This is a genomic window from Methylobacterium sp. 17Sr1-1, assembly GCF_003173775.1.
In the GTDB taxonomy this organism is placed as follows: Bacteria; Pseudomonadota; Alphaproteobacteria; order Rhizobiales; family Beijerinckiaceae; genus Methylobacterium.
Genome location: NZ_CP029552.1, coordinates 3,150,142 through 3,202,500, shown reverse-complemented (window position 1 = coordinate 3,202,500; position 52,359 = coordinate 3,150,142). Strand labels below are relative to the sequence as shown.

At 71.7% G+C, this 52,359-nt stretch carries 35 protein-coding genes and 14 pseudogenes (2 of these 49 cut by a window edge); 24 read left to right on the top strand and 25 right to left on the bottom strand.

Going from position 1 to position 52,359, the window contains the following annotated elements:
* From DK412_RS14395 to DK412_RS30215, 7 genes are all read left to right on the top strand, one after another.
* Nucleotides 1-537: the 3' portion of an ABC transporter substrate-binding protein gene (locus DK412_RS14395; protein ID WP_109972495.1), read on the top strand. The gene continues 456 nt to the left of window position 1, outside the view; 537 of the gene's 993 nt are visible here — the last part of the coding sequence; its start codon lies beyond the left edge, outside the window; it ends in the stop codon at nucleotides 535-537.
* A gap of 9 nt (nucleotides 538-546) precedes the next feature.
* Nucleotides 547-1,359, top strand: coding sequence for an ABC transporter permease (locus tag DK412_RS14390; protein ID WP_109972494.1), 813 nt, complete (start codon nucleotides 547-549; stop codon nucleotides 1,357-1,359).
* Between the two features lie 4 nt (nucleotides 1,360-1,363).
* Nucleotides 1,364-2,206, top strand: coding sequence for an ABC transporter ATP-binding protein (locus DK412_RS14385; RefSeq protein WP_109972493.1), 843 nt, complete (start codon nucleotides 1,364-1,366; stop codon nucleotides 2,204-2,206).
* Between the two features lie 160 nt (nucleotides 2,207-2,366).
* Nucleotides 2,367-3,476 carry a Ppx/GppA phosphatase family protein gene (locus DK412_RS14380; protein ID WP_109972492.1) on the top strand — a complete coding sequence of 370 codons (1,110 nt, stop codon included), beginning with the start codon at nucleotides 2,367-2,369 and terminating at the stop codon, nucleotides 3,474-3,476.
* 90 nt (nucleotides 3,477-3,566) lie between these two features.
* Entirely contained in the window at nucleotides 3,567-4,337 is a 771-nt protein-coding gene (locus tag DK412_RS14375) for an RlmE family RNA methyltransferase (RefSeq protein ID WP_093567456.1), read from the top strand.
* Complete coding sequence (locus DK412_RS14370; protein WP_245447671.1) at nucleotides 4,334-4,609, top strand: hypothetical protein; 276 nt, start codon at nucleotides 4,334-4,336, stop codon at nucleotides 4,607-4,609. Before DK412_RS14375 ends, DK412_RS14370 begins: the two co-directional genes overlap by 4 nt.
* A gap of 758 nt (nucleotides 4,610-5,367) precedes the next feature.
* Complete coding sequence (locus tag DK412_RS30215; RefSeq protein WP_204165567.1) at nucleotides 5,368-5,562, top strand: hypothetical protein; 195 nt, start codon at nucleotides 5,368-5,370, stop codon at nucleotides 5,560-5,562.
* 769 nt (nucleotides 5,563-6,331) lie between these two features.
* On the opposite strand, the pseudogene recQ reads toward DK412_RS30215, so the two are convergent.
* The 4 genes and pseudogenes from recQ to DK412_RS14350 all read right to left on the bottom strand — a co-directional run bounded on the left by recQ (nucleotide 6,332) and on the right by DK412_RS14350 (nucleotide 11,002).
* Nucleotides 6,332-8,177: pseudogene (gene recQ, locus DK412_RS14365) on the bottom strand (DNA helicase RecQ).
* A gap of 260 nt (nucleotides 8,178-8,437) precedes the next feature.
* Nucleotides 8,438-8,764, bottom strand: a complete 327-nt coding sequence (locus DK412_RS14360; RefSeq protein ID WP_109972490.1) for a hypothetical protein — start codon at nucleotides 8,762-8,764, stop codon at nucleotides 8,438-8,440.
* Between the two features lie 1,207 nt (nucleotides 8,765-9,971).
* On the bottom strand, nucleotides 9,972-10,211 hold the full coding sequence (locus tag DK412_RS14355; protein WP_109972489.1) for a hypothetical protein: 240 nt from the start codon (nucleotides 10,209-10,211) through the stop codon (nucleotides 9,972-9,974).
* 83 nt (nucleotides 10,212-10,294) lie between these two features.
* Complete coding sequence (locus DK412_RS14350; RefSeq protein WP_109972488.1) at nucleotides 10,295-11,002, bottom strand: caspase family protein; 708 nt, start codon at nucleotides 11,000-11,002, stop codon at nucleotides 10,295-10,297.
* A gap of 118 nt (nucleotides 11,003-11,120) precedes the next feature.
* On the opposite strand from DK412_RS14350, the pseudogene DK412_RS14345 reads away from it, so the two are divergent.
* Nucleotides 11,121-12,360 (top strand): annotated as a pseudogene (locus DK412_RS14345) (nucleoside transporter C-terminal domain-containing protein).
* 202 nt (nucleotides 12,361-12,562) lie between these two features.
* On the opposite strand, the gene DK412_RS31005 reads toward DK412_RS14345, so the two are convergent.
* From DK412_RS31005 to DK412_RS14325, 6 genes and pseudogenes are all read right to left on the bottom strand, one after another.
* On the bottom strand, nucleotides 12,563-12,829 hold the full coding sequence (locus DK412_RS31005; protein ID WP_245447669.1) for a serine hydrolase: 267 nt from the start codon (nucleotides 12,827-12,829) through the stop codon (nucleotides 12,563-12,565).
* 19 nt (nucleotides 12,830-12,848) lie between these two features.
* A pseudogene (locus tag DK412_RS31415) lies at nucleotides 12,849-13,261 on the bottom strand (serine hydrolase domain-containing protein).
* 97 nt (nucleotides 13,262-13,358) lie between these two features.
* Nucleotides 13,359-13,649, bottom strand: a pseudogene (locus tag DK412_RS31410) (serine hydrolase); the annotation flags it as partial.
* Between the two features lie 747 nt (nucleotides 13,650-14,396).
* Entirely contained in the window at nucleotides 14,397-14,750 is a 354-nt protein-coding gene (locus DK412_RS14335; protein WP_245447664.1) for an SgcJ/EcaC family oxidoreductase, read from the bottom strand.
* 596 nt (nucleotides 14,751-15,346) lie between these two features.
* Nucleotides 15,347-17,163: pseudogene (locus tag DK412_RS14330) on the bottom strand (aminopeptidase P family protein).
* A 316-nt stretch (nucleotides 17,164-17,479) separates the two neighbouring features.
* A pseudogene (locus DK412_RS14325) lies at nucleotides 17,480-18,557 on the bottom strand (DUF2125 domain-containing protein).
* Between the two features lie 251 nt (nucleotides 18,558-18,808).
* Here DK412_RS14325 and DK412_RS14320 point away from each other — a divergent pair.
* From DK412_RS14320 to DK412_RS14305, 4 genes and pseudogenes are all read left to right on the top strand, one after another.
* Nucleotides 18,809-19,348 carry a gamma-glutamylcyclotransferase gene (locus tag DK412_RS14320; protein WP_109972487.1) on the top strand — a complete coding sequence of 180 codons (540 nt, stop codon included), beginning with the start codon at nucleotides 18,809-18,811 and terminating at the stop codon, nucleotides 19,346-19,348.
* A 165-nt stretch (nucleotides 19,349-19,513) separates the two neighbouring features.
* Nucleotides 19,514-20,671 (top strand): annotated as a pseudogene (locus DK412_RS14315) (MFS transporter); the annotation flags it as partial.
* 311 nt (nucleotides 20,672-20,982) lie between these two features.
* Nucleotides 20,983-21,823: pseudogene (locus DK412_RS31560) on the top strand (universal stress protein).
* Between the two features lie 64 nt (nucleotides 21,824-21,887).
* Nucleotides 21,888-22,306: pseudogene (locus DK412_RS14305) on the top strand (HIT family protein).
* A gap of 36 nt (nucleotides 22,307-22,342) precedes the next feature.
* On the opposite strand, the gene DK412_RS30990 reads toward DK412_RS14305, so the two are convergent.
* Nucleotides 22,343-22,522 (bottom strand): hypothetical protein, encoded by a 180-nt coding sequence (locus DK412_RS30990; protein WP_109972486.1) that lies wholly within the window; start codon nucleotides 22,520-22,522, stop codon nucleotides 22,343-22,345.
* Nucleotides 22,523-23,321: 799 nt separating this feature from the next.
* Here DK412_RS30990 and nudC point away from each other — a divergent pair.
* The 5 genes and pseudogenes from nudC (at nucleotide 23,322) to DK412_RS31555 (ending at nucleotide 27,579) form a co-directional block, all read left to right on the top strand.
* Nucleotides 23,322-24,262: pseudogene (nudC, locus tag DK412_RS14295) on the top strand (NAD(+) diphosphatase).
* A 2-nt stretch (nucleotides 24,263-24,264) separates the two neighbouring features.
* Nucleotides 24,265-25,120, top strand: a pseudogene (locus DK412_RS30205) (dihydrodipicolinate synthase family protein); the annotation flags it as partial.
* Nucleotides 25,121-25,286: 166 nt separating this feature from the next.
* Nucleotides 25,287-25,655: an inositol monophosphatase family protein gene (locus DK412_RS30985; RefSeq protein WP_245572004.1), complete on the top strand. Its 369-nt coding sequence runs from the start codon at nucleotides 25,287-25,289 to the stop codon at nucleotides 25,653-25,655.
* Nucleotides 25,656-25,940: 285 nt separating this feature from the next.
* Nucleotides 25,941-26,087, top strand: coding sequence for a hypothetical protein (locus DK412_RS30980; protein WP_245572003.1), 147 nt, complete (start codon nucleotides 25,941-25,943; stop codon nucleotides 26,085-26,087).
* A 1,177-nt stretch (nucleotides 26,088-27,264) separates the two neighbouring features.
* Nucleotides 27,265-27,579: a hypothetical protein gene (locus DK412_RS31555; protein WP_245447657.1), complete on the top strand. Its 315-nt coding sequence runs from the start codon at nucleotides 27,265-27,267 to the stop codon at nucleotides 27,577-27,579.
* An 82-nt stretch (nucleotides 27,580-27,661) separates the two neighbouring features.
* Here DK412_RS31555 and DK412_RS31550 read toward each other — a convergent pair whose 3' ends face one another.
* The 7 genes and pseudogenes from DK412_RS31550 to DK412_RS14245 all read right to left on the bottom strand — a co-directional run bounded on the left by DK412_RS31550 (nucleotide 27,662) and on the right by DK412_RS14245 (nucleotide 34,342).
* On the bottom strand, nucleotides 27,662-27,976 hold the full coding sequence (locus DK412_RS31550) for a PepSY-associated TM helix domain-containing protein (protein ID WP_348629401.1): 315 nt from the start codon (nucleotides 27,974-27,976) through the stop codon (nucleotides 27,662-27,664).
* Entirely contained in the window at nucleotides 27,885-28,262 is a 378-nt protein-coding gene (locus tag DK412_RS31545; protein ID WP_348629393.1) for a PepSY-associated TM helix domain-containing protein, read from the bottom strand. Before DK412_RS31545 ends, DK412_RS31550 begins: the two co-directional genes overlap by 92 nt.
* Nucleotides 28,259-28,546: an iron transporter gene (locus DK412_RS14265; protein WP_109972484.1), complete on the bottom strand. Its 288-nt coding sequence runs from the start codon at nucleotides 28,544-28,546 to the stop codon at nucleotides 28,259-28,261. Before DK412_RS14265 ends, DK412_RS31545 begins: the two co-directional genes overlap by 4 nt.
* Before the next feature lie 4 nt (nucleotides 28,547-28,550).
* Nucleotides 28,551-30,732, bottom strand: a pseudogene (locus DK412_RS14260) (TonB-dependent siderophore receptor).
* Between the two features lie 714 nt (nucleotides 30,733-31,446).
* Nucleotides 31,447-33,180, bottom strand: a complete 1,734-nt coding sequence (gene poxB / locus DK412_RS14255; protein WP_109972483.1) for a ubiquinone-dependent pyruvate dehydrogenase — start codon at nucleotides 33,178-33,180, stop codon at nucleotides 31,447-31,449.
* Nucleotides 33,181-33,606: 426 nt separating this feature from the next.
* Nucleotides 33,607-33,882, bottom strand: a complete 276-nt coding sequence (locus tag DK412_RS14250) for an adenylosuccinate synthase (RefSeq protein ID WP_109972482.1) — start codon at nucleotides 33,880-33,882, stop codon at nucleotides 33,607-33,609.
* 206 nt (nucleotides 33,883-34,088) lie between these two features.
* Nucleotides 34,089-34,342 (bottom strand): annotated as a pseudogene (locus DK412_RS14245) (hypothetical protein).
* 483 nt (nucleotides 34,343-34,825) lie between these two features.
* Between DK412_RS14245 and DK412_RS14240 the strand changes: the two are divergent.
* From DK412_RS14240 to DK412_RS14210, 7 genes are all read left to right on the top strand, one after another.
* Complete coding sequence (locus DK412_RS14240; protein ID WP_162596202.1) at nucleotides 34,826-36,442, top strand: hypothetical protein; 1,617 nt, start codon at nucleotides 34,826-34,828, stop codon at nucleotides 36,440-36,442.
* A 31-nt stretch (nucleotides 36,443-36,473) separates the two neighbouring features.
* Nucleotides 36,474-39,788 (top strand): hypothetical protein, encoded by a 3,315-nt coding sequence (locus tag DK412_RS14235; RefSeq protein WP_109972480.1) that lies wholly within the window; start codon nucleotides 36,474-36,476, stop codon nucleotides 39,786-39,788.
* Nucleotides 39,789-39,805: 17 nt separating this feature from the next.
* Nucleotides 39,806-40,873, top strand: a complete 1,068-nt coding sequence (locus tag DK412_RS14230; RefSeq protein WP_109972479.1) for a YadA-like family protein — start codon at nucleotides 39,806-39,808, stop codon at nucleotides 40,871-40,873.
* A gap of 11 nt (nucleotides 40,874-40,884) precedes the next feature.
* The gene (locus DK412_RS14225; protein ID WP_109972478.1) at nucleotides 40,885-41,139 is read left to right on the top strand and encodes a hypothetical protein; all 255 of its coding nucleotides are present in this window, start codon (nucleotides 40,885-40,887) and stop codon (nucleotides 41,137-41,139) included.
* Nucleotides 41,136-41,543, top strand: coding sequence for an invasion associated locus B family protein (locus DK412_RS14220; protein WP_162596201.1), 408 nt, complete (start codon nucleotides 41,136-41,138; stop codon nucleotides 41,541-41,543). The genes DK412_RS14225 and DK412_RS14220 overlap by 4 nt, the downstream gene beginning before the upstream one ends.
* A gap of 121 nt (nucleotides 41,544-41,664) precedes the next feature.
* Nucleotides 41,665-42,594, top strand: a complete 930-nt coding sequence (locus DK412_RS14215) for an AEC family transporter (RefSeq protein ID WP_109972476.1) — start codon at nucleotides 41,665-41,667, stop codon at nucleotides 42,592-42,594.
* Nucleotides 42,595-43,011: 417 nt separating this feature from the next.
* The gene (locus DK412_RS14210; RefSeq protein ID WP_109972475.1) at nucleotides 43,012-44,400 is read left to right on the top strand and encodes a GGDEF domain-containing protein; all 1,389 of its coding nucleotides are present in this window, start codon (nucleotides 43,012-43,014) and stop codon (nucleotides 44,398-44,400) included.
* Nucleotides 44,401-44,652: 252 nt separating this feature from the next.
* Here DK412_RS14210 and DK412_RS14205 read toward each other — a convergent pair whose 3' ends face one another.
* The 7 genes and pseudogenes from DK412_RS14205 to DK412_RS14175 all read right to left on the bottom strand — a co-directional run.
* Nucleotides 44,653-45,231, bottom strand: coding sequence for an amino acid synthesis family protein (locus DK412_RS14205; protein WP_109972474.1), 579 nt, complete (start codon nucleotides 45,229-45,231; stop codon nucleotides 44,653-44,655).
* Entirely contained in the window at nucleotides 45,228-46,118 is an 891-nt protein-coding gene (locus tag DK412_RS14200; protein WP_109972473.1) for a UPF0280 family protein, read from the bottom strand. The genes DK412_RS14205 and DK412_RS14200 overlap by 4 nt, the downstream gene beginning before the upstream one ends.
* Nucleotides 46,119-46,123: 5 nt before the next feature.
* Nucleotides 46,124-46,591 carry a MarR family transcriptional regulator gene (locus DK412_RS14195; protein ID WP_109972472.1) on the bottom strand — a complete coding sequence of 156 codons (468 nt, stop codon included), beginning with the start codon at nucleotides 46,589-46,591 and terminating at the stop codon, nucleotides 46,124-46,126.
* Nucleotides 46,588-48,102, bottom strand: coding sequence for a 6-hydroxynicotinate reductase (locus DK412_RS14190; protein ID WP_109972471.1), 1,515 nt, complete (start codon nucleotides 48,100-48,102; stop codon nucleotides 46,588-46,590). The genes DK412_RS14195 and DK412_RS14190 overlap by 4 nt, the downstream gene beginning before the upstream one ends.
* Nucleotides 48,099-49,790, bottom strand: a complete 1,692-nt coding sequence (locus tag DK412_RS14185; protein WP_109972470.1) for a hydantoinase B/oxoprolinase family protein — start codon at nucleotides 49,788-49,790, stop codon at nucleotides 48,099-48,101. Before DK412_RS14185 ends, DK412_RS14190 begins: the two co-directional genes overlap by 4 nt.
* Nucleotides 49,787-51,823 carry a hydantoinase/oxoprolinase family protein gene (locus DK412_RS14180; protein ID WP_109972469.1) on the bottom strand — a complete coding sequence of 679 codons (2,037 nt, stop codon included), beginning with the start codon at nucleotides 51,821-51,823 and terminating at the stop codon, nucleotides 49,787-49,789. Before DK412_RS14180 ends, DK412_RS14185 begins: the two co-directional genes overlap by 4 nt.
* Nucleotides 51,824-52,086: 263 nt before the next feature.
* Nucleotides 52,087-52,359, bottom strand: a pseudogene (locus tag DK412_RS14175) (ABC transporter ATP-binding protein); it runs 437 nt beyond the window's last position.

Sequence of the window (52,359 nt, the reverse complement as noted above, 5' to 3'; positions counted from 1 at the left end):
AAGGACGTACAGCTCGTCTACTTCAACAACTACGCCGACCTGAATCAGGCGCTCGCCCAGAAATACGTCGACGTGATCTGCCAGAGCGAGCCGCAATCGACGCAGGCCATCTCGAACGGCTGGGGCTACGAGATCGTCAAGCCCTACGACACCCCGGTCGGCGTGCCCTACCGCCCGCTGGTCATGACCGAGAAGATGTACACCGAGAAGCCGGAAGTCGCCGCCCGGGTGCTCAAGCTGTTCGTCGAGGCGACCAAGACCTTCATCGAGAAGCCGGACCTCGCGGAAAAGTACGTCCGCGAGCAGGTCTTCAAGGGCCAGCTCAGCAGCAAGGATTTTCGCGATTCGATGGAGAACGCGGATTACACCTACGACATGCCGGCCGGTCACATGCAGATCACCGCGGACCTGATGCACAAATACGGCCTCGGCAAGATGGTCAATCCGCCGAAGGGCGACGCCGAATGGGTCAAGCTCGACCTGCTCGAGAAGGCGAAGGCCGAGCTCGGCGCCAAATCGACCACGAAGACGAACTGAGTTCCCGTCGTGACCCGCCTTTCCGCCTTCCGCGGCGCGCTGCTGCCGGTCGGGCTCCTGATTCTGTGGGAGCTCGCAAGCCGGGCCGGCCTGTTCTCCGCCGTGGTGCTGCCGCCGCCGAGCGCCGTGGCCTCGCGCTGGTTCGCCAGCCTGATCCCGGCCCTGCCCTACGATCCGGCGAGCCAGAGCTACGCCGCCTGGCTGGTCTCGGGCGAGCTGCCGCACGACGCGGTGGCGAGCCTCGGCCGGGTGATCGCCGGCTTCGCCATCGGCGTCGGCTTGGCGCTCCCGGTCGGCCTGCTGATGGGTACGAGCGATCGGCTCTACGGCCTCGTCAATCCGCTGCTGCAGATCCTGCGGCCGATCCCGCCGATCGCCTACATCCCGCTCGCCATCGTGTGGTTCGGGCTCGGCAACCCGCCGGCCCTGTTCCTGATCGCGCTCGGCACCTTCTTCCCGGTCCTCGTCAACACGGTGGCGGGGGTGCGGCAGGTCGATTCGATCTATATCCGCGCCGCACGCAACTTAGGTGCGAATTCCTGGACCATGTTCCGGCGGGTGATCCTGCCGGCGGCGAGCCCGTTCGTGCTCGCCGGCATGCGCATCGGCATCGGCACCGCCTTCATCGTGGTGATCGTCGCCGAGATGATCGCGGTGTCGGACGGGCTCGGCTACCGGATCCTCGAGGCGCGCGAGTACATGTGGTCGGACAAGATCATCGGCGGCATGCTGACGATCGGCATCCTCGGCCTCGTCATCGACGGCGCGATGTCGCGCCTCAACGACCACCTGCTGCGCTGGCACCGCGGCCTGGAGCGCTGACCTCATGACCGCGACCGCACCGCTCCGCCGCTCCGAGCCGGCCGCCGCGCCGGGCGCCGCCGAGATCTCGATCGACCACGCCTCGAAGGTGTTCGGCACCGGCGCGGGCGCCGTGGTGGCGCTCGAGGACGTCACCGCCGCGATCCCGAGCGGGCAGTTCGTCTGCCTGCTCGGGCCGTCGGGCTGCGGCAAGTCCACCCTGCTCAATGCCATCGCGGGATTCTCGCCCCTCACGACGGGCGAGATCCGGATGGCGGGTCGTCCGGTCGTCGATCCGGGGCCCGACCGGGGCATGGTCTTCCAGGAATACGCCCTGTTTCCCTGGATGACGGTGGAGCAGAACATCCGCTTCGGCCTCGACATCAAGGGCGTGGCCCGCGCGGAGGCCGACGCGATCGTCGCCCGCATCGCCGAAAAGCTCGGCCTGTCGGACTTCCTCGGCCGCTTCCCCAAGGACTTGTCCGGCGGCATGCGCCAGCGCGTCGCCATCGCCCGCATCCTGGCCCTCGACCCGCCGGTGATGCTGATGGACGAGCCGTTCGGCGCCCTCGACGCGCTGACCCGCCGCACGCTCCAGGACGAGTTGCTGCGGATCTGGGCCGAGTACCGCAAGACGATCGTGTTCGTGACTCACTCGATCGAGGAGGCGATCTACCTCGCCGACCGCATCGTCGTGCTCACCTACCGTCCGGGCCGGATGAAGCGCGACCTGATCGTGCCGCTCGCCCGCCCCCGCGACACGGCCTCGGCCGAGTTCAACGCGCTGAAGCGCGAGCTCGCCGGGCTGGTCATGGAGGAGCAGCAGCGCTTCACCCAGGCCGAGCTGCATGGATCGGCGGTCGATTGATCGCAATTCGTTCGCGGGCCTCGGGATTGCCCCGGTGACGGGGCGGCGGCCGCGGCACGATCGCGGCTTTGCGTTCCGCCCGGAGCCACGTAAGCTCCCCATCATGTGATGGACTTTTCGCCCCGCGAGGGTGCGGATGTGAGGGATATCGGCACAGCCGATGAGGGATGAGACGGTCGTCTCCGTGCCGGCGCGCGCCGCGGAGTACGCCGAGACAGCGCGCGCGACCGCGCCCCCGCCGCATCCGGCGGGGGATGATCCTCCACGTCGCCCGGACCGGCGCGCCTACGCGGCGCTCGATCTCGGCACCAACAACTGCCGGCTCCTGATCGCCGAGCCGGCGCCCTACGGGTTCCGGGTGATCGACGCCTTCTCGCGCATCGTGCGCCTCGGCGAGGGCTTGGGCAGCACCGACCGCCTGAGCGACGACGCGATCGAGCGCACCGTCGACGCCCTGGCGGTGTGCTTGGGCAAGATGCGCTCCCGCGGGGTGGTGCGGGCGAAGTCGATCGCCACCGCGGCCTGCCGGCTCGCGGTGAACGGCCCGGCCTTCGTCGACCGGGTGCACCGCGAGGTCGGGCTCGACCTCGAAGTGGTGGACCGGCGCACCGAGGCCTATCTCGCGGTCACCGGCTGCGCGGCGCTCGCCGACCGGCACGCCGAATCGGTGGTGATCTTCGACATCGGCGGCGGCTCGACCGAGATCGTCTGGCTCGACGGCTCGGCCGCCCTCGCCCGCAGCGCCGATCCGACCTTGCGCATCCGCGCCTGGGATTCGCTTCCCGTCGGGGTCGTCACCCTGGCCGAGCGCTACGGCGGGGCCGACGTGACCCGTCCGGTCTTCGAGGGCATGGTCGAGGAGGTCGCCGACCGCCTGACCAAGTTCGCGCTGATCGCCGGCGCGGCGGCGCATGCGCCGAACTTCCACCTCCTCGGCACCTCCGGGACGGTGACGACGCTCGCCGCCACCCATCTGCGCCTGCCGCGCTACGACCGGCGCCGGATCGACGGGCTGTGGATGCGCGACCGCGAGGTCACGGACGCCATCGACGGGCTGCTGGCGACGCGGCTGTCCGACCGGGCGCAGAATCCCTGCATCGGCCGCGACCGGGCCGACCTGGTGCTCGCCGGCTGCGCCATCCTGGAGGCGATCCGCCGCGCCTTCCCGTCCGAGCGCCTGCGCATCGCCGATCGCGGCCTGCGCGAGGGGTTGCTCATGAACATGATGCGCGAGGACGGGGTCTGGCGCCGGGGCGTGCGCCCTGGCTGATATGAGGCTGCCGGACTTGCGGACTTGCGCCCGCGGGTCCGGGGCGTCATCTGCCTTGAACGGTTTTTCGATCATCGAAGGTCAAGGCATATGAGCGATCGTCGCGGCGGCGGCGTCCGGGGCGACCTGAAGCAGCGGGTGAAGACCGCGCGCGGGCGCACGGTCTCCTCCAAGATCTGGCTGGAGCGCCAGCTCAACGACCCCTACGTGGCCCGCGCCAAGCGCGAGGGCTACCGCTCGCGGGCCGCCTTCAAGCTCATGGAGATCGACGACCGCTTCCGGCTGCTCAAGCCCGGCCAGCGGGTGGTCGATCTCGGCGCGGCGCCCGGCGGCTGGTCGCAGGTGGCGGCAGCCAAGGTCGGCAGCCATCCGGGTGCGCCGACCCCGCGCGGCCGGGTGGTCGGCATCGACCTTCTCGAGATCGAGCCGATGCCGGGCGTCGACTTCGTCACGCTCGACTTCCTCGATCCGACCGCGCCCGGGCTGCTGACCGAGATGCTGGGCGGGCCGGCGGACGTCGTGATGTCGGACATGGCCGCCAACGCCACCGGCCACAAGAAGACCGACCACCTGCGCATCATGGGGCTCGCCGAGACGGCGCTCGCCTTCGCCCGCGAGATCCTGGCGCCGGGCGGCACCTACCTCGCGAAAGTGCTGCAGGGCGGCACCGAGGGCGGCCTGCTCGCCGACCTGAAGCGCGACTTTTCCGCCGTCCGCCACGTCAAGCCGGCGGCGAGCCGGGCGGATTCGAGCGAGCTCTACGTGCTGGCGACCGGCTACCGCGGGGCCGAGGCGACCGATGGGCCGTATCGCGAGACCGATGACGGCGACGAGGAGGACGAGGCGGGCTGGCGACCGTGACCCCGGCGGCGGCGATCGATCGCGCCCGGGCGCTCCTCCTGGCGGAGGGCTTTTCGGAGATCGGGCAGGGGACGCGGGGCGAGAGCTTCTACTTCGGCCTGCCCGGTGCCGAGGGGCAGGTGCGGGTGGCGAACCATGCCCGCACGCCGAAGCAGCGGCTGAAGCACCCGGAGGTGGTGGCGAGCCTCGTCGTGACCGGTCCGTTGTCGGAGGTGACGCTCCAGGAGCGCTTGCGGGCCACCCTGCGGGATTTTCGAGCACGGCAGGGATAGCCAACGACGGCAATCAGGCCACCCACGCGCGTGAGGTAAGGCGCTTTTCCTCCTTCATCGAGGGGCAGATCTGCGGTTCCAACCCCGATCGGCTCGGCTGCGTTCAATCCCTTGCGGCCGGTCCGCATCTCGCGCTCGGATGTCGAAAAGCAGGAGTTTTCCGATATCCGAGGTGGTTGATCGGGTATGCCAGCCGGAGCCTGTCGGGCGCCTCGGGGGCTTTCGACCCCACTCGGATGGTCCGAGGGTGCTGTGCGCTCCACGCTGCTGACCAAAGCGGCCTGGAGGGGCCGTTTTGTGGAAGGTCCGGTTGCGAAGATTTTCCGGACACATGAGCCCATGACAGGGTTTTCTGACATTCACCACGTCGCTAGGCTCTGGCGTCAAGCAAGTCAGCGCCAAATGCGCGGCGGGAGCAGGCTTGGCGCGCTTGCACATCAACTGGTGCGATACTAAATCCGGGAGGTCACTTCCGGATTTAGTATCGCAAGCCCGCGCGGCGCTTGAGCGAAGCCGGAATCCACATTGCGAAGCAATCAATCGGATGTCGTATGAGGCAGTCCTCTCGGGATAGGAGGCCCTGCCGTCCTGGAGGTTGGCCGAGTTACAGCTTCGCAGGCCCTGCGGCTCAAGATAAATCAGGCCCAAACTGCCATCAAAGCCAATCAACTAACTTTGTTCCATGGCAAGGCAGAAATATTTTCCGGATCCATTTTTGTATCTCATTGCTTCTAACAAAAGCAGGAGGAGTACGTATGATGTCACACGATCTGCGTGATATCGCCTTGGCAGCTCTGTCGTTGCAGGTGACGATGCTTAGATTGCTTACTGAGAAGGGAATAATTGATCAACAAGATCTTTCAAATATCGCTCGTCAGGCCGGACAAGATGTAGGTGCTCTCCCAAATGCGAAGGAAGTGCAAGCTGTGATCAAAGATATTATGGGCGTGTGAGGCGCCGTCGCCTTGAACCGGGGTCCAGGCTGCTCGATCGTTCGGGGGCAGAGCGCCTCGGGTGTGCCCGCCGCCGCCGAAGGTGCCAGCCGAGTTCGTGCCACGGGCAGCCATCGGTGCCTGTCTCGGGGCGGGCATTCTGCCTTTCGGCGCATTGAGGGCACCATGAGCACGAGGAACGCAATACTGGAGGCATGCCTGAATGTATTACCTGAAATAATACATGAATGCTCTGATCATTCCTCAATCTGCGAATAGGATGACGTGGCATCGTCGTGAGACGTCGGAGCACTTGGCTCCTCCCTGCACGCCAGCGATCCCTGGCCAATAGGCGTACGAATTTGCCATTGTGAGATGGCGGTTTCGCTATTTGAGTAGATGGTCGGGTCGAGGCTCCGCCCGAATCGTCGCTGTCGCTGCATTATCGAGCGCACAGAGGCGTCGACTTTGAGCGATTTGCTGGAAAATTCGTATCGAAAATCGGCAATCAAAAGACCTCTAGGCCGTTGACCCATCTTGAATTTTCGACCCCGAGCCGAAGGCTTGGCGAAAATTCGAGAATGGAGCCAAAGGTCTTTTTCAACGACCGTTGGTATCAGGCGGCTCAGATCGGAAGTCTGCAACCGGCGCTATCCGGCTGCTCGGTATCTGCGCACCGAGCTACCGCTTTCCAGCCCATGCGATCATTCCGCATATCAGTCTCGAATTCACGGGCAACATGTGGTGGCCGAGGCATCCGGGATGGCGGGACCGGCGACGGACAGCCCGCTCACCCCGCCCGCTTCGCCGCATCCGCCAGGAACTCCGCCACCGCCTCCACGAAAGGCTGCCCGTAGGCATCCCGCTTGCGCTCGCCCACCCCGTGGACCGAGCGAAGGGCCCAGAGGTCGACGGGCTTGGAGCGCGCCATCTCGATGAGCGTCCGGTCGGGAAAGATCATGTAGGCGGCGACGCCCTCCTGGCGGGCCAGCGTCGCGCGCAGGCCCCGCAGGTGCTGGAACAGGGCCTCGTCGGCCTCCGACAGGCCCAGCGTGTCGTCGCGGTCGGTCGATCCGCGGCGGCGCTCCTTGGGGGCCTTCGGCTCGGGATCGGGGCGCAACTGCACCGGCTCGCGGCCGAACAGGATCGCCTCGCCCTTGTCGGTGAGGGACAGGCCGCCGTAGCCGTCGCTGTTCTCCGCCACGGCGCCGGCCGCGAAGAGCTGGCGCAGGATCGCCCGCCAGGCCGCCACCGGCTTGTCGGAGCCGACCCCGAAGGTCTTGAGCTGGGTGTGGCCGTTGCGGCGGATCTGGTCGCTCTCCTTGCCGTGGACGAGGTCGCAGATATAGGCGGCACCGAAGCGCTGGCCGGTGCGCACCACCGCGGACAGAACCTTCTGCGCCGCCACCGTGCCGTCGATGAGCGAGACGCCGCCGCGGCACAGGTCGCAGCGCCCGCACGGCTCGCTCTGCTCGCCGAAATAGCCGAGCAGCGACTGCCGCCGGCAGGTCGCACCCTCGCAGAGCGCGATCATCGCCTCGAGCTTGCGGCGCTCGACCCGTCGGCGGTCGTCCGGCACCTCCTTCTCGTCGATCTGGCGCCGGCGGAGCGCCATGTCGTCGAGGCCGTAGAGAGTCAGGGTATCGGCCGGCAGCCCGTCGCGGCCGGCGCGGCCGATCTCCTGGTAGTAGCTCTCGATCGTCGAAGGCATGTCGGCGTGGCAGACGTAGCGCACGTCCGGCTTGTTGATGCCCATGCCGAAGGCCACCGTCGCCACCACCACGACGCCGTCCTCCTGGAGGAAGGTGTCCTGGTTGCGCATCCGGACGGTCTGGTCGAGGCCGGCATGGTAGGCGAGCGCGTTGAAGCCGTCCTGCTGCAGGATCTCGGCGATCTGCTCGGTGCGCTTGCGCGAGGAGCAGTAGATGATGCCGCTCTCGGCCTTGCGCGGGCGCAGGAAGCGGGAGAGCTGGCGCGTCGGGTGCTCCTTCGGCGCGAAGGTCAGGCGGATGTTCGGCCGGTCGAAGGAGTGGACGAACAGCTCCGGCTTGCGGCCGCGGGGAAACAGCCGCTCGGAGATGTCGGCCCGCGTCGCCGCATCGGCCGTGGCGGTCAGCGCCACGGTCTGCACGTCGCCGAGCGCCTCGCGCGCGCGCGCGAGGTCGCGGTATTCGGGCCGGAAGTCGTGGCCCCATTGGGAGCGCAATGCGCCTCGTCCACCGCGAGCCGCCGGACGCCGGCGCCCTGCAGCGCCTCGATCAGGCCCTCCATCAGGAGCCGCTCAGGTGAGACGAAGAGCAGGCGCAACGAGCCTGAGCGGATGCCGCGCCAGGTCTCGCGGGCGCTCGATTCCGAGACCGTCGAATTGAGGGTGCCGGCCGCGATGCCGAACCCTCCATCTGCTTCACCTGGTCGTGCATCAGCGCGATCAGCGGCGAGACGACGACGGTCAGCGATTGCTCCACCAGGGCGGGAAGCTGATAGGTCATCGACTTGCCCGAGCCCGTCGGCATCACCGCGAAGACGTCGCGCCCGTCGAGCACGGCGCCGATCACCTCGGCCTGGCCGGGACGGAAATCCTCGTAGCCGAAGGTCTTTCGGAGCGCGGCGCGGGCCTCGTCGAGGCGGTCTGTCATGGTGTTCGATGGCTCCGCGCGGCCTCGCGACGGGGCGCGAGGCGTGTCGATGGATCGGCGCCGGTGTCTATACAGGAACGCGCCCCCTGTCGCCCGACATCCGCGCCCGGGAGGTGGACCGGCCGGCTGACAAATTGGCGACGATGGCGGGCGCGAGCAAGACGAAAGCGGCCGACCGGCGCCGGCCGGCCGCTGGGATCTCCGTGCCGCCCGTCGGGCGCGGCACGCCGGCCCGCGACGATGTCGCGCCGGCCCCGGCCCTACCGGCAGGGCGGGCCGCCCGGATGCCCGCAACCATGGCCCGGCGGCGGGCGTGGGGGCCGGGCGCGGCGCGGCCTGCGGATGGGGCTGCATCGGCTGGGGCCGCGGCCCATCATCTGCGGCTGGCGCAGGGCCTGGGCCTGCTGGCGCCGCATCGCGTCCTGCATCTGCTGCTGCTGGCGCTGCATCATCTGCTGAGCCTCGACGCGCTGGCGGGCCTGGGCCTGCTGGGCCTGCTGGGCCTGCATCATCTGCTGGGCCTGCATCATCTGCTGGCGCTGCATCGCCTGCTGGCGCGCCGCCTGCTCCACCCGCATCCGCTGCAACCCGTCATCCGCCGCGGCGCCCGGGCCGGGCCGTCATGCGGGGCGGCTGCGCCGCCTGCCGGGGCTGCATCGCCGGTCGCGGGGCTTGCGCGGGGGCGACCATCCGGGGCGGCTGGACCGGGCGCGAGGGCACGACCGGGGGCCGCACGCCCTGGGGTTGCAAGCCCTGCGGAGCCGCTGCGGCGGCCGGTCCCTGCGGGGGGCGGGCGGCGAGGGCGGGCTGTCCCGGTCTCCCGGCGACCGGGGGGGCCCCACCGGTTGCGCGGCGGAGGGCGGGATCCGGCCGGACCCTGACCGGGCGCTTGTCCGGGAGGCTGGCCGGACACCTGATTCGGACCCTGACCCGGGATCTGGCCGAGCCCGACGGGCCGCCCGCCCGGCTGGGGACCGGCGGGCCGGCCGGCGACGGCCGGCAGCGGCGTGCCGCCGCGCCGGGCAGCGCCTGCGCGGGATTCGGGCGCGGCCCGGCCGGATTGTGAGCCGGGATCTGGCCGGGCAGGGGCTGCCCGGGCAGGCTCGGCCGCAGGGCGGCCGCGCCGGGCGGCACTCCGCCCACCGGCCCGCCGGCGCGCGGATCTGGCCCGGCGCTGCTTGTCCCGGAGTTCCCTGGCCCGGTGCGCCCGGGAGATCCGGCCGCAAGGCCGCCTTCTGGGCGAGGGCGGGCGGCAGGGCGACCTGGGCCGCGGCGGCCCCGAGCGCCGCGCCGGCGACCGCACCGGCCACCGGCGCGAGGCGGGACGCGCCGGGTTGCACCGGCGCGGGAGCGTGCTCGTTCACGACCGTGATGTTTTGGACGTGCAGGTTCTGGAACAGCACCGGGTTCGGCGGCGGCACCACGGACGGGGGCGCGACCACGTAGGTGGGCACGGGAACGTAGGCGGGCACCGGCAGGAGGTAGGCCTCGACCGGCGGCGGGGCGGGTCCAGCTCGACCAGCACGGCCGGCCGCGGCGGCAGGAAGGCGACGGGGGCGGCGGCAGGGCGTAGGCCGGGTCGTCGAGGGAGAGCGCCGGCCGCTCGACGTAGATCACCTCGTCGGGCGGGGGTGGCGGCACGTCGTAGGCGAGCACGCGGTAATCGGCGGCGGCGCGAAGGCGGCGGCGAGCGCCGAGAGGCGCCGGCGGGCGTCCCAGGCATGCGGCCCGCGGGGGTAGCGGCCGAGATAGGACCAGTAGGCCTCCGGCGTGTTGGCGAGCGCGCCCGCCAGGTCAGGGCCTCGCGCCGGGCCGCGATGATCGCCCGCACGCGTCGGCTGAGCGGGTCGCGCGATAGGCGGCGACGAACTCCTCGTAGCCCGCCAGGGTGTCGCGGCCGAGGCAGGCGGCGTAGGCCTCGCGTGCGCCGATCTCGCCCAGGGGCTTCTGCGGCGCCTCGAACCCGGCGAGCGACGGCGCCCCGGCCTCCGCTCCAGGAACACGAACGGCGCGTCGATCCGCGACGCGCTCCACGGCACCTCGGCCCCGCTTGTCGCCTCCGCCACCCAGCCCGCACCCGCTCGAACAGGGCGGCCGGCGCGAGGCCCCTTCGCGGATCATCTCGACCAGCGCCAGCGCGTAAGCCCCGTAGGGCCCGGTCTCGGCCGGGCCGACGGTGCCGGGGCGGCGTTGTAGGCGATCAGGCTGCCGGGCTCGGCCTCGGCGAGCGGCAGGCCGCCGGCGAGCGGATCGCCGCGCAGGCGGAACGGCGCCGTGCGGGCGGCGTCGAGCACCACGAAGCGGGCCTTGAGCGGCAAAGCCGCGAGGCGCTTGACGTAGTCCGAGACCCGCAGGGCCTGAAGCGGCACGTCGGAGGCGGTCTCGATCCGGGCGTCGACGGGTGCGAGATAGGCCTCGTTCTCGAGCTGCAGGCCGTAGCCTGAGAGGTACACGAACGCCACCGCGTCGGAGCCGGCGGCCGCGGCCTTGTCGGTGAAGTCGCGTAAGCTGCGGCGCAAGGACTCCTCGTCGAGATCGCGGGCGCCGACGACGTCGAACCCCGCCGCCTGCAGGGTCTGGGCGACGAGGCCGGCATCGTTGGCGGCGGTCGGGATCGCGCCGCCTGCATAGGCGCCGTTGCCGACCACGAGGGCGATCCGCCGCTCGGCCGCGGCCGAGGGGAGGGCGGTGGCGATGAGACCCGCCAGGGCCGCGAGGGCGAGAACCAGAGTCGGAGCGGCGGCATTCGGAGCGGCGGCATGGCGTTTGCCCTCCCGTGACGGACGATCGGGGGAGTTCCCGGGTTTCCGCCCAGGATTTCGCATTGGATCGCCTCGTTTTCAGGCAGGACCATGGCGTGCCCCATCTCGAACCGTCGCGCTTGAACGGGCACTGAACGATGCGGCATCAGGCTTGCCGGCACTGGACGAAGGGGAAGACTGCATGCCGGACCGCCTGATCCACGCCGCTGCGAGCATCGCGGTCCTGATCGCGATCGCGATCCTGTCTCGACCGACCGCCGGGCGATCCGGCCGCGGGTGGTCGTGTCGGCGCTCGCGGTCCAGGTCGGGCTCGGCGCCCTGGTGCTGTTCTGGTCCGACGGCCGCACGGCGCTCGGCGCCGTCGCCGACGCGGTGCAGGCGGTCCTGTCCTACGGCGACCGCGGCGTGGCGTTCCTGTTCGGCGGCCTCGTCGAGCCGAAGATGTTCGAATTGTTCGGCGGCGGCGGCTTCGTCCTGGCGTTGCGGGTGCTGCGCAGATCATCTACGTCTCGGCGCTGATCGCGGTGCTCTATTACGGAGTGATGCAGGCGCTCGCCCGGGCGCTGGGCGCAGCGTTGCAGCGGGTGCTCGGCACCTCGCGGATCGAGACCTTCTCGGCGGTCATCACCATCTTCATCGGCAGAGCGAGATCGCGGTGGCGCTGCGGCCGTTCCTGGCGCTCCTCACCGGTGCGGAGCTGTTCGCCGTGATGACGAGCGGGGCGGCCTCCACCGCCGGCTCGATCCTCGCCGGCTATGCGGGCCTCGGCGTGCCGATGCCCTACCTGCTCGCCCTCGTTCATGGCGATTCCCGGCGGGCTCCTCTACGCCAAGATCCTGGTGCCCTCGACCGAGCCGAGCCGGGTCAAGACCATGCGGGTCACCTTCGGCGAGACCCGGGCGGTCAACGTGATCGAGGCCGCCGCCGACGGCACCAGAAGGGCCGCGGTCGCCGTCGCGGTCGGCGCGATGCTGATCGCCTTCGTCGGGCTGATCGCATTGGTCAACGGCATCGTCGCCTCTGCGGGCGGCCTCGTCGGGATGCCGGGCGCCTCGATCGAGGGCGGGCTCGGCTGGGCGCTGGCGCCGCTCGCCTGGCTGCTGGGCGTGCCGTGGGACCAGGCGACGCTCGTCGGCGGCGCCATCGGCCAGAAGCTCGCCTTCAACGAGTTCCTGGCCTACGCCAACCTCTCGCCGGTCCTGAAGAGCGGCGAGCTCGGCCCCCGCAGCACCGCGATCCTGTGCTTCGCGCTCTGCGGCTTCGCCAACCTGTCGTCGATCGCGATCCAGCTCGCGAGCTTCGGCAGCCTGGTGCCCGAGCGCCGGGCCGAGGTGGCCGCCTTCGGGCTCCGGGCGATCCTCGCCGGCACCCTGTCGAACCTGACCAGCGCGGCGATCGCCGGGGTGTTCATCGGGGCGTGAGGGCGGGGTTCAGGGGTGCGAGCCACCACCTTCCAGCCCGCGACATCCTGAGGTGCGACCGGAGTTGAGCCTCGAAGGAGGCCTCCAGAAGCCTCCGTGATCCCTGGAGGCCTCCATCGAGGCCTCCGCTGCGCGCGATCTTCGATCGCCGGTCACCTCAGGACGAGGTCGCGAGTGGGGACGGTAAGGGGACCTGAAGGGCTCAGGACAGGCTCCGATACACCGCCGTCTCGAACTCCAAAAAGTTCGCCACCGAGGCCGGATCGGCGAAGGGGAAGAGTTGCGTGCCCCAGAACCCCCCGATCCCGGCGGTCCGGTCGATCCAGAAATACAGGTTGGCGAGCCCCGCCCAGGCGAGCGACCCGGCCGAGCGCCCGGTCGGCGCCGCCTCGTCGTTGATCATGAAGCTCAACCCCCAGGATTTCGGCATCCCGGGGAACTCGGCGTCGTGCGAGAGGTGGCGCTTCACCCCGGCAGGGCGCGGATCTTCAGATCCGGGCCGAGGCCGTTCGTCGCCGCATCGCGACGGTCTCGGGCCGCAGCACCGGCCCGTGCGGGCCGGCGCCGTCGTTGAGCCACATCCGGATGAAGCGCAGGTAGTCCTCGGCGGTCGAGTAGAGCCCGTGACCGCCCATCTCGACCTCCGGCTCCTGCGGCAGCTCGAAGCCGGCGATGACAGACAGGCCGCCGTCCGCGGCCCGCTGGTGCATCCGCGCGAGGCGGGCGCGCATGGCGGCGGTCAGGACGAAGCCGGTCGATTCCATGCCGAGGGGGAGAAGATCCGCTCCCGCATCACCGTCCCGAGGCGCCGGCCGGTCACCGCCTCGACCACTTGGCCGGCCCAGTCGATGTTGCTGCCGTATTCCCATGACTCGCCGGGATCGAACAGCAGCGGCGTCATCAGCGAGGCGCGGGTGCCGCTGGTCACGCCCGGACGTTTGCTCTCGCGCAGGAGCCGGGCGTAAGCCGTTGAAGATGTCGTAGCCGAAGCCGGCAGTGTGCAGCAGCAGCATCCGGGTGGTGATCGGACGCGCCGGCGGGCGCAGGCGCGGGGCGCCGTCCTCCGAAAACCCCTCGAGCACCTGGATCCCGTCGAGGTCGGGCACGTAAGCCGAGGCCGGGGCGTCGAGGTCGAGCCGGCCCTCTTCCGCGAGTTGCAGCGCGGCGGTGGCGGTGACCGCCTTGGTGGTGGAGAAGATCGCCAGGACCGTGTCGGTCGTCATCGGCGCGTCCTCGCCCCGCTGCCCGGCGGCGCCGGCATAGAGCGTGCGCTCCCGGTCGGTCGCCATGGCGACGATCCCGCCAGGTGCGGGGCCTCGTCGATCCCGCGCCGCAGGATCGCGTCGGCCGCCCGCTCGAGATCGTCGTGCATCCCGTGTCCTCCCGATCTTCGTCTTGGCTGTCGCAAGCCTACCCCGCCGGGCGTCGCCGTGTCAGGCCCGGAGCGCGGGCGGCCGAGGACGGCTCGGTTGCGAGGGCGCGATTGTCTTGCGTTCAAGATAAAGCGACGGATGGCCCATGGTTCCTGGCATCGAACCGGGGGATCGCGATATGACGCTGTCTCATCAAAATGAGGGATGACACCGTCCGCGGTTGCCTCTACGCCAGCCGGAATAAAGAAGCAGGCGTGAACGCGCCTCGCCGGCCCTTTGCTGCGGCGGCGGGGCGATCACTGGTCTTCGGTGCGCCGGTTCCAGCATCCGATCGCGCACGATTGAAGAGAATACCGGGATGAGGCGCCTTGGCGGGCCCGCGATACAGCGGGCGGCCGGCTTATGGCGCGTGCCCGCTCGATCGAGATTACCGAAGACCAGCCCGGCCCGTCGGAAATGGGCCGCAGGAGGCGACATGCGTATCCTGACCGCTCTCTCCGCCCTCGCCCTCGCCACCGGGTTGTTCTGGGGCACGATGCTGACTCGCCCGCCGATCAGCGAGGCTCGGCCCGGGCCGGGCATCGACACCGCGCGAGATCACGCTGCGCGCGCATCTCGAGGATGCCGAGCCCTGCGACGCCAATTGAGGCGTCGCTACCGGTCTCAATGCTCCTTGGCGGCAGCGGTGACGGCGACGACCGGCTCCGGCATCGCCGAGGAATGGTGGTGCGCGATCAGCCACTCGCCGTCCCGCAGCACGTAGACGAAGCTGTAGCGCGCCGGCACCACGACGTGCTCGCCCGGGTTCTTCCCGTCGATCAGGAAGGTGTAGGTGCCGACATCGGTCGCGATGTTGCAGCCGAGCTTGATCGTGTGGGTGTTGATGACGCCCTGCGGGTGCTTCTCCAGGAAGTGCACGAAGTAGTCCTGGATCATCGCCCGGTCGGTGCGCGGCGTGTTCGACACGGTCGGCAGCAGCACGGCGTCGGGCGCGTAATTCGCCGTGACCTTGGCCATCGAGCGTCGCCAGCGACTGGTTCCAGCGGTCGAACAGGCCCTCGACCTGGCGCTGGCTCACCGCCGCGCAATCCGTCGTCTCGGCCCGTGCCGGGAGGGCGGCCAGCATCGCCGCCCGGCGGCCAAGGCCGCGAGCATCGTCGTCCTCATGATTCGGTCTTCCCCCTGCCGCGATCGGCAGCGGGACAGTACGGCGACGGAGTCGCGTAATCGAGCAGAATGCGCGCTGCTCCGGACGAGCGCGCAGTTCCTGGAGACTTAGATCGAAGTATATAGAGAAAGATGACAGCTTATTTAACTGTTACATTGCGTAATATGCGGCCTATTTAACTGCTCGACGTCTTGCGCCCACGTGCGGCCTCATCCTGAGCCCCCTTCGCATTGGCTGACTGACGTCGAACCCCCCGTCGTCATCCCGGGCCGCGACAGCGGAACCCGGGATCCGTAAATCCCGAGCTTTCAGGACGGAGAGGAACGCCGGTCGCGTCGTTCGACATCGTCAGTGGTGATGGATCCCGGGTTCTCGTCTTTCACGCGAGCCCCGGGACGACCCGGAGAGCGCCGTGCGCTGCCGCTCGCGCGCCCCGCGACCTGCCTCACGGGACGGCCGCGACCGGCCGCGTCGCGGCGGCCAGCCACTCGCGGGTCTGCGGATCGACCAGATCCGACAGCGTCTCGCGCACCGGGCGTGGTAGGCGTCGAGCCAGGCGGTCTCCTGCGGGTCGAGCAACTCCGGCACCACCAGGGCGAGGTCGAACGGCGCGAGCGTCAGGGTCTCGAAGCCGAGCATCGGGCGCTCGGCGCCCGCCATCGCCCGCTCCTCGACCAGGACCAGGTTCTCGATCCGGATGCCGAAGGCGCGGGTCTTGTAGTAGCCCGGCTCGTTCGAGACGATCATGCCGGGCTGCAGCGCCACCGTGCCGGTCTTGGCGATGCGCTGCGGCCCGTGCACCGACAGGAAGGCGCCGACGCCGTGGCCGGTGCCGTGGTCGAAGTCGAGGCCGGCCTCCCAGAGCGGGCGGCGGGCGAAGGCGTCGATCTGCGCCCCCGTGGTGCCCCGGGAAAGACCGCGGTGGCGATGGCGATGTGGCCCTTCAGCACCCGGGTGAAGCGGTCGCGCATCTCCGGGCTCGGGGTGCCGACCGCCACCGTGCGGGTGATGTCGGTGGTGCCGTCGCCGTACTGGGCGCCGGAATCGATCAGGAAGAGCTCGCCCGGCTGCACCCGCCGGTCGGTGCCGCGGTGACGCGGTATGCACGATGGCGCCGTTCGGCCCTGACCTGAGATGGTCGGGAAGGCGACCTCGCGCAAGGAGCCGGTCTCGATCCGGAACGCCTCGAGCCGCACCACCGCGTCGATCTCCGACACCGCCCCGCCGGGCGCCTCCCGGGCGAGCCAGGCGAGGAAGCGGGTCACCGCGGCGCCGTCGCGGACATGCGCGGCGCGGGAGCCGGCGATCTCGGCGGCGTTCTTCTCCGCCTTCATGGCGGTGATCGGATCGGGCCCGACATCGAGCGTGCCGCCGGCCGTGATGCGCCGGCCGAGCGCCACGGCGCCGGTCGCCGCATCGACCCGCACCCGAGCCTTGGCGGCGCCGAGGGCGTCGAGCGCGGCGGGCAGCGCCCCGGCTCGTCCCGCGCGGCGAGGCCCTCGAGGGCGCGAGCGGCCTCCTCCGTCACCTTCTCGGGGTCGAGGAAGAGGCGCGCCGCGCCCTCCCGCGGGATCACCGCGTAGCCGAGCGGCAGGGGCGTGTGGGCGACGTCGCCGCCGCGCAGGTTGAAGACCCAGGCGAGGTTGTGCGGATCCGACACGACCAGCGCGTCGAGCCGCGCCTTGGCCAGGGCCTCGCGCACCCGCCCGAGCTTCGCGGAGGCCGCCTCGCCGGCCAGGCTCTCGGGATGCGTCACCACCGGGGCCGCGGGGCGGAGGGGCGGTCGATCCAGACGAGGTCGACGAGGTTGAGGGAGGTTGGCTCGACGCGCCCGCCGGCCTCCCTGGCGGCGCGCTCCAGCGGACGAGCCCGTCCGGGTGTGCAGCCAGGGATCGTAGGCCAGCACCCGCCGGCCGGCAGATTGGCGGCGATCCAGGCTTCGACGCTGGTCTCGGCGAGCGGCACGGGGTGACGACGCTCGTATCGACCTGCTCGGCGGCCTGGAGGGTGTAGCGCCCGTCGACGACCAGGGCGGCCTTGTCGGCGAGCACGACCGCGGTGCCGGCCGAGCCGGTGAAGCCGGTGAGCCAGGCCAGCCGCTCGGCGTTGGGCGGCACGTATTCCGACTGGTGCTCGTCGGCCCGGGCACGACGAAGCCGGCAAATCCCTCTGCGCCATCGCGGCCCGGAGCGCGGCGATCCGCGCCGCGCCCTCCCGGTGGCTGGGATCCTCGAAGCTCTGGAAGCGGGCGGTCTGGCTCATGCCCCCTGGGGTACGACGCCGCGGGCGGGGCGGCAACCGCTGTCCTCGGCAGGCGGGCGGGCTTTCGTCCATGCGTGGATCACGCGCATCCACTCAGATGCGAACCACGTTCCTCACCCTCCGCGTCATCCCCCGGCCGCGCAGCGGAGCCCGGGATCCAGACACACAGGTTGTGCAGGATGAAGCGGAACGTTGTTCGCTCTTTTCCGTGCCATTCGCGGTTCTGGATTCCGGGCTCCGCTGCGCAGCCCCGGAATGACCCTGAGGATGTCATGACCCCGAGGATTTCAATTCGCCCCAGGACCGAGGCATATCCTCAATACAGCGGCTGGAGCCGCACGTTCGGCACCGCGAAGGGGCCGACCACCACGCGCCCGCCGGTGAGCCGCACGGTCGGCAGCACCTTCAGGGGCGGCTCGCCGGGGCGGTCCTGGGACCGGTCCTGGGACGGGCCCGCGCCCGGCGCCGGCTCCTTGCGGCGCCCGCCGAGGAACTGGCCGACGATGTTGCCGATCAGCGCCGCCCCGTCGCCGCCGAGCCGCGCCCCGAGCTGCTCGCTGATCAGCGGCGCGATCACCTGCTCCAGGCCGGCGGTGCGCACGTCGAGCTGGCCCGAGGGCCGGTGCTGGTCGTCGAGGGCGAGCATCCCTTGCGCCCGCAGGCGCCGGCTGCCCTTCTCGGCGGCGAGGCTGGCGATCTCGACCGTGCCGCCGGCCTCGCGCCAGCGCTCCAGTTCCTGCGCCAGGGTGCGGGTGCGAAAAGCCGCCGCCCGGGTCACGGTGGCGTCGAGGGCGATGTCGGCGGGCTCGGTCCCGCCGAGCACCGGGTCGAGGAGCGGCAGGCCCGCCTGCAGCACCCGGGCGCTCAGGTCGACCGCGCCGTCGGTGGAGAAGCGCCCCGGGGTCGGCCGCGCATGCAGTTCGAGATGGCCGACCGTGAAGTCGATCGGCGAGGGGTCGGCGCCGGTGACGGCCCCTTTGAGCCCGTCCGCCACCACGGAGGCGCGCTGGAAGCCGTCGCTCGTGGCATGCACGCTCGCTTCCAGCTGGCCAGGTCACGTTGGCCTCGAGCCCGCCCTGCTGCACCCGGAACGGCCCGGTCGCCTCCAGGATCACGTGGCGCGGCTGGTAGACCTGCGCCACCACCACCGGCCCGGTGGTGAAGCGCACGTCGGAGCGGGCGAAGGCGAGTTCCGTGCAACGCAGCTCGAACCGGAACGGGAAGCCGGTCAGCGAGCGGTCCTTGCAGGTCCATTGCCGGCCGGCCTGCGCCTCGCGGGCAAACCACGCGTCGATCTCGCCCTCGGCCCTGCCCCGCAGCCAGAACCAGCCCGCGGTCCAGGCCAGGGCCAGCAGGAGCAGCAGCGCGAACGGCGCGAACAGGCCGAGGCGCAGGCCGGGCCCGCGACCGGGTGCCTGGCCCGGGCGCCCGCTCGGCGGCGTCTCGTTGGTCGTCCCAACGGTGGTCGGCCTGTTCATCGGCATGATCCCGGCAATGCGGCGGCCCGGCACGGGCCGCCCGGATTGAACCGCGTCCCCGTAGCTGCTACCGGCCGCGCCCGGCAAGAGTTGCAGGTCGGGCGGCCCGCTCACGAGGTCGTGCCGGACGAGGCGCCGGAAGAAACCTGCCGGGAGGAAACAAGGTGATGCAGGCGGGCGCACCGTCGGATCTGTGGGTGTTCGGCTACGGCTCGCTGATGTGGCGGCCGGGCTTCCCCTTCGTGAGAGCGGGCCGGGGCGCTTGCGCGGCTACCACCGCTCGCTCTGTGCTCTCGCACGTCCATCGCGGCACGCCGGAGCGGCCGGGCCTGGTGCTCGGGCTCGACCGCGGCGGCTCCTGCCGCGGCATGGCCTTCCGGGTCGCAGGCCCGGAGGCCGCGGGCACGCTCGCCTACCTGCGCGAGCGCGAGCAGGTCACGGCGGTCTATGTCGAGCGGCTGCTCGGCGTCACCCTCGACGACGGGCGCCGGATCGAGGCGGTGACCTACCTCGTCGACCGCCGCCACCCGCAATATGCCGGCCGCCTGCCGGAGGCCGAGCTGGTGCGGCTGGTGCGCCAGGGGCTCGGCCGCTCGGGCGCCAACCCGGACTACGTCCGCCACACCCACGACCAGCTCGTCGCCATGGGCATCCCCGACCCGATGCTCGCCCGCCTCGCCGCCGCCTGCGCGGTGCCGAGCCCCTGACGGGGTTTTTCCCCGGCGAGAGGGCGCCCGCATCTCACCCGGACGTCACCGCACCGATCCGATCATTCCCCGTTCAGGCGCGTTGGTCCGTGTGGGTCCGCCAAGAGACCCCAGGCAAGAAGCCCAGGCAAGAGACCTCGAGCGAACGGGAGCGCCTCCGCGTTGATGAATCCCACGACCCATCTCGCCCTGATCAACGCCTTCGGCGACATCCAGGGCGGGCTCGGCCCCTTCCTCGGCACCTGGCTGGCGCAGGCCGCGCACTGGAGCCCGAGCCAGGTCGGCCTCGTCACCACCCTCGTGGGCTTCGCGACGCTCGCCCTGAGCGGTCCGCTCGGCGCCCTGGTCGACCGGCTCGGCCGGCCCCGGATGCTGATCGCGGCGGCCTGCGCGGCGATCCTCGTCGGCACCCTGCTGCTCTTGCCGGCGCGCTCCTTCATGACGGTGCTCGCCGCTCAGTTCGTGGCGGCCGCCGGCGGCACCCTGGTGTGCCGGCGGTGACGGCGCTGACCCTCGGCATGGTCGGCAAGCAGGCCTTTCCGAAGCAGCAGGGCCGCAACCAGGCCTGGAACCACGTCGGCATCCTCGGCGCCGCCCTGGTGATCAGCTTCGGCACGCCAGTCATGGGGCCGAGCATTGCCTTCTGGGTGCTCGGCGTGCTCTCGGCCTGCGCCATCGCGGCGGCGCTGACGACGCCGAGGCAAGCCTATAACGGCCGGCGCGCCGTCGGCTGGAAGGAGGACGATCCGGACGACAAGCCCGAGCGCTCCGGCATCTTCAAGGTCCTGTCCGACCGGCGCCTCCTGATCCTCTCGGCGGCGCTCGCCCTGTTCAACCTCGCCAACGGCTCGATGCTGAGCCTGCTCGGCCAGAAGCTGTGGCGTCCGGCCAGGACGGCACCGGCTGGACCGCCCGCTACGTCATCGTCGCGCAGGCCGTGATGATCCCGGTGGCGCTGTTTGCCGGCTCGCTCGCCGACCGGCGCGGCCGGCGCCAGCTCCTCCTCGTCGCCTGCGCGGTGCTGCCGGTCCGGGCGCTGCTCTCGGCCTTCCTGTCCGATCCGTACTGGCTGGTGCTGGCGGAGGTGCTCGACGGCGTCGCCTCGGGCGTCATCGGCGTCGCGTGCCGGTGGTGGTCGCCGACCTCACCTGGGGCTCGGGCCGCACCCAGACGGCGCTCGGCACCGTCGCGGCGGTGCAGGGGGTGGGCGGCGCCCTCTCGGGCTGGGTCGGGGGGCTGCTCGCGCTCCATCTCGGCTGGACCTGGGCCTTCCTGGCGCTCGCGGCACCCGCGGGCCTCGCCCTGGTGCTGGCCCTGTGGCTGGAGGAGACCTGCGCCCCGGCGGCCGGGACGGCGCGGGCGCGGCCTGCAGCCAGGACGATCCGCCCGAGCCGCGCCGGGAGACGGCCGGGGCCCCAGCCGGCCCTTAGAGCATTTTCCGACGAAGTGGATGCCGGTTCGTCGCAGAAAATGCTTCAAAATCAAGGGCCTGGATCGCGCCCGAGCGCAACGCGATCGGGTGCGATCCAGAGATCGGGCCGGGATTGCCTGGAGGCGCCTACTGGACAGGCCGGAGGCCGGCGTGATGCAATCGCGCCCGTCATCCCCGAGGCCCCTGAGGTGAGTGCGCCATCATGAAGACGCTCCTCGTTCCGGTCGCCCGCCACACCCTGCTCGATTCGGTCCTCGACACCGCGGTGCTCACCGCCCGCCGCTTCGGCGCCGGCATCGAGGGGTTCGGCCTGCGCCCGGCGCTGGCCGAGTACGTCCCCGTCGACATGGTCGGCGGCATGACCTGGGTGCGCGACGAGGAGACCGACCTCGTCGAGGCCCGCGATTGCGGCGGACTGTTCACCGCCGCGATGGAGCGCCACGGCATCACCCGCGAGAGCGCCGACGCGGGCAAGACCGGACCGCGCTGGCGCTGGCGGCCCGACGCCCCGCCCGGCGACGGCTTCCTGGCGCAGCACGCGCGGCTGTTCAACGCCACCGTGGTCGGCCGGCCCGGCAGGGCGAGGGCGCGCCGCGGATGACCACCCTCGAGGCGGTGCTGTTCGAGAGCGGCCGCCCCCTGATCATCGCCCCGCCGACGTCGCCCGCCAGCATCGGCGAGACCGTGGTGATCGCCTGGAACGGCTCGACCGAGACCGCCCGCGCCGTCGCCTTCGCGGCGCCCTTTCTGCGCGCCGCCTCCCGGATCGAGGTGCTGGGGGTCGATGCCGGCATGGTGCCGGGCCCGAGCGCCGAGGAGATGGCCGCCGCCCTCAACCGCGAGGGCCTGTCGGCGCAAGGGCGCACCCTCGCCGCCGGCCGCCGCACCGTCGGCGAGATCTTTTTGACCGAGGCGGAGGCGATCGGCTGCGACCTCCTGGTCAAGGGCGCCTATACCCAGAGCCGGCTGCGCCAGATGATCTTCGGCGGCGCCACAGCCACATCCTCGCCCACGCCGCGATGCCGGTGCTGATGGCGCATTGACGGACCCGCATGACCGACGACCCCCCACCGACGACTCCCCCCCGACGACTTGCCCACCGACGACTTGCCCACCGACGACTTCCCCCTGGACCCGCGGCTTTCCGCCGACACGATCCTGCTCGGCGACCTCGCCCTGTCGCGGGTGCTGCTGCTCGACGACAAGCGCTTCCCCTGGCTGGTCCTGGTGCCGCGCCGGCCGGAGGTCTCGGAGCTCACCGACCTGTCGCCGGCGGACGCGGCCCGGCTGATGGAGGAGACCCGGCTGGCGGTGGGCGTGATGCAGGCGCTCGCCCAGCCCGACAAGGTGAATGTCGGGGCCCTCGGCAACGTGGTGGCGCAGATGCACGTCCACGTCGTCGGGCGGTTTCGGTCGGATCCGGCCTGGCCGGGCCGGTCTGGGGGCACGGCACGCGGGAGCCCTATCCGGCGCATGCGGCGGCGCAGCTGGTCGAGCGGGCGCGGGCGCTGTTCGCGGCGGCGTGAGGCCGGACGGTATCCGTTCCGCCGCGAGGCTGAGCCTCAGGGCCGGTCGAGGCCCTCGGCGAACGCGTCGAGGGCGACGAGGTCCCGCCGCAGGCGCGGAGCGTCGAGGGGATCGCCGCCATACACCATGGCGGATTGCCCGCGGCGGTCGAACAGCAGGATCGCGGGCGGCGGTTCGGGCAGCGAGGACGCCGGGTAGCGCAGGGCTTCCGCCACCGCCTTGACCCCGGCGCGTCGGACGGGAGCACCCGGACCTGCGGCGCCGGGCCGAGCAGCTGCTTGACGACGGCGCGCAGGCGCGCCGCGTCGTCGCCGGCCGGATCCATGCCGATGGCGAGGAAGACGACGCGGCCGCGCAAGGAGGCCGGCAGGTCGCGGGCCAGCGCGTCGAGGTCCATCGTCCGGGTGACGCAGAGGATCGTGCAGTCGGCGCTCACGAAGGAGACCACCGCCAGCCGGTCCCGCAGGGATTCGGGCAGGAGCGGCCGGCCGTCGACATCGACCCGGGGCCTCGCCTTGCCGGGTGCGGCGAGCAGGGCGTCGAGGTCGCTGCCGCTTCCCGCGCCGCGAGGCTCCCGGCCCAGGCCCCGAGCAGGCACAGGCCGGCGATGAATGCGTTGGCTCTCATGTCAGGAACCCAGACCCACGACGGATGGCGTTGCGTCACCGAACACGAGCAGGTGTAGGGTTCGAGGATTAACGGGGGCTCCCCGGCGCGAGGCCGCCGCCGGGCGATCGGCCCGGACGCTCGTCGGCGTTCCTCCAGCCTTAACGGTCCGGAAATCGGGCATCCCGGATCGATTCGGTCGCGGATTGACCCGGATGCCCGGCTCATCCCCGAGGCGGCACGGGCCGGACCGACGATGTCCGGACGATCGCGTCCGGGGCGGGCCCCTGGATCCGGCTGCACCGGGAGCATGGCGCCCGCCTCGCCCGGCGCCTTGCTTTTGCATCATTTTGCCTGCCCATGCTGGCGGTGACGCGAGGGGCCGCGCCGGGCTCCGCACGATGATGCATGAGGTCGCAAGCCTTGACCGTCTCCTTGCCCTACTCCCTGGATCGCCTCGGCTATGCCCGGAGCCTGCTCGAGCGCCACTCCGCCGAGCGCAGCGGCCCGACCCCGACCCTGGCGGAGACGCCCGACGCGAGCCTTCTCCTGTTCTGCGGCGACGTGCCGGTGCTGCGGGTGACCGAGGGCGGCGCCACCTGCCTCCTGTCGCGCGAGGACGCGGCGCGCGCCGGCCCGCATTCGCCCGAGCTTTTCCTCGGCCGGGTCGGCGGCCGGCCGGCCTTCGCCGGCGCGCTGCCGGCGGATGCGGCGGCGCTCTTCTCTGGCGATCCCGCCTACCGGGTGCTCGACGCCCGCGCCGTCGCGACCGAGGGGGCGGTGCCGGCGCCCGAGATGGGGGTGATGGCCACCGCCAAGTCGCTGCTCGGCTGGCACGCCCGGCACGGCTTCTGCGCCAATTGCGGGAACGCCACCACGCTCTCCTGCGGCGGCTTCCGGCGCGACTGCGCGTCCTGCGGCACCGAGCACTTCCCGCGCACCGATCCGGTGGTGATCATGCTGGTGACGCACGGCGACCGTTGCCTCCTCGGGCGCCAGGCCCGGTTCGCGCCCGGCGTCTATTCTGCCTCGCCGGCTTCCTCGAGCCCGGCGAGACCATCGAGGACGCGGTGCGGCGCGAGACCTTCGAGGAGGCCGGCGTGCGGGTCGGCGCGGTGCGCTACCACCTCTCGCAGCCCTGGCCGTTCCCGTCCTCGCTGATGATCGGCTGCGAGGGCGAGGCGGAAGGCGACGCCCTGGTGCTCGACCGGACCGAGCTGGAGGATGCCCGCTGGTTCACCCGCGCCGAGGTGCGGCAGATGCTGGAGCGCCACCACCCCGACGGCCTGATGACCCCGCCGCCGATGGCGATCGCCCACGCCCTGGTGCGCACCTTCGCGGAGCGGTGACGATGGCGCGCTTCGCGGGCATCATCCCCTACCTCGTCACCCCGCTCGACGCCGAGGGGCGGATCGAGGCCGGGGTGATGGCGACGCTCTGCGACGACCTGATCGCGGCCGGCGTGCACGGCCTGACGCCGCTCGGCTCGACCGGCGAGTTCGCCTATCTCGACGAGGCGCAGAAGCGCGAGAGCGTGGCGGCGGTGGTGGCCGCCGCCGCCGGCCGGGTGCCGGTCCTGCGGGCGTCGCCTCGACGGCGATCCGCGGCGCGGTGGCGCAGGCGAAGGCCTGCCGGGCGGCGGGGGCGGACGGCATCGTGCTGATCCTCGATGCCTACTTCCCGCTCCCGAGGCGGAGGTCGAGCGCTACTTCCTGTCCGTCGCCGACGCCACCGACCTGCCGATCATCCTCTACACCAACCCGAACTTCCAGCGCGCCGACCTGTCGGTCGCCTCGATCGCGCGGCTGTCCCGCCACCCGAACATCGTCGGGATCAAGGACGCCTCGACCAATACCGGGCGCCTGCTCTCCATCATCAACCGCGTCGGCGACGATCTCGACGTCTTCGCCGCCTCCTCGCACATCGCCGAGCGTGATGATGCTCGGCGGCAAGGGCTGGTTCGCGGTCCTGCCTGCGTCATCCCGCGGGAATGCCTGGCGCTGTACCGGTTGTGCCGGGAGGACGGTGGCCGGAGGCGGTGGCGCTGCAGAAGCGGGTCTGGGCCTTCAACGAGGTCTTCGCCCGCTACAATCTCGCGGCCTGCGTCAAGGCGGCGCTCCAGATGCAGGGCTACGCCGTCGGCGATCCGGTGCCGCCGCAGAGCCCCGGCCTCGCCCGAGGCCCGCGCGGCCATCGCGGCGGCGCTCGCCGCGGTCACCGGCCCGGACATCACCGGCCCGGACATCACCGACCCAGACATCAGCGACCAGACATCAGCGACCCAGACATCACCGACCCAGACTTGGCGTCGCACACCTGAGACACCCGGCCGTGTAGGACGGCCGCATCCACCCGTTCGAGGAACCGTTCGTCATGACCACCGACACCGCCCGCGCCGCCGCATCCCGCCGCGACGCCGCCCTCGCGATCGCCCGCGCCGCCGGCGAGACGGCGCTCGGCTTCTTCAACGCCCGCGACGAGCTGGTGATCGAGCAGAAGAGCGGCGCGCAGGACCTCGTCTCGCAGGCCGACCGCGAGGTCGAGCTCTTGATCCGTGCCCGCATCGCGGAGGCGTTTCCGGAGGACGGGGTGATCGGCGAGGAGCACGACCCGGTCCCGAGCCGGTCGGGCTATACCTGGGTCGTCGATCCGATCGACGGCACCAGCCCGTTCCTCAACGGCCAGCCGAACTGGTGCGTGTCGATCGGCGTGCGCGGCCCCGAGGGCTGGTCGCCGGCGTGATCGAGGCGCCGGTCCTGCGCGAGACCTATGCGGGCTTGGTGGGCGAGGGCGCGACCGTGAACGGCCGCCCCCTGCGCATCGACCCGGGACGGTGCTCACCTCGGCCAATATCGGCTTCGGCGCGACCCAGAAGACCCCGGCCGCGGAAGCCGCCGCCTTCGTGCACGCCTCTACACCGAGGGCGGCGTGCTGTTTCGCAACGGCTCGGGCGCCTGATGCTCGCCTACGTCGCCGCCGGGCGGCTCGCCGGCTACTACGATCCCGGCCTCAATTCCTGGGATTGCTATGCCGGCCTGCTTGGTGCGCGAGGCCGGCGGCGTCGCCGAGTATCTCGGCTCCGACGACATGCTCACCGGCGGGCTGCTCTATGCCGGCACGCGAGCGGTGGTGGCGGACCTGCGCCGGCTGGCCGAGGCGTCGCGGCGGGTGTGAGGGGCGGGTCCTGTCGGCGGCTGGCCGAGGCGTCGCGGCGGGGGTGAGGGGCGGGTCCTGTCGGCGGATGCAAGATGTCCATCGACAGGATTGCCATCCTCCCTATCATTCCGGGGACGCGCCGCGGAACCCGGAATCCAGAACCGCGGATGGTTCAGATAAGGGCGGACAGCGTTCCGCTTGATCCTCTCCCACCTGAGTGTCTGGATTCCGGGCTCCGCTGCGCGGCCCCGGCATGACGGGAGGGTGTGGAATCGACCGGAGCACAGTCGCCGAGTGCCAAGGCACGGGGGTTCAGACCGCCCCGGCGATCACCCCGCCACCGCGACCACCCCCGCGAGCGGAGCCAGCCACAGCAGCGCCCGCGGCCGGTACGACTGGACGACGATCAGCACGAGGCCTGCCCCGACCAGCGACCCGAGCCAGTCGACCGGGCCGAAATTCCAGCCCTCGCCCCGGACGGCGGCGGCGAGCGACAGGGCGATCAGTCCCCAACCGGGGTGCGGAAGGCGCGTGCGCGGGCCGGTCCGGCGGGCGCGACCAGACCGCCTGATGGTGCCGGGCCATGGAGAGGCACAGGGCGGCGAGCCCGAGGAAGCTGAGCCCTGAGCCGACGAGGAGCGTCATGCCCGCCCCAACCGCGCTGCGGCCGCGGAGTCCTCCGCCATCCGGCGCGCCGGCGCGGGGCGGCGAAGCGGTCGACCTTGTGCGCGACGAGGGCGAAACCGGCCGCGACGGCGAGGAGGACGGCGTCGAAGCCGAGGAACCAGAGGGCATCGTCCCACAGCGCCCGGCGGTCGCGAGATCGGCGAGCACGGCCGCCACGAACAGGGCGGCCACGAGGCCGAGCGCCCCGCGCCAGGCCCGGCGCGGCGCCGGCCACGCGCCGGTGAGGGTCACGGCGATCCAGGCGCCGAAGAACACCCCGACCTCCCATTCCGCCCGGGCCCCGAGGCCGAGGGGCAGCAGCCGGTTCGCCAGGAAGTAGGCGGCGATGCCCGCCGGCAGGCCCGTGATCGTGCCGAGATTGAGGCGTGGACGAGGCGCCAGCCCCACCCCGGCGCGATCCCGGCGCGCGGCAGCCGCGCCACGGTCCAGAGCACCAGCCCGCTTGCCACCATCGCGCAGCCGAGCAGCCCGCACAGGACGAACAGCAGCCGCAAGGCGCCCCGGCGAAATGCGCCTCGTGCAGGCCGACCATCGTGGTGAAGGTCTTGGCCGCCGGCCGCAAGCCCCCCGACAGCACCTCGACGACCGCGCCGCTGGTGCCCGCGAAGGCGACCTGCGGGTGCTCGTGCGAGAGGCCGTGCGGCTCCTCGAACACCGCCACCACGGTGGCATTCGCATCGCGCGGTTGGCGATGGTGAGCCGCTCCAGGGGCTGGGGAAGCGTCGCGAGCGCCCGGGCGACCATCGGCCCGACCGGGGCGAGGGTGCCGGGCTCGCCCGCGGCCGGGCGGTTTCTCGTGATCTGCCCGGTCTCGGCGAAGTAGGCGAATTGATCGCCGTGATAGGCCGCCGTGACGCCCCAGGGCATGTACATCAGCGCGAGCGTCACCACGCCCGTATAGGTGATCAGGTGGAACGGCAGCGCCAGCACGCCGCTGACGTTGTGGCGTCGAGCCAGCCGCGCTGCGCCGCCTTGTCCCGGCGCAGGGTGAAGAAATCCGAAAAAATGCGCCGGTGGGTGACGACGCCGCTGACCAGCGCCACCAGCATCACCATGGCGCAGATCCCGACGATCCAGCGGCCCCAGAGCGGCGGCAGATTCAGCTCGAAGTGGAAGCGGTAGAAGAAATCACCGCCCCGCGTCGCCCGCATCGAAGCCGGCCGCCGGTCGCCGGATCGAGGAGGACGTGGCCCGGCGGCGTGCCCGGGCGATTGCGCCAGAACAGCTCGACGAGGGGCCGCTCCGGGGTCGGCAGGCCGATGAACCAGGTCCGGGCGTGCCCCGCACGGGCCTCGAGAGATGCGCCACCGCGCGCTCGGCCGCCACCGCCAGGGCCTCGGGGGTGATCGTGGCCTCCCGCCGCAGCTCCGGCTGCATCCAGCGCGAGATCTCGGCCCGGTAATAGGTCGCGGTGCCGGTGACGAAGACGGCGAACAGCACCCAGCCGACGACGAGGCCGGACCAGGTGTGCAGCCAGGCCATGGACTGGCGAAAGCCCCGTTTCATGACGATGATCCCGTGGCGAGCCAGAGGGCGGCCCCGAGCACCAGGGCGAGGACCCCGACGATGACGGCGGCCCGCCCGACCGAGCGGGCCGCGAAGACCGCGACCACGATCCCCACCATGACGGCGAAGCTGAGAAGCGTCGCCGTCGTCACGGCCTCCGCCCGCGGCATCGGCAGGACCAGCGACAGGAGGGCGGTGGCGAGGGCCGCGATCGCGTAGCCCCCGCCGGCGGCGAGGACGACGCGGCCGGCCACCGCCGCGCGGGTCGAGAAGGGGAGGCTCATGGTCTCACCAGCGGTAGCGCAGGGTCGCGTAGACCGTGCGCGGCAGGCCGACATAGCAGCCGGCGTAGGAGAGGCAGCCACTCACGACCCGCTCGTCGAGGAGGTTCTGGGCGTTGACCTGAAGGTCGAAGCCGGTGAGCTTCGGGTCGAGATGCTTGAGGTCGTAGCGCGCCACCGCGTCGACGAGCACGCTCTCGGGCACCCGCAGGCTGTTGGCCGCGTCGCCCCAGGAGCCGCCGAGGTAGCGGAATCCCCCGCCGAGGCTCAGGCCCAGCAGCGGGCCGGACTGGACCGTGTAGTCGACGAACAGCGAGGCGGTGCGGTCCGGGATCTGGACGGGGCGCAGGCCCACGATCGGCACGGTCTGGCCGGTGGCCTGGTTGAAGGTCGTGGTGGTGTCGCGGGTGTTGCGCACGTCGAGGAAGGAGACGCCGCCGATCAGGTTCAGCCCCTCGGCGAGCGTCGCGCGGGCCTCGAACTCGACCCCCTGCACGCCGATCTCGCCGGTCTGCAGGTTGAAGCCCGGATTGGCCGGGTCCGGCGTCAGGGTGTTCGAGCGCTTGATGTCGAAGGCCGCCGCGGTGAGCAGGATGTCGGTGCCCGGCGGCTGATACTTGATCCCGGCCTCGTACTGGCGGCTCGAGATCGGGTCGGGGATGCGGCCGGTCGAGCCGAAGGCCTGATCGAAGATGCGCCCGCCGGTGATCGGCTCGAACGCCTCGCTGTAGGAGACGTAGGGCGCGATGCCCTCGTCGAAGCGGTAGAGCAGGCTCGCCCGGTAGGTCGTCGCGTCGGAGGGCACGTCCTGGAACGCCACGGCGCCGGTGGCGAGCGTCCGGGTCGGCCCGCTCTGGCGGGCGACGTCGTAGCGCCCGCCGAGCGTCAGGACCAGGCGGTCGAACTTGATCTGGTCCTGGAGATAGACGCCGGTCTGCTGCGCGGTGAGGCGCGCATTGGTGGTGTAGGGCGGCACCGGGATCGTCATGTCGTAGTTCGGCGCCAGCAGGTTCAGGTCGGGCGCGGCCGGGAAGGCGGAGGACAGGGTGCGGGTCTTGATCGTCTGGTGGTCGACGCCGAGGAGCGCGGTGTGGGCGAAGGGACCGGTGTCGAACTTCGCCTCGAAGTAGTTGTCGATCGTGTAGGCGTCGATCGCCACGTCGGTGGCGATGCGCGAGCGGTTGAGCAGGGGGCCGGTGGTGAGCGGGCTCGGCGTGGCGATGCCGTTGGTGAGGAACGTCGAGTAGACGCTGCGATACTGCCCTTCGGTGCGCAGGAAGCGGCCCGAGGAGTGGAAGCGGAAGGTGTCGTCGAAGCGGTGATCGAGGATGTAGGTCACCGCGGCTTGCGTGCGGTCCGACTTCTCGAAGTTGCGGTCGCCATCGTAGAAATCGACCGGCAGGCGCCCGACGATGCCGTTGCCGAAATTGCGCGGAAACAGCGTGCCGTAGGCCGGGAAGCCGCCGTAGAAGCCGGAGAACGGGTCGCGCTGGTAGAGGCCGAGCACGGTGAGCGAGGTGTCGGCGGATGGCCGCCAGGTCACGCTCGGCTGGATGAAGGCGCGCTCGACCCGCGTCGTCACCGCCGGTCCGTCGCCGTTCCAGCCCGAGGCCGTCACCCGGTAGGCGAATTGCTCGGTGCCCGGCACGGTGGTCTCGGAGGTGATCGGCCCGCCGACGTCGACGCCGCCCCGGACCTCGCTGAAGCCGCCGCCCTGGAGGAAGACCTCGCCGTGGCGGACGAATTGCGGCATCTTCGACGTCAGGTTGACGATGCCGCCGGGGCCCGACTGGCCGTAGAGCACGGAGGCCGGGCCCTTGACGATGTCGATGCGCTCGATCCGGTAGGATCGACCGACGGGAAGGCGTCGCGGGAGGTCGGCAGGCGCATCCCGTCGAGGAGAGCGGCGCGGAGAAGCCGCGGATCAGGAATTGCTCCAGTCGGGTCTGGCCGGCGCCGCCGCGCTGCTCGGTCGTCACGCTCGGGCTGTAGCGCAGGGCCTGGTTGATGGTGAGCGCGTTCTGGTCCTCGATCTGCTCGCGGCCGATCACGGTGATCGATTGCGCGGTCTCGAGGATCGGCGTGTCGGTCTTGGTCGCCACCACGCTGCGCGAGGCGACGTAGCCGGGCACCGCCGGCCTGCGTCCCGCGGCGGTCGCCGCGATCGGGCGGGCGCCCTCGATGTTGATCGTGTCGAGGGCGATCTCGGCCCCGTCCTGGGCCCGCGCCCCGCGGCGAGACCGGCCGACAGCACCACGCCCGACAGGAGCGACCGGGTCAGCCGACGCCCGCGAGCGAGAGGGGATAAGCGCGACGCGACGACGGGACGGGCATGACGAAGATCCAGGGCGAGCGGGAACGCTGACCGCGGCCGACAACACCATGAACAGGACACGGGGCCGCGGCTGGAAACCGAATGGCAAAATCGCTGAGCGCTAACAAGGACTATGTTTTATAGCTATTACAATGAGAGCATCGAGGAATTTCTATGGAGATGCGATGCGTTGATCTATGGAGATCATCGCTCGGTCCGGCCGCGCTTGTGCGAAGTACCCGGGAGGAGAGACGTGGATCGTGGCGCCGGCCGGCCGGCAAAGGCGAAACGCCGACGCAGGGTCAGGCGTGGTCCGGGCGGATACGCCTAGGCCGAAAGACATAGGTATCGCCGTGGCGAAGCTCGGATGATCCTTCGCAGCGGAACCCGGTGTGCGATGCGGCGGTGCTTCGCGCGCCATCCGAGCCTGTGGAGGAGCGGGCACGATGCGACGTGCCCCGCAGGGTTTCCGTCTGCGTCCTGTCGATGGCAGCGAAGCGCAGGCTTGCCCCTCTCCCGGACAGCCCTGCGCCCGGGGCGAGGAGAGGCCTGCGCCTCTTCCTGCTCCGGGCGGCCTCGCGCCCCGCGCTCACCGGATCAGGTTGCTCTTCGCCAGCTCGATGATCTCGTCGCCGCGGCCGTTCATCACCGCGCGCATCACGTAGAGGCTGAAGCCCTTCACCTGCTCGGCCTGGATCCGGGGCGGCATGGCGAGTTCCTGGCGGTTCGTCACCACGTCGAGGAGGGCGGGGCCGTCATGGGCCAGCATCTCGGCGAGCGCCCCCTCCAGCTCGCCCGGATCCTCGACCCGGCGACCGTGCAGGCCGGCGGCGCGGGCGATGGCCGAGAAGTCGGGGTTCTGGAGCGCGACGCCGGTCTCGAGGTAGCCGGCGGCCTTCATCTCCATCTCGACGAAGCCGAGCGTGCCGTTGTTGAACACCACCACCTTCACCGGCAGCTTCTCCTGCACCAGGGTGAGGAGGTCGCCCATCAGCATGGTGAAGCCGCCGTCGCCCGCGAGCGCGATCACCTGCCGGCCCGGCAACGCGGCCTGGAGCCCGATCGCGTGCGCCATGGCGTTCGCCATCGAGCCGTGCGCCCAGGAGCCGACGAGCCGCCGGCCCGGCGTCATCGTCAGGTAGCGCGCCGCCCAGATCGTCGGCGTGCCGACATCGGCGGTGAACACGGCGTCGGGCGCCGCCGCCTCGCTGACCCGCTTGGTCAGGTATTGCGGGTGGACCGGCTTGCGGCCGGGCTTGCCGGTGGCGAGGTCGTCGAGGCCCTCGCGGGCCTTGGCGTAATGCTTCAGGCAGCGATCGAGATGGGCCGAATCGCGGTTGCCCTTCAGCCGCGGCAGCAGGCCGGCGATCGTCACCGCGACGTCGCCGACGAGGCCGAGATCGAGCCGGCAGCGGCGGCCGAGATTCTCCGGCCGGATGTCGACCTGCGCGATCCTCGCCTTCTCGGGATAGAACTGGCGGTAGGGAAAGTCGGTGCCGAGCATGAGCAGGGCGTCGCAGGCCTCCATCGCGGCGTAGCCGGAGGAGAAGCCGATCAGCCCGGTCATGCCGACGTCGTAGGGGTTGTCGCTCTCGACGTGCTCCTTGCCGCCGAGCGCGTGCACCACCGGCGCCTGCAGCGCCTCGGCGAGCTGGATCACCTGGTCGCGCGCCCCGGCGCAGCCGCGGCCGCAGAACAGCGTCACCTTCTGCGATCCGTTGAGGAGGTCGGCGAGCGCATCGAGCTCGCCGGCGAGCGGCAGGACGATCGGCGGCTTCGGAGCCAGCGTCGCGGGCGCGGCGAGCGCCCGCTCCGGCGCCTCCTTCAGGGCGACGTCGCCCGGGATCACCACCACCGACACGCCGCCCTTTCCGATCGCCGTGCGGATCGCGATCTCGAGGACGAACGGCAGCTGGGCCGGATCGGAGACCAGCTCGCAATAATGGCTGCACTCCCGGAACAGCGCCTCCGGATGGGTGGCCTGGAAGTAGTTGGTGCCGATCTCGGCCGAGGGGATGTGGGCGGCGATCGCCAGCACCGGCGTGCGCGAGCGGTGGGCGTCGTAGAGGCCGTTGATGAGGTGGAGGTGGCCGGGGCCGCAGGAGCCGGCGCAGACCGCGAGCCCGCCCGTCCCCTGCGAGTCGGCGGAGGCCGCGAAGGCCGCCACCTCCTCGTGGCGCACATGCACCCAGCGGATGTTTCCCCGCGCCCGGATCGCCTCGGTGAGGCCGTTCAGGCTGTCGCCGACGACGCCGTAGACGCGCTCCACGCCGGCATGTTCCAGGGTCTCGATGCAGAGATCGGCGATGGTACGGCCCGTCATGACAAGCTCCTGCGCGCTGCGCCGCCGCGGCTCGGCCGCGGCGGGAAAGGAAAAGTCTCTCGTCGAGGCGCCCCACCCCGAAGCCGGATCTAGGGCGCGTTCGCCGAAAGGGGACGCGCGGCGGTGGGAGCGGGTCGGGTCCGGGGCGGGCCGGAAGCCGGTCGGTCGAGACGGCCTAAGCCATGTCGCCGAAGCAAAGGCAGGCGTTTCGTCCGGCTTCGTCAAGAGATGACAAAAAGCAAGGGCCCGAAAAGAAAAAAGGCCACTCTTGCGAGCGGCCCGAAGTCTAGGGAGGAAACGCCCAAGAGGGCTGGCAAGTCCGCGACGCCATCGCGTCCTTGCGTGAGTCATGTATCCCATGCTTTTCCGCAGTGCACAATCCGGTGTCTCGCGCGGGGTGCCATGCGTCCGGCGCATGAGGCGCGGTCAGGCCGGGCCGATCTCGAACTCCATCCCGCGCCCGGGCCCCTGATCGGCGTAGTCGACGAGCGTATAGCCGCGCTCCGACAGGGCCGCCTCCAGGTCGTCGCGGTGGCGGCGGAACATCTGCCCGATCGCCAGCGGCGTCAGGCGCGGGCTCGCGCGCCGGAGTTCATCGACGCCGACCTGAACCGGCGCGCCGTCCCGGTCCGCGATCCGGATCAGGATCGCGGCCAGTTCTGCCGCCTTGGTCTCGGCCGCGGATTTCGCCTTGAAGGCCATGGTCCTCTCCTCGTTGCCAAGCAGATTTCGCGAAAGGGGTGCCGGCTTTGCGACGAAAATCTGCTGAAACAAAAGCCTAAGCGGACGAAGCGTTCGCCCGCCAACGCAAGTCTGCTGAGCATCGCCCGACTGTGCTCGCGCGGGTGATGCTCCGGTGATGCCGCGTCGTCTTCGATCGTGCCGCGCCGTCCGCGCGGAAGAGGGCGTCAGCCGCCGCTGATCTGCTCGGCGAAATCCTCGGGATCTCGCCGAAGGTGCCGAGGATCGTCACGCTCTCGAGTTCGCCGGTCTCGTCGTCCGCCACGATCCGCAGGGCCGCCGCCCCCGGCATCCGGCCGGCGATCGCCTCGGCGCGCTTGAGCGCCCCGCTCTCCGTCGGCGCGACGTCCCGCGCGCCCGGCCGCAACCGCTTCCGGTGCACCTCGAACGTCTGCACCATGAAGGTCGTCCGCATCGCCATCCCGTCTCTCCCGTCGCCGTCCCGCGACCCCGAATCCGGCCTCAAGCGCGACCGTAAGCCGCCGGCCCGCCTGTTCTTTTTTCGTTCTAGACCATCGGCCGGCCCGGCTCCACCGCACTCTCGTCGCGGCCGGGGCGGCGCGGATCAAGTCGTCCGGGTATGCAGGATGGACTGGCGCGACCGGAAAATGTTGCCCGAGCGCGGCGATCCCCCGCCCGCGGGCCCGACCGCGCCCGATCCGATTGCCAACTAAAGGTTAGCCTTAACAGATTGTTCAATGCCCCTGCGATAACAAGAGCCGTCGCGCGACCGAGTGGATCCCGGACACGAGCGGGGCCGGGGATCCAGGGTTGCAGACATGCAGCATCGATGTGCAAGGGCTCGTGACGGCTCTGCTTCGCTCTTCTGAGCGCGAAGTCTGATCACCGCACGTTCTGGAGGCTATCTGTCGCCATGTTCAGTGCGTATGGTCGTCCGAGCCCGTTGCTGCGCCGCGAACTTCTGGCGACGACGGCCCTGACGGTCGGTCTCGGCGTCGCTCTTGCGACCGGGGCCCAGGCGCAGACAAGTTCCTACGTCGCGGGCGACAACGCGTCGGCGGGCACCAACAACGCCACGGCGGTCGGCCCGAAAGCGTCGGCCGGCGGCGCCGAGTCCTTCGCGGGCGGGTACAGCGCGAACGCTCCCGGCGGCGGGGCGGTGGCAATCGGCTCCGGGACGAACGCGCAATCGTCGAGCAACGACCAAGGCTACCTCAACTTCCGCGACGCCAACGGCGTCGCCATCCCGGGTGTCGGGAGCGATCCGAACGCCTTCGACTCCATGAGCAACCCGGTCAGTTCGGCGCGAAACGGCATCCTTCCGGGCGATGCGACACCGCCCTCGGGCACCGCGGTCGGAAAGCAGTCGCTGGTCGGCAGGGGTGGCGGAGTCGCAGTCGGCTACAGGAACTCCGCCGGGACCTTCCTGAGTTCGGACGGGGTCCACTACTTCAATTCGACCGCCGTCGGCTCCTACAACGAGGCCGATGGGTCGTACAGCGTCGCGATCGGTTCCAACAACAAGGCCGTGGGCCGCTCGTCCATGGCGCTCGGCACGAACAACCTCACGAAGGGCGACGTCGCGGTCGCTCTGGGCCGGCAATCCTATGCGATCGGCCCCTATTCCTTCGCCCAGGGCTTCGTCGCCAGCGCCTATGGCCCCGACGGAATCGCGATCGGCCGCCTCTCGGCCGCGGGCGAGGCCGGCAACGACGGCTCGGGCACCGGCTCGTCCGCGAGCAACGTCGCGATCGGCGACAATTCCGCCGCGTCCGGCGGCGGCGCGCTGGCGCTCGGCAGCCAGGCGAAGGCGACGAGCGCCAACGCCGTCGCGCTCGGCAGCGGCGCCTCCGCGGCCAACACCCGCTCGGTCGCGATCGGCGCCGGCTCCTCGGCCCTGCGCGGCGCGATCTCGGCGAACGAGGTCTTTTCCGGCGTCGCGCTGGGCGCGGGCAACGCCGAGTTCTCGGTGGGCGCGGCGGGCGCCGAGCGCCAGATCACCAACGTCGCCGGCGCCACGCGGGCGACCGACGCGGTGAATCTGCGCCAGCTGCGCATGGTCGGCGACAGCCTGGCGGGCTCGCTCGGGGGCGGCTTCGATGCCGCGACCGGCGCCTACGCCGCGCCGAGCTTCGGCTATGGCGGCGTCCCCTACGCCAAGGCGACGGAGGCCGTCCAGGCGATCGACACCTTCGCGCTCCGCTACGACCGCGACGGGAGCGGCACCCGGCTGCCCGGCATCGACCTGACCCGCGGCGGCGCGGTCGGCGCCGCCGTGTCGATCACCGGGCTCGCCCCGGCCACGGTCGACAGCGGCGCCGTCGCCCTGTCGCAGATGCCGTTGCGCTATTCCACCGCCGCGAGCCCCACCACCGCCAACCCGGCCGTGCCCTCGAACGACGTCACCCTCGTCGGCGCGACGGGGGCCGCCCGGTCGGGCTGCACAACGTCGCGCCCGGCGACATCACCGCCGCCGCCTCGACCGATGCGGTCAACGGCGGGCAGCTCTACGCGACGAACCAGCGGGTGCAGGGCAACACCGCCGGCCTGTCCAGCCTGACGACCGGCCTTGCCGACGCACGGTCGGCCTGGTGCAGCAGGATCCGACGAGCCGCACCCTCACGGTCGGCAAGTCCACCGACGGCACCCTCGTCGATGTCACCGGTACGCAGGGCGACCGCCGCCTCACCGGCCTCGCCTCCGGCCTCCGCGACAACGACGCGGTGGCCTTCCGGCAGCTGCGCGCCACCGGCACCGCCCTCGGCGGCGGGGCGGCCTACGATCCCGTCACCGGCGCCTTCACGGCGCCGAGCTACGGCGTCGGCGGGCGCAGCTACGGCGATGTGGGTTCGGCCCTCGCGGCGTCCAACAACCTCGCGGTGCAGTACGTGCCGGATGCCGCGGGCAGCCCGACCGGCACCGTCGATCTCGCCAAGGGCGGAACGAGCCCGGTGGCGCTCCGCGGCGTCAGCGCCGGGCGGCTCGCCGCCGGCTCGACCGACGCGGTCAACGGCGGCCAGCTCTATGCGACGAACCAGCAGGTGGCGGGCAACACCGCCGGCCTGTCCAGCCTGAGCACCGGCCTCGCCGACGGGACGGTCGGCCTCGTCCAGCAGGACGCGACGAGCCGCACCCTCACGGTCGGCAAGAGCACCGACGGCACGCTCGTCGACCTCGCCGGCACGCAAGGCACCCGCCGCCTCGCCGGCCTCTCGGCGGGCCTCCTCGACAGCGATGCTGCGACGGTCGGGCAACTGCGCCTCTCCGGCAGCGCCTTCACCACCGGCCTCGGCGGCGGGGCGGCCTACGATCCGGTCACCGGCGCCTTCACGGCGCCGAGCTACAGCGTCGGCGGGCGCAGCTACGCCGATGTCGGCGGCGCGCTCGCGGCGACGAACAATCTGGCGGTGCAGTACGTGGCGGATGCGGCGGGCAACCCGACCGGGACGGTCGATCTCGCCAAGGGCGGAACGAGCCCGGTGGCCCTGCGCGGCGTCGCGGCGGGGCGACTCGCCGCCGGCTCGACCGACGCGATCAACGGCGACCAGCTCTACCAGACCAACCAGCAGGTCGCCGGCAATGCGGCCGGCCTCGCGGCGACTGCCGGCGGTCTCGCCGACCTGCGCCAGGGCGTCGTGACCGGCAGCATCGGCCTCGTCCGGCAGGATCCGGCGAGCCGCGCGCTCACGGTCGGCGCCGGGACCGACGGCGTGCTCGTCGACCTCACGAACGGCGCCGGCGCGGCCCGTACGCTCACCGGCGTCGCCCCCGGCCGGGTCGCATCGGGCTCCCGCGACGCCGTGAACGGCACCCAACTCTACGACCTGAGCCAGCGCGTCGACAGCAATGGCGCGGCCGGCTCCGCCTTCCAGACTGCGGTGGCCGCCGGCACGATCGGCCTCGTCCGGCAGGATCCGGCGAGCGGCGACATCACGGTCGGCGCCGCGACGCCGGGCACCCGCGTCTCCCTGCGCAACGGCGCCGGCGACGTGCGCCTCCTCACCGGGCTCGGGGCCGGCACCCTCGCGGCGACCTCGACCGACGCGGTGACCGGCGCCCAGCTCTACGACACCAACCAGCGCGTCGCCGGCAACACCGCCGCCCTCGCGGCGAATACGGCCGGTCTCGGCGACCTGCGCCAGGGCGTGCAGGCCGGCACGGTCGGCCTCGTCCAGCAGGACGCGGCGAGCCGCACCCTCACGGTGGGAAAAACCACCGACGGCACGCTCGTCGACCTCGCCGGTACCCAAGGCACCCGCCGCCTCGCCGGCCTCTCGGCGGGCCTCCTCGACAGCGACGCCGCGACCCTCGGGCAGCTGCGCCTTTCCGGCAGCGCCCTCACCACCGGCCTCGGCGGCGGGGCGGCCTACGATCCGGTCACCGGCGCCTTCACGGCACCGAGCTACAGCGTCGGCGGGCGCAGCTACGGCAATGTCGGCGGCGCGCTCGCGGCGACGAACAATCTGGCGGTGCAGTACGTGGCGGATGCGGTGGGCAACCCGACCGGCGCGGTCGATCTCGCCAGGGGCGGAACGAGCCCGGTGGCTTTGCGCGGCGTGGCGGCGGGGCGGCTTGCCGCCGGCTCGACCGACGCGGTGAACGGCGACCAGCTGTTCTCGACCAACCAGCAGGTCGCGGGTTTGAGCGGCGGGATCGCCGCCGGCACGATCGGGCTGCTGCGGCAGGATCAGGCGACCGGGGCGCTCAGCATCGCGGCCACGACCGGCGGCACCAGCCTCAGCCTCGTCAACGCCTCGGGCGATGCGCGGACCGTCACCGGCGTCGCCCCCGGGCGGCTGGCGGCGGGCTCGACCGAGGCCGTCAACGGCAGCCAACTCTCCGCCACCAACCAGCAGGTCGCGCGCAACGCGACCGACATCGCGGCCAATGCCAACGGCCTGTCCAGCCTGAGCACCGGCCTCGCCAACGGCGTGGTCGGCCTGGTGCAGCAGGATCCGGCGAGCCGCACCCTCACGGTCGGCAAGTCCACCGACGGCACGCTGGTCGACCTCACCGGCACCCAAGGCACCCGCCGCCTCGCCGGCCTCTCGGCGGGCCTCCTCGACAGCGATGCTGCGACCCTCGGGCAGCTGCGCCTCTCCGGCAGCGCCCTCGCCACGGGCCTCGGCGGTGGCGTAGCCTACGATCCGGTCACCGGCGCCTTCACCGCCCCGAGCTACAGCGTCGGCGGGCGCAGCTACGCCGATGTCGGCGGCGCGCTCGCGGCGACGAACAATCTCGCGGTGCAGTACGTGGCGGATGCGGCGGGCAACCCGACCGGGACGGTCGATCTCGCCAGGGGCGGATCGAGCCCGGTCGCCGTGCGCGGCGTGGCGGCGGGGCGGCTCGCCGCCGGCTCGACCGACGCGGTCAACGGCGGCCAGCTCTCCGCCACCAACCAGCAGGTTGCGTCTTTGAGCGGCGGGATCGCCGCCGGCACGATCGGGCTGCTGCGGCAGGATCAGGCGACCGGGGCCCTCAGCATCGCCGCCATGACCGGCGGCACCAGCCTCAGCCTCGTCAACGTCGCGGGCGACGCACGGACCGTCACCGGCGTCGCCGCCGGCCGCCTTGCTGCCGGCTCGACCGAGGCCGTCAATGGCGGCCAGCTCTACCAGACCAACCAGCAGGTCGCGACGCTCGACACGGCGATCCAGCAGGGCACGCTCGGCCTCGTCCGGCAGGACCCGGCCTCCCGCGGCCTCACCGTCGGCGCCGGCACCGACGGCACCACGGTCGCCTTCGCCGACCGCGCCGGTGCGGCCCGCACGCTCACCGGGATCGGCGCCGGCCGGATCGCCGCCGGCAGCCAGGAGGGCGTCAATGGCGGCCAGATCTACGGCGTCACCGCCTCTCTCGCCACTGCCCTCGGGGGCGGGGCGGGGGTCGCCGCCGACGGACGCTGACCCTGCCGCGCTTCACGGTGCAGGGCGGCACCTACGACTCGGTCGGCGGTGCGCTCGGCAGCCTCGACGCGGCGGTGACCAGCCTCAACACCAGCGGCAGCCGCTACGTCGCGGTCAACAGCACTGGGCCGGCCGCCCAGGCCAAGGGCGCCGACACGGTGGCGATCGGCCCGGGCGCCGTCGCGGGCGCCGGCCGCGGCGTGGCGCTCGGCGCCGGCGCGGTAGCGAGCCGGGCCGGCCTGAACGGCGCCACCGAGGCGTTCTCCGGCGTCGCGGTCGCCTCGAACCAGGGCGCCGTCTCCGTCGGCGATGCCGGCGCCGAGCGGCAGATCACCAACGTCGCCGGCGGCACGCAGGACACCGACGCGGTCAACCTCCGGCAGCTGCGGGCGGTCGGCCGCGGCTTCGCCGGGGCGCTGGGCGGCGGGGCGGGTTATTCCGCCGACGGCACCCTCACGGCGCCGTCCTATGCGATCGGCGGGCAGACCTATGCCAGCGTCGGCGCGGCCCTCGGCGCCGTCGACACCTTCGGCGCGCGCTACGACGTCGATCCGGCGACCGGCGGGCGCGGCCAGTCGATGACGCTGGCGGGCGGCGACCCGAACCAGCCGGTGCTGATCCGCAACGTCGCCGGCGGCCTCCTGCCGAACGACGCGGCGAATCTCGGTCAGGTGACCCAGGCCGCCGCGCAGGCGCGGGCGGACGCCAACGCCTATACCGACCGCAGCGTCGCCGCCGCCTCGGCCGCGGCCAACGCCTATACCGATACCGCGGTGGCGCCGCTCCAGCGCCAGATGACCGCCTTCGGCAGCCAGCTCGCGGACCTGAACCGCCAGGTCGGCGAGGTGCGCGGCGAGGCCCGGCGCGCGGCGGCGATCGGCCTCGCGGCGGCGGCCCTGCGCTTCGACGACCGGCCCGGCAAGCTCAGCGTCGCGGCGGGCGGCGGGGTCTGGCGCGGCGAGGGCGCGGCCTCCTTCGGCCTCGGCTACACCCTGCCGGACGGCTGGGCGCGGGTGAACGCCACGGGCGTGGCTGCCGGCCGCGACTTCGGCGTCGGCGCCGGCGCGAGCTTCACGCTGAACTGAGGCGCGGGAGCTTGCGTCGCGCCGGCACCCGGATCGGACGGAAGCCGGGCCGCTCCAGCGGCCCGGCCGCCCTCGTCGCGGCCCTCCTGCTGCTCGCCCCGGGGCCGGCGGCGGCGCAGCTGCGCGGCAGTCTCGGCGAAAGGCCGGAGGAGGTGCCGGCGGCGACCGGGTCCGTCGCGCCGGCCGAGCGAGCCGTCGAGCAGCCTCCCGCCTTCGCGATCAAGCCGGTCGCCGGTGCGCCGGCCAGGCCCGGGTGCGGCGGGTGATCGAGACCTTCGGCGGCTGGACGCTGATCTGCGACGAGGAGAAGCGGCGGCGCATCTGCAACGCCTCGCAATCGATCGTCACCGCCGCGGGCGGGCTCGCCTTCAGCTGGTCGCTCGCCGCGACGAAGGGCGGCGAGCCGGTGTTCGTCCTGCGCGCCCCGGTCTCCGGCTTTCCGGCCCGCACCGTCACGCTCGACGTCGCCGGCCAGGAGACGGTGATCCGTCTGCCGAACTGCGACGCCGCCCTCTGCGTCGGCTTCCTGCCCCTCGACGCCGCGCTCGTGCGCCAGATCAAGGCCCGCGCCGGGGTGACCATCCGCTACCGCGTGCGGGAGGGGGGCGATCCGGTGGCGATCGCCGCCTCCCTCGACGGGCTCGGGGCGGCCATCGGCAGCATCCGCTGACGCACCCGGTCCCCGGCGCGGCCCCGGCCCGCCGGGGCGCGGGACTCCCACCCTTGCGCCACGGCCCAGGCTGCACCAAAGCGGGTCCGCCGGCGCCTCGCCCGGTTCCGGCGCTTTCCCGATGCAGGCCGTCCTCAACGCCGCCCTCCCCATCTTCGCGCTGATCCTGGCGGGCTTCCTGTCCGGCCGCACCGCCCTGTTCGGGCCGGCCGCCGCCGACAGCCTGAACCGCTTCGCGATCTACCTCGCCCTGCCGGCGCTGATGTTCGGCGCGATGGCGAAGATCACGCCGGACCAGGTCGCCCAGGTCGGGTTCGCGGCGGCCTTCGCGGGCGGCATCGCGGCGGCCTTCGCGGTGGCCTACGGGCTCGGGCGCGGGCGCTCCTTGCGCAGCGCCCAGGCCTGCATCGAGGGGCTGGATGCCGGCTACAGCAATGTCGGCTTCATGGGCATCCCGCTCTGCCTGCTGGTGTTCGGGCCCGCGAGCCTGCCGGCGGCGGTGATCACGACCTTGTTCACCGCCTGCGTGCTGTTCCTGTTCGCGATCGTGCTGATCGAGCTCGACCTCCAGAAGGGGGCGGGATCCGGCACCGCCCGCAAGGTGGCGCTGGCGCTCCTGCGCAACCCGCTTCTGATCGCGCCGCTCGCCGGCCTCACGATCGGGCTCACCGGCCTCTCCGTGCCCGGCCCGGTCGAACGCTTCACCGCGCTCCTCGGCGGCGCGGCCTCGCCCTGCGCCCTCGTCTGCATCGGGCTGTTCCTGGCGCAGGAGCGGGTGGTGCTCTCCGACATCCGGCCGATGGCGGCGCTCGTCGTCCTCAAGCTGGTGCTGCAGCCGGCGGTGACGGCCCTCCTCGTCTACAAGGTCTTCGCGGTGCCCGACCTGTGGGCGCGGGCGGCGGTACTGCTCAGCGCCCTGCCGATCGGTTCCGGGCCGTTCACGCTGGCCAAGCTCTACGGGCTCGAGGCCGGCGTGACCTCGGGGGCGATCCTGCTCTCGCACGTCGCCTCGGTGGTCACCGTGTCGCTGCTCGTCGCCTGGCTCGCCTGATACGGCGCGATCGATGATGGTCGTCAGGTCCGCGCAGGCAAGGCCGCACCATCGAACGGATCGGGATCGCGAACCAATCGCTTGAGCCGGCAGCGCGTCCGCGGGATTGACGCGAGACGGATCGCGCGTTCGTCTCGGACGCGGCGAGATCGAGGCGGCGCCCGCGGTCCGGAATCCGTTCATGCCGCAGCGGAGTCGCCCCGTTGCGCGGAGATGGTTTCGGAATTTACGACGACGATGCTGCGTGGTCGGCGCTTAATCGAATCTTGAATGTTGACCCCGAGTCTAACACAATCGACCCGAGCAGGCAGGGCGGAGCGTACCATGAGAACGGGGGGCTGCCGACTTGGGCTGAGCACGGCCGCTTCGTCCGTCTTCCCGGTCAGGGCTTGGCGCGTCCGGAGCCACGCGTAGGGCATGGCGGTTTCTCGTCTCCGCCGCTTCTTCGCCGCCGGGCCGCCGGCGCGCGACCGGGCGCTCGCGGGCCGGCTGATGCGGGTGATCTTCGGCTGCTACGTCGTGGTGGCGGTCGGCCTCACCGCCCTGCAGATGCTCGTCGCCTACCGGGCCGCCAGCCAGCGCCTGCAGGACGACGTGGCGGCGCTCCAGCGCACCTTCAGTCCCGGCATCGAGGATGCCATGTGGCGCTACAACGGCGAGGTGCTGCGCGGCATCCTGACCGGCATGCGCGAGATCCCGGCCGTCGTCGGGGTCGAGGTACTCGACGAGGCGGGCGGGCGCGTCCAGGCGATCGGCACCGTCACCGATGCGTCCGGGCGGATCTGGCACATCGGCGGCCAGGAGGCGGCGCCATCGGTCGCCCGCAGCTTCGGCACCCCGTTCAGCCGCACCTTCCCGATCGTCCACATCGACGGGAACGGCCGCCGCTATCCGATCGGCTCCTGGACCGTCCATTCCGACGACAGCATCGCGATCGAGCAGGTCAAGAACACGCTCTACGTGATCCTGATCAACTCGGCGATCAAGTCGGTGATGCTGTGGTTCATCTTCTATCTGGTGATCCGCACCATGGTCGGCCGGCCACTGGGGCAGATCCGCGACTACCTCGCCCGGATCGATGCCGACACCCTGGCGGCACCGCCGCTCACGATCGAGGCCGGCGGCCGCAACGAGCTGCACGCCCTGGCCTCCGCCCTTAACACCATGCGCGACCGGCTGCGCTCCTCCTTCGAGGAGAACGCCGCCCTGATGCGCGACCTGCGCGAGATGAACGCGACGTTGCAGGACCGGATCGCCGAGCGCACCCGCGACCTCGAGACCCTGGCCCATACCGACCTGCTCACCGGCCTGTTCAACCGGCGCAAGCTCGACGAGGCCCTGGCCGCGGCGGCGGAGCGGGCGGGCGCGAGCGGCACCCCGCTGGCGCTGATCCTCGGCGACGTCGACAACTTCAAGGCAGTCAACGACCGCTACGGCCACACGATCGGCGACCAGGTGCTGGTCGCCTTCGCGGCGCTCCTGCGCGACGCGGTGCGGCCCAGCGACATCCTCGGCCGCTGGGGCGGCGAGGAATTCATGCTGCTCTGCCCGGCCACCGATCTGACCACCGCCACCGCCATCGCCGAGCGCCTGCGTCTGCGCGTCGAGGCCACGTCCCTGCCGGAGGTCGGCCCCCGCACCTGCTCCTTCGGCGTCGCCGTCCTGGCGCCGGGCGAGAGCACCGACAGCCTCGTCGCCCGCGCCGATGCCGCGCTCTACCGCTGCAAGCGCAACGGGCGGAACCGCGTCGAGGCGAGTGCCGGGCTGCGGCCGGAGGTGGAGGTGCCGGAGCGGGGGGCGGCGTGAGGGACGCCGCTTCGTTCGAGGCCGGCCACGTTTCTGACTCCCACCCCTTTTCCCGGACGACTGCAACGTCAGCGGAAGGAGATCCGGGATCCAGCGCAAGCAGTCGCGAAGCGTCCGCTCCTCTGCAACGGTGCAGCATAAGGAGCCGCTTCGCGGCACGTCTCCCCTGGTTCCCGGATCTCCTTCCGCTGTCGCTTCAGTCGTCCGGAAAGGGGGTTGGTTTTATTCCGGACGTCGTGAAGAATCTTCCCATCACCGCTGCCCGTCCCACTTCGCGATCGCGTCCTTCGCCAGGCCTCCGACCCGGGCATGCGGTCGTCCGCCGGTAGTCATCGCGAGGGCGAACAGGATCTCGTCGGCGCGCGGCCCGTCCGCCACCGCCACCGTGACGCCGTCGAAATGCGAGCGGACATAGGCGGCGTCCTTGTGGTGGATCGGCACGTCGAGGGCGGCGCCCATCGGCCCGACCTTGGTCATCGACGGCACGATGGCGAGCGCCTGGCCGAGCAGCTCGCGCATCGCGTAGCCGCCGGGCACGTGCCACAAAGCCCCGTGCTCCAGTTCGCCGGCGGCCCCCACCAGCGAGCCCTTGCCGTAGGCCTCGATCCGGCCGGGATCGCCGCCGAGCGCGTCGAGGAGCTTGCGGGCGCATTCGACGCCGAGCGGCTTCAACGCGTCCATCATCGGCGTGATCTCGGGCTCGTAGCGCCCTGCGAAGGGGTTCTTCACGAGGCAGGCGACCGAGCCCTTGAGGATCGGGGTCGCGAGCACGGGGCCGCCGTCGTGGCGGACCTCCTCGACGGTGACGACGATCTTGCGGACCTCGATCATGGGCGGATCTCCCGGGTCTTTTCGAAAAGTGACGTGTCTTCGAGAATATGTGTGTCGTCGAGAACGACGGAGCGGCCCTGGAGCATCAGGGCGGCGGAGCGGATCAGGCCGGCGGCGCGCATCGCCGTTGCCCGGCGCCGCCCGGCCTCGAGGGCGGCCTCGATCTCATGGTCCGAGAGAGCCGGCACCGCCACGGTGACGAGGCGCTCGCCGAGGTCGGAATCCGGGTCGAGGTCGGTGGCGGCCACGCGCTCGACGCCCGGATGCCCGGGCAGGTCGACCGCGTTGGCGATCAGCGTCGCGGCGGCGTCGGCCGCGGCGGCGTTCCGCGCGAGCACGGTCACCGAATCGGCCAGCCCGAGGGAGAAGGAGCGGCCCTGCCGCCCCGAGGTGGCGATGCCGCCGATGCCGTCCCGGTGGCGCAGGGTCACCCGGCCGTTCATGGCCGGCACCGGGCCGCGGGAGAAATCCGCCGCGACGCCGACCGACAGGGTCTCGCCCTCGGTCAGGTACAGGGCGATGTCGCCGCCGTCGTTGACGAAGGCCTTGTCGAGGGGGGCGGCCTCGCCCATCGCGTCGAGGATCTCGTCGGCCACCGCGCCCGCCACCGCGGCCATCGGGGTGATGAACGCGCGATGCGGCCGGCACGCCGCCACCATCCGGCGGGCGACCGCGCCCTCCACCCGGGGGCGTTCGCTGATCGGCTTGCGCAGCTCGGGCAGCTCGGCGACGAGTTCCCCGAGAATCGTCGCGAAGCGCGCGAAAGCCGCCCGGTGCGCCTCGTCCACGGCGGCCTCGGCCCCGTAGGCGCGCAACACCAGATCGATCGGCCCGTGCTGCAGATGCAGCCGGCCATCCGCCAGGACCTGGTGCGCCGGGCCGTCCATCCGCGTCAGCCGAGCCGGGCGAGGAGGCGGACGAGCGTGGCCGCCTCCTCGGGCGCGAGGGGTTCGAGGGTGCGAGCGGTCACCTCGGCGCCGCGGCTCTTCATCGCCTCGATCACCGCGATCCCCTCGGCGGTCAGGGTGAGCAGCACCAGCCGGGCATCCGCCTCGTCGGCGGTCGGCCGCACCAGGCCGCGCGTCGTGAGGCGACGGGCGACGCCGAACATCGTCGCGGGATCGACTCCGACGAGGCGTCCGACCTGGTTCTGCGAGGTCGCGCCGAGGTCGTGCAGCTTCGTCATCACGGCGAACTGCACCGGCGTGACGGAGAAATCCCGCATCACCGTCTCGAAGATCGCGGAGGCGCGCTGGTGCGCCCGCCGGATCAGGTAGCCGATCTGCTCCTCGACCCGGTAGGCGCGGACCGCCTCGGCGTCGACCTCGGGCGGCGCCTTGCGCGGGTGGGGTGCGTTCATGCCGACCCTCCTGCGACTTCCCCCGCCGGCCAGGGATGGCCGGGATGCCACGGATCGATCCGGGCGGCGGGCCCGACCTCGCGCAGCACGTCCGTCATCGTCACCACGTCGCCGTCGTGCCCACCGAGGCGCGCGTAGAGGTCCCGCGGCAGGGTGAACTCGATCGGCGCCACGATCGCCGGCGTCGGCACCGAGCCGAAGGCGTTCTTCGGCAGCCGCGTCACGTCGGCCATCACCGTGATGCCGCCGCCGGGCCAGACCGTGACCGGGGCGCCGCCCATCGTGACCTTCGTCTCGCCGGCGGCGACCGAGCGGGTCAGCAGCACCGGGTTCTCGGTGACCCCGGCCCGCAAGGACCCGCCGGCCCCGGCCATGAACAGGACGGTGCAGAGCGAGGGCTCGCAATTCTCGCCGATCCGGTCGACCACCCCGCGCACCGGGGCCGGCATCTCGGCCGGTACGGGCTTCAGATCGTCGTCGAGGACGAGCCAGAGGGCGTGCTCCCCGGTGGTCGAGGTCATGAGGAGGCGCAAGCCCGGCCAGGCGGTGGCGGGGTCGATCGCCTGGATGATGCCGAGCGGGTCGGCGATGTCGGTGCCGCCCCAGCCCACCCCCGGATTGGCGACCTGGAAGTAGCGCCCCGGCGTCGAGCGCCGCCCCTTCACCCGGATCCCGGCGGGGCGCATGCCCAGCACCTTCCCGGCCTGGTGCTCGGTGAGCACCCCGGTGATGTGGTCGTCGACGACGATCACCTCGTCGGCGTGGCCGAGCCATTGCCGGGCGAAGATACCGACGGTCGCCGAGCCGCAGCCGACGCGCATGCGTTGCTCCGGCGTGCCGTCGACGATCGGGGCGTGGCCGGCCTGGACCACGACCTCGTGGCCGCCGTCGATCGTCATGGTGACGGCGTCGCCCGAGCAGAGGCGGAGCAGCGTGTCGCAGGTGACATTGCCCTCCTTCTTCGAGCCGCCGGTGAGGTGGCGCACGCCCCCGACCGACAGCATCTGCGAGCCGTACTCGGCGGTGGTGACGTGGCCGACCTCCTCGCCGTTGACGCGCACGCCTGCGCGCTCCGGGCCGAGATGGCGGTCGGTGTCGATCTTCACCTTCACGCCGCAATAGCTGAAGATGCCCTCGGTCACGACCGTGACGGTCTCGACGCCCTCATGCTCGCTCGCCACGATGAAGGGGGCGGGCTTGTAGTCCGGATAGGTGGTGCCGGCGCCGATGCCGGTGACGAAGGTGCGCGAGGGATCGAGCACCCGCCCGTCCCATTCCGCCGCCCCGAACGGGACGAGCTTCTGGCCGGCCTCCGCCGCGTCGTGCAGCAGCACGACCGGGTCGGTGCGCACCAGGTGCCCGTCCTCGTTGGCGTAGCGCGAGCAGGCGCCGGAGCGGCCGGGCCGGATCCGGCACAGGACCGGGCAGGCATCGCAGCGAACGATGCCGTCGGCCTCGGCCGCCCCGAACTTTTTCGAGCGGGCTTCCGTGGAGAGGCTGTCGGCGCTCATGACTGGCTGCTCCCCCACAGGTCTTTCGTCTCGTCGGCCCGATAGTAGCCCCGGCGCAGGTCGCGGGCGACGAGCGCGGGGTCGCGGCTCGCGGGCGCGCCGTAGCCGCCGCCGCCGGGCGTCATCACCTCGACCCGGTCGCCGGCCTGGATCGCGATGTTCTGGTCCTTCGACAGGTGGAGCGGCGTGATCGTTTCGCCGTTCCGGTGGATCCGCACCACGTTCGGCGCGCCGTCGCCGCCACCCAGAACTCCCGGCGGCCCGAAGCGGCCGTGATCCATGACGAAGGAGGCCCGGGCCTCGCCGCGCAGCAGCTCGACCTCGTAATGGACGCCGAACCCCCCGCGATGCGCGCCGGCGCCGCCCGATCCCTCGCGAAGCGCGAAGCGGCGGAAGAGGACGGGATAGTACTGCTCCATCACCTCGACCGGCGCGGTCTTCGAGATGCCGATGGTCGAGCAGCCGTTGGAGAGCCCGTCATGGGCAATGTTCCCACCGTAGCCGCCGCCGGTGATCTGGTACATCACGTAGGGCGCGTTCTTCGCCGGATCGAAGCCGCCGAGCGCGAAGTTGCCCGAGGTGCCGGCGGGTGCCGCCGTCACCTTGTCGGGGATCGCCTGGACGAGGGCGAGGAACACGGCCTCGGCGATGCGCTGGCTCACCTCCGCGGCGCAGCCCGAGACGGGGCGCGGGTAGCGCGCGTCGAGGAACGTGCCCTCGGGCTTCGTGATCGTCAGCGGCTCGAAGGTGCCGGCATTGATCGGCACGTCCGGGAAGACGTGCTTCACCGCGAGGTAGACCGACGAATAGGTCGTCGCCACCACCGAGTTCATCGGGCCGCGGCAGGGCGGGGACGAGCCCGAGAAGTCGAAGGTGAGGCCGTCGCCGGCCTTGGTCATCGTGAGGGCGATGCGCAGGGGCTCGTTCACCACGCCGTCGGAATCGACGAAGGCCTCCGAGGTGTAGGTGCCGTCCGGGATCCGGCGGATCTCGGCCCGCATCCGCTCGGCCGAGCGGGCGCGGATCTCCTTGATCGCGGCATCCAGGGTGTCGCGCCCGTACTTCGTGAGAAGGTCGGCCAGCCGGCTCTCGCCGACCATCAGGGCGGCGGCTTGCGCCTTGATGTCGCCGATGCGCTGGTCGGCGACGCGGATGTTCGAGGCGATGATGGAAAAGATCTCCGGATCCATCGTGCCGCGCTTGAACAGCTTGACCGGCGGCAGCCGCAGGCCCTCCTGCTCGACCTCCGTCGCGTGGGCCGAGAAGCCGCCCGGCACCATGCCGCCGATATCGGGCCAGTGGCCGGTATTCTGGAGCCAGCAGAAGAGTTGATCCTCGACGAAGACGGGCTTGACGAACCGCACGTCCATCAGGTGCGTGCCGCCGAGATAGGGATCGTTGACGATGTAGATGTCGCCGGGCTCAGGGGCCCCGACCCGACCCTCGCGGATCAGCCGGATCAGCTCGCCGGTCGAGTACTGCATCGTGCCGACGAAGACCGGCAGGCCGTACTCGCCCTGCGAGATCAGCGCGCCGGTGTCGCGGTCGTAGATGCCGTCCGAGCGGTCGTCGGCCTCGGCGATCACCGGCGAGAAGGCCGAGCGCGAGAAGGCGATATCCATCTCGTTGCAGACCTGCTGCAACCCGGCCTGGATCACCGCGAGCGTGAGAGCGTCGAGGGTGCTCATGCGCGAATCCTCAGGTTGCCGATGGCGTCGACCCGCGCCACGGCGCCGGGCTCGACCACCGTGGTCGCGTCCAGCTGCTGGATGACGGCGGGCCCAGAAATCTCGGCGCCGAGCGGCAGCGCCTCGCGGGAATAGATCGCCGCCTCGTGCCAGGCGCCGCCGGCATAGACCGGCCGCGTGCCGAGGCGGGCGCCCGCGAGATCGCTGCGGCCGGCCTCGTCGATCAGCGCCGCGAGCGGGAAGGGCTTGCGCCGCCCGATCACCGAGGTGACGAGGTTGACCACCACCGCCCGGATCTCCGGCAGCCGGACCTGGAAGCGGCGGAAATAGGCCGCCTCGAACAGCTCCTGCAGCGTCGCGCGGTCGATCCCGGGAGAGGGCAGGGCGACGCGGATCAGGTGGGTCTGGCCGCGGAACTGCATGTCGGCGCCGTAGGTGACCGTGGTCTCCTCGATCTCGGCCTGCTCCTCGGCCACCATCGCCAGCGCGTCCGCCGCCTGCTCCTCCAGCACGGTGCGCAGATCCGCCATGTCGAGCCCGTCGAGGGGCCGGTTGAGGGTGCGCACCCGGTCCTGGCGGAGGTCCGCGACGAGGCAGCCGAGCGCGTTGGTGAGGCCGGGGCGGGCCGGCACCAGCACCTCCGGGATGCCGAGCTCGCGGGCGAGCGCCACGGCGTGGAGCGGGCCGGCGCCGCCGAAGGCGAAGAGCACGAAGTCGCGCGGATCGTAGCCGCGCGACAGCGACACCATGCGGATGGCGCCCGTCATGTGGATGGTGCCGAGCCGGATCACCGCCTCGGCGGCCTCCTCGACGCTCATGCCGAGCGGCTCGGCGAGGTCGCGGGCGAAGGCCGCCCGAATCGTGTCGAGCGAGACGCCCGCCCGCACGGCGGTGAGCCGGGCCGGATCGAGCCGGCCGAGCACCAGGTTGGCGTCGGTGATGGTCGGGCGCGTGCCGCCGCGGCCGTAGCCGATCGGGCCGGGCTCGGAGCCGGCGCTCTCGGGCCCGACCTGGAGCATCCCGGCGCGGTTGACGGAGGCGATCGAGCCGCCGCCGGCGCCCACCGTGTGCACGTCGACCATCGGCAGGTGGATCGGCAACCCGTAATCGATCGTCAGTTCCGCCGAGACCTCAGGCACGCCGCCGGCGATCAGCGCCACGTCGGTCGAGGTGCCGCCCATGTCGTAGGTGATGGCGTTGGCGAGCCCAGACTGGGCGAGGGTGGCGGCGGCCGCCATCACGCCCGAGGCCGGGCCCGACATCACGGTCTTGGCCGCCGCCTCGACGACGAGCCCGGCCGGCACGGTGCCGCCGTTGCCGTTCATCACCAGCAGGTCGCGGGCAAAGCCCTTGGCGCGCAGGTCGTCCTGGAGGCGACGGACATAGCGGTCGAGGATCGGCTGCACGGCCGCGTTGACCGAGGCGGTGGTGCCGCGCTCGTACTCGCGGAACTCGGAGAGAAGGGCGTGGCCGAGGGTGACGTAGGCGTTGGGCCAGATTTCGCGGGCGATGGCGCCGGCGCGCAGCTCGTGCTCCGGGTTGGCGTAGGCGTGCAGGAAGTGGATCACCAGGGCCTCGCAGCCCTCCGCCAGCAGGGCGCGCACGGCTTCCGCTACCGCCGCCTCGTCGAGGGGCGTGCGCACCGCGCCATCGGCCATGACGCGCTCCGGCACCTCGCGGCGCCATTCGCGCGGGATCAACGGCTCGAAGGTGCCGAACAGGCCGTAGGGCTTGGGCCGCGTGCGCCGCCCCAGTTCGAGGACGTCGCGAAACCCTTGCGTGGTGATGAGCCCGACCTTGGCGGTCTTGCGCTCCAGCACCGCGTTGGTGGTGGCGGTGGTGCCGTGGATGACGAGGTCGAGGTCGGCCGGCGCCACCTCCGCGGCGGCAATCGCCGCCAGCACGCCCTCGGCCTGGTTGCGGACGGTCGTCGGTACCTTGGCGAGGCGCACGCGCACGCCCGATTGATCCGCCTCCGTCAGGAGAAGGTCGGTGAAGGTGCCGCCGACATCGATGCCTGCCACGCGTCTCACGTCACACCTCGATCATTCGCCTACGAACAGTTGGATGGGGCCAGGGTCCCATGGTCGGCTTGTCTTGGCTCCCCCTTTCCCGGACGACTGAAGCGTCAGCGGAAGGAGATGCGGGATCCAGCACGAAAAGTCGCGAAGCGTCCTTGTGCCTGCAACGTTGCAAATTCAGAGCCGCTTCGCGGCACTCTTCCCCTGGTCCGGATCTCCTTCCGCTTCGCTTCGGTCGTCCGGGAAAGGGGTGAGTGGGATGAAGGCCTGCGCCCTCACACCGTCAGGTACGCCTCTCGCACCGCCTCGTCCGCCTCGAGCGCCGCCATCGTGCCCTCGAAGTGGATCGCCCCCTTCTCGATCACGTAGGCCCGGTCCGAGACCGCGCCGGCGAAGCTCAGGTTCTGCTCGGAGAGCAGGACAGCGATGCCCTCGCGCTTCATCCTGAGCACCGCATCCGCCATCTGCTCGACGATCACGGGGGCCAGGCCCTCGGAGGGCTCGTCGAGCAGCACCGCGTGGGGATTGCCCATCAGGGTGCGGGCGAT

Coding starts and splice junctions, on each gene's coding strand:
- DK412_RS31545 (WP_348629393.1), bottom strand. CDS start 28,262: ATGAAACGGGGCTTTCGCCAGTCCATGGCCTGGCTGCACACCTGGTCC.
- DK412_RS14250 (WP_109972482.1), bottom strand. CDS start 33,882: ATGGCCTTCAAGGCGAAATCCGCGGCCGAGACCAAGGCGGCAGAACTG.
- DK412_RS14205 (WP_109972474.1), bottom strand. CDS start 45,231: ATGATCGAGGTCCGCAAGATCGTCGTCACCGTCGAGGAGGTCCGCCAC.
- DK412_RS14335 (WP_245447664.1), bottom strand. CDS start 14,750: ATGGCCAAGGTCACGGCGAATTACGCGCCCGACGCCGTGCTGCTGCCG.
- DK412_RS14265 (WP_109972484.1), bottom strand. CDS start 28,546: ATGAGCCTCCCCTTCTCGACCCGCGCGGCGGTGGCCGGCCGCGTCGTC.
- DK412_RS30985 (WP_245572004.1), top strand. CDS start 25,287: ATGACCACCGACACCGCCCGCGCCGCCGCATCCCGCCGCGACGCCGCC.
- DK412_RS30215 (WP_204165567.1), top strand. CDS start 5,368: ATGTCACACGATCTGCGTGATATCGCCTTGGCAGCTCTGTCGTTGCAG.
- DK412_RS14350 (WP_109972488.1), bottom strand. CDS start 11,002: ATGCGAAATCCTGGGCGGAAACCCGGGAACTCCCCCGATCGTCCGTCA.
- DK412_RS14215 (WP_109972476.1), top strand. CDS start 41,665: ATGCAGGCCGTCCTCAACGCCGCCCTCCCCATCTTCGCGCTGATCCTG.
- DK412_RS30980 (WP_245572003.1), top strand. CDS start 25,941: ATGCCGGCCTGCTTGGTGCGCGAGGCCGGCGGCGTCGCCGAGTATCTC.
- DK412_RS14380 (WP_109972492.1), top strand. CDS start 2,367: ATGAGGGATGAGACGGTCGTCTCCGTGCCGGCGCGCGCCGCGGAGTAC.
- DK412_RS31555 (WP_245447657.1), top strand. CDS start 27,265: ATGCGCCTCGTGCAGGCCGACCATCGTGGTGAAGGTCTTGGCCGCCGG.
- DK412_RS14375 (WP_093567456.1), top strand. CDS start 3,567: ATGAGCGATCGTCGCGGCGGCGGCGTCCGGGGCGACCTGAAGCAGCGG.
- DK412_RS14190 (WP_109972471.1), bottom strand. CDS start 48,102: ATGAGCGCCGACAGCCTCTCCACGGAAGCCCGCTCGAAAAAGTTCGGG.
- DK412_RS14210 (WP_109972475.1), top strand. CDS start 43,012: ATGGCGGTTTCTCGTCTCCGCCGCTTCTTCGCCGCCGGGCCGCCGGCG.
- poxB (WP_109972483.1), bottom strand. CDS start 33,180: ATGACGGGCCGTACCATCGCCGATCTCTGCATCGAGACCCTGGAACAT.
- DK412_RS14200 (WP_109972473.1), bottom strand. CDS start 46,118: ATGGACGGCCCGGCGCACCAGGTCCTGGCGGATGGCCGGCTGCATCTG.
- DK412_RS14320 (WP_109972487.1), top strand. CDS start 18,809: ATGCAGGCGGGCGCACCGTCGGATCTGTGGGTGTTCGGCTACGGCTCG.
- DK412_RS14195 (WP_109972472.1), bottom strand. CDS start 46,591: ATGAACGCACCCCACCCGCGCAAGGCGCCGCCCGAGGTCGACGCCGAG.
- DK412_RS14185 (WP_109972470.1), bottom strand. CDS start 49,790: ATGAGCACCCTCGACGCTCTCACGCTCGCGGTGATCCAGGCCGGGTTG.
- DK412_RS14385 (WP_109972493.1), top strand. CDS start 1,364: ATGACCGCGACCGCACCGCTCCGCCGCTCCGAGCCGGCCGCCGCGCCG.